General features: G+C 69.6%; 60 protein-coding genes (1 of these 60 running past the window's edge). 34 read left to right on the forward strand and 26 right to left on the reverse strand.

The window, feature by feature from the left end; all coding sequences use genetic code 11:
* On the forward strand, window positions 1–643 hold a 643-nt coding region (locus DDE10_RS17775), incomplete at its 5' end, for a calcium-binding protein (protein WP_490156903.1).
* 88 nt (window positions 644–731) lie between these two features.
* Here DDE10_RS17775 and DDE10_RS17780 read toward each other — a convergent pair.
* The 3 genes from DDE10_RS17780 to DDE10_RS23915 all read right to left on the reverse strand — a co-directional run bounded on the left by DDE10_RS17780 (window position 732) and on the right by DDE10_RS23915 (window position 2,811).
* Window positions 732–1,760 carry a methyltransferase gene (locus tag DDE10_RS17780; protein WP_114954141.1) on the reverse strand — a complete coding sequence of 343 codons (1,029 nt, stop codon included), beginning with the start codon at window positions 1,758–1,760 and terminating at the stop codon, window positions 732–734.
* Window positions 1,761–1,884: 124 nt separating this feature from the next.
* Window positions 1,885–2,280: a VOC family protein gene (locus DDE10_RS17785; RefSeq protein ID WP_114954142.1), complete on the reverse strand. Its 396-nt coding sequence runs from the start codon at window positions 2,278–2,280 to the stop codon at window positions 1,885–1,887.
* A gap of 372 nt (window positions 2,281–2,652) precedes the next feature.
* Window positions 2,653–2,811 carry a hypothetical protein gene (locus tag DDE10_RS23915; protein ID WP_284734763.1) on the reverse strand — a complete coding sequence of 53 codons (159 nt, stop codon included), beginning with the start codon at window positions 2,809–2,811 and terminating at the stop codon, window positions 2,653–2,655.
* Here DDE10_RS23915 and DDE10_RS23920 point away from each other — a divergent pair.
* The 5 genes from DDE10_RS23920 (at window position 2,762) to typA (ending at window position 8,510) form a co-directional block, all read left to right on the forward strand.
* A complete protein-coding gene (locus DDE10_RS23920; RefSeq protein ID WP_284734748.1) occupies window positions 2,762–3,040 on the forward strand; it encodes a MarR family winged helix-turn-helix transcriptional regulator in 279 nt (92 codons plus the stop codon). The genes DDE10_RS23915 and DDE10_RS23920 overlap by 50 nt on opposite strands.
* A 132-nt stretch (window positions 3,041–3,172) precedes the next feature.
* A complete protein-coding gene (locus tag DDE10_RS17795; RefSeq protein WP_162806708.1) occupies window positions 3,173–3,970 on the forward strand; it encodes a calcium-binding protein in 798 nt (265 codons plus the stop codon).
* Window positions 3,971–4,074: 104 nt separating this feature from the next.
* Complete coding sequence (locus tag DDE10_RS17800) at window positions 4,075–5,283, forward strand: DUF418 domain-containing protein (RefSeq protein ID WP_284734749.1); 1,209 nt, start codon at window positions 4,075–4,077, stop codon at window positions 5,281–5,283.
* Window positions 5,280–6,251: a glycoside hydrolase family 5 protein gene (locus DDE10_RS17805; RefSeq protein ID WP_114954146.1), complete on the forward strand. Its 972-nt coding sequence runs from the start codon at window positions 5,280–5,282 to the stop codon at window positions 6,249–6,251. Before DDE10_RS17800 ends, DDE10_RS17805 begins: the two co-directional genes overlap by 4 nt.
* 426 nt (window positions 6,252–6,677) lie before the next feature.
* The gene (typA, locus tag DDE10_RS17810; protein WP_114954147.1) at window positions 6,678–8,510 is read left to right on the forward strand and encodes a translational GTPase TypA; all 1,833 of its coding nucleotides are present in this window, start codon (window positions 6,678–6,680) and stop codon (window positions 8,508–8,510) included.
* Between the two features lie 159 nt (window positions 8,511–8,669).
* On the opposite strand, the gene DDE10_RS17815 is transcribed toward typA, so the two are convergent.
* On the reverse strand, window positions 8,670–9,509 hold the full coding sequence (locus DDE10_RS17815; RefSeq protein WP_284734750.1) for a DUF4253 domain-containing protein: 840 nt from the start codon (window positions 9,507–9,509) through the stop codon (window positions 8,670–8,672).
* Between the two features lie 39 nt (window positions 9,510–9,548).
* Window positions 9,549–9,950, reverse strand: a complete 402-nt coding sequence (locus DDE10_RS17820; protein WP_114954148.1) for an EVE domain-containing protein — start codon at window positions 9,948–9,950, stop codon at window positions 9,549–9,551.
* Window positions 9,951–10,009: 59 nt separating this feature from the next.
* Here DDE10_RS17820 and DDE10_RS17825 point away from each other — a divergent pair, with 59 nt between their 5' ends.
* Window positions 10,010–10,528 carry an SH3 domain-containing protein gene (locus DDE10_RS17825; protein ID WP_162806709.1) on the forward strand — a complete coding sequence of 173 codons (519 nt, stop codon included), beginning with the start codon at window positions 10,010–10,012 and terminating at the stop codon, window positions 10,526–10,528.
* 293 nt (window positions 10,529–10,821) lie between these two features.
* A complete protein-coding gene (locus tag DDE10_RS17830; protein ID WP_114954150.1) occupies window positions 10,822–11,514 on the forward strand; it encodes a cell wall hydrolase in 693 nt (230 codons plus the stop codon).
* A gap of 54 nt (window positions 11,515–11,568) precedes the next feature.
* On the opposite strand, the gene DDE10_RS17835 is transcribed toward DDE10_RS17830, so the two are convergent.
* A complete protein-coding gene (locus DDE10_RS17835) occupies window positions 11,569–12,147 on the reverse strand; it encodes an alpha-ketoglutarate-dependent dioxygenase AlkB (RefSeq protein ID WP_114954151.1) in 579 nt (192 codons plus the stop codon).
* Between the two features lie 75 nt (window positions 12,148–12,222).
* Here DDE10_RS17835 and panB point away from each other — a divergent pair, with 75 nt between their 5' ends.
* The 5 genes from panB (at window position 12,223) to DDE10_RS17860 (ending at window position 17,213) form a co-directional block, all read left to right on the forward strand.
* On the forward strand, window positions 12,223–13,098 hold the full coding sequence (gene panB, locus DDE10_RS17840) for a 3-methyl-2-oxobutanoate hydroxymethyltransferase (RefSeq protein WP_114954152.1): 876 nt from the start codon (window positions 12,223–12,225) through the stop codon (window positions 13,096–13,098).
* Between the two features lie 129 nt (window positions 13,099–13,227).
* Window positions 13,228–13,974: a tetratricopeptide repeat protein gene (locus DDE10_RS17845; protein ID WP_114954274.1), complete on the forward strand. Its 747-nt coding sequence runs from the start codon at window positions 13,228–13,230 to the stop codon at window positions 13,972–13,974.
* Window positions 13,971–15,290 (forward strand): outer membrane protein assembly factor BamB family protein, encoded by a 1,320-nt coding sequence (locus tag DDE10_RS17850; protein ID WP_114954153.1) that lies wholly within the window; start codon window positions 13,971–13,973, stop codon window positions 15,288–15,290. The genes DDE10_RS17845 and DDE10_RS17850 overlap by 4 nt, the downstream gene beginning before the upstream one ends.
* A gap of 64 nt (window positions 15,291–15,354) precedes the next feature.
* Window positions 15,355–16,704 (forward strand): ribosome biogenesis GTPase Der, encoded by a 1,350-nt coding sequence (gene der, locus DDE10_RS17855; protein ID WP_114954154.1) that lies wholly within the window; start codon window positions 15,355–15,357, stop codon window positions 16,702–16,704.
* Window positions 16,705–16,781: 77 nt separating this feature from the next.
* Window positions 16,782–17,213: an Hpt domain-containing protein gene (locus tag DDE10_RS17860; RefSeq protein ID WP_284734751.1), complete on the forward strand. Its 432-nt coding sequence runs from the start codon at window positions 16,782–16,784 to the stop codon at window positions 17,211–17,213.
* A gap of 65 nt (window positions 17,214–17,278) precedes the next feature.
* Here DDE10_RS17860 and DDE10_RS17865 read toward each other — a convergent pair whose 3' ends face one another.
* The 18 genes from DDE10_RS17865 to flgB form a co-directional block, all read right to left on the reverse strand.
* The gene (locus tag DDE10_RS17865) at window positions 17,279–18,514 is read right to left on the reverse strand and encodes a DUF418 domain-containing protein (protein ID WP_114954155.1); all 1,236 of its coding nucleotides are present in this window, start codon (window positions 18,512–18,514) and stop codon (window positions 17,279–17,281) included.
* A 74-nt stretch (window positions 18,515–18,588) separates the two neighbouring features.
* Complete coding sequence (locus tag DDE10_RS17870; protein WP_114954156.1) at window positions 18,589–19,380, reverse strand: proteasome-type protease; 792 nt, start codon at window positions 19,378–19,380, stop codon at window positions 18,589–18,591.
* The gene (locus DDE10_RS23550) at window positions 19,377–19,553 is read right to left on the reverse strand and encodes a hypothetical protein (RefSeq protein WP_162806710.1); all 177 of its coding nucleotides are present in this window, start codon (window positions 19,551–19,553) and stop codon (window positions 19,377–19,379) included. The genes DDE10_RS17870 and DDE10_RS23550 overlap by 4 nt, the downstream gene beginning before the upstream one ends.
* An 82-nt stretch (window positions 19,554–19,635) precedes the next feature.
* Window positions 19,636–19,890, reverse strand: a complete 255-nt coding sequence (locus DDE10_RS17875) for an acyl carrier protein (RefSeq protein WP_114954157.1) — start codon at window positions 19,888–19,890, stop codon at window positions 19,636–19,638.
* Between the two features lie 167 nt (window positions 19,891–20,057).
* Window positions 20,058–21,080, reverse strand: a complete 1,023-nt coding sequence (locus DDE10_RS17880) for a GGDEF domain-containing protein (protein ID WP_114954158.1) — start codon at window positions 21,078–21,080, stop codon at window positions 20,058–20,060.
* Window positions 21,080–21,991 (reverse strand): flagellar motor protein MotB, encoded by a 912-nt coding sequence (locus DDE10_RS17885; protein WP_114954159.1) that lies wholly within the window; start codon window positions 21,989–21,991, stop codon window positions 21,080–21,082. Before DDE10_RS17885 ends, DDE10_RS17880 begins: the two co-directional genes overlap by 1 nt.
* 4 nt (window positions 21,992–21,995) lie before the next feature.
* Window positions 21,996–22,859: a flagellar motor stator protein MotA gene (gene motA / locus DDE10_RS17890; protein WP_114954160.1), complete on the reverse strand. Its 864-nt coding sequence runs from the start codon at window positions 22,857–22,859 to the stop codon at window positions 21,996–21,998.
* A 237-nt stretch (window positions 22,860–23,096) separates the two neighbouring features.
* Window positions 23,097–23,951, reverse strand: coding sequence for a flagellin N-terminal helical domain-containing protein (locus tag DDE10_RS17895; RefSeq protein ID WP_114954161.1), 855 nt, complete (start codon window positions 23,949–23,951; stop codon window positions 23,097–23,099).
* Window positions 23,952–23,962: 11 nt separating this feature from the next.
* Window positions 23,963–25,315, reverse strand: coding sequence for a flagellar hook-associated protein FlgK (gene flgK / locus DDE10_RS17900; RefSeq protein ID WP_114954162.1), 1,353 nt, complete (start codon window positions 25,313–25,315; stop codon window positions 23,963–23,965).
* On the reverse strand, window positions 25,312–25,602 hold the full coding sequence (locus DDE10_RS23925; protein WP_284734752.1) for a rod-binding protein: 291 nt from the start codon (window positions 25,600–25,602) through the stop codon (window positions 25,312–25,314). The genes flgK and DDE10_RS23925 overlap by 4 nt, the downstream gene beginning before the upstream one ends.
* Window positions 25,599–26,696 (reverse strand): flagellar basal body P-ring protein FlgI, encoded by a 1,098-nt coding sequence (locus DDE10_RS17910; protein ID WP_114954163.1) that lies wholly within the window; start codon window positions 26,694–26,696, stop codon window positions 25,599–25,601. Before DDE10_RS17910 ends, DDE10_RS23925 begins: the two co-directional genes overlap by 4 nt.
* Before the next feature lie 8 nt (window positions 26,697–26,704).
* The gene (locus tag DDE10_RS17915; RefSeq protein ID WP_114954277.1) at window positions 26,705–27,325 is read right to left on the reverse strand and encodes a flagellar basal body L-ring protein FlgH; all 621 of its coding nucleotides are present in this window, start codon (window positions 27,323–27,325) and stop codon (window positions 26,705–26,707) included.
* A gap of 26 nt (window positions 27,326–27,351) precedes the next feature.
* The gene (gene flgG / locus DDE10_RS17920) at window positions 27,352–28,140 is read right to left on the reverse strand and encodes a flagellar basal-body rod protein FlgG (RefSeq protein ID WP_114954164.1); all 789 of its coding nucleotides are present in this window, start codon (window positions 28,138–28,140) and stop codon (window positions 27,352–27,354) included.
* A gap of 22 nt (window positions 28,141–28,162) precedes the next feature.
* Entirely contained in the window at window positions 28,163–28,906 is a 744-nt protein-coding gene (locus DDE10_RS17925; protein ID WP_114954165.1) for a flagellar basal body rod protein FlgF, read from the reverse strand.
* A 26-nt stretch (window positions 28,907–28,932) separates the two neighbouring features.
* A complete protein-coding gene (locus tag DDE10_RS17930; protein ID WP_114954166.1) occupies window positions 28,933–30,225 on the reverse strand; it encodes a flagellar hook protein FlgE in 1,293 nt (430 codons plus the stop codon).
* 24 nt (window positions 30,226–30,249) lie between these two features.
* Window positions 30,250–30,903: a flagellar hook assembly protein FlgD gene (locus DDE10_RS17935; RefSeq protein ID WP_114954167.1), complete on the reverse strand. Its 654-nt coding sequence runs from the start codon at window positions 30,901–30,903 to the stop codon at window positions 30,250–30,252.
* The gene (gene flgC / locus DDE10_RS17940; RefSeq protein WP_114954168.1) at window positions 30,900–31,304 is read right to left on the reverse strand and encodes a flagellar basal body rod protein FlgC; all 405 of its coding nucleotides are present in this window, start codon (window positions 31,302–31,304) and stop codon (window positions 30,900–30,902) included. The genes DDE10_RS17935 and flgC overlap by 4 nt, the downstream gene beginning before the upstream one ends.
* Window positions 31,305–31,306: 2 nt before the next feature.
* Window positions 31,307–31,660 (reverse strand): flagellar basal body rod protein FlgB, encoded by a 354-nt coding sequence (gene flgB / locus DDE10_RS17945; RefSeq protein WP_114954169.1) that lies wholly within the window; start codon window positions 31,658–31,660, stop codon window positions 31,307–31,309.
* 203 nt (window positions 31,661–31,863) lie between these two features.
* Here flgB and DDE10_RS17950 point away from each other — a divergent pair, with 203 nt between their 5' ends.
* From DDE10_RS17950 to kdsA, 15 genes are all read left to right on the forward strand, one after another.
* Window positions 31,864–32,541 (forward strand): motility protein A, encoded by a 678-nt coding sequence (locus tag DDE10_RS17950; protein ID WP_114954170.1) that lies wholly within the window; start codon window positions 31,864–31,866, stop codon window positions 32,539–32,541.
* Window positions 32,538–32,984 carry a flagellar motor protein MotB gene (locus DDE10_RS17955; protein ID WP_114954171.1) on the forward strand — a complete coding sequence of 149 codons (447 nt, stop codon included), beginning with the start codon at window positions 32,538–32,540 and terminating at the stop codon, window positions 32,982–32,984. Before DDE10_RS17950 ends, DDE10_RS17955 begins: the two co-directional genes overlap by 4 nt.
* 101 nt (window positions 32,985–33,085) lie before the next feature.
* Window positions 33,086–33,601, forward strand: a complete 516-nt coding sequence (locus tag DDE10_RS17960) for a GNAT family N-acetyltransferase (protein WP_114954172.1) — start codon at window positions 33,086–33,088, stop codon at window positions 33,599–33,601.
* A gap of 94 nt (window positions 33,602–33,695) precedes the next feature.
* Entirely contained in the window at window positions 33,696–34,250 is a 555-nt protein-coding gene (locus tag DDE10_RS17965; RefSeq protein ID WP_114954173.1) for a flagella basal body P-ring formation protein FlgA, read from the forward strand.
* 55 nt (window positions 34,251–34,305) lie between these two features.
* Complete coding sequence (gene flgM, locus DDE10_RS17970; RefSeq protein WP_114954174.1) at window positions 34,306–34,581, forward strand: flagellar biosynthesis anti-sigma factor FlgM; 276 nt, start codon at window positions 34,306–34,308, stop codon at window positions 34,579–34,581.
* Window positions 34,578–34,892 (forward strand): hypothetical protein, encoded by a 315-nt coding sequence (locus tag DDE10_RS17975; RefSeq protein WP_162806711.1) that lies wholly within the window; start codon window positions 34,578–34,580, stop codon window positions 34,890–34,892. Before flgM ends, DDE10_RS17975 begins: the two co-directional genes overlap by 4 nt.
* 81 nt (window positions 34,893–34,973) lie before the next feature.
* On the forward strand, window positions 34,974–35,771 hold the full coding sequence (locus tag DDE10_RS17980) for a transglycosylase SLT domain-containing protein (protein ID WP_114954176.1): 798 nt from the start codon (window positions 34,974–34,976) through the stop codon (window positions 35,769–35,771).
* A 4-nt stretch (window positions 35,772–35,775) separates the two neighbouring features.
* Entirely contained in the window at window positions 35,776–37,881 is a 2,106-nt protein-coding gene (gene flhA / locus DDE10_RS17985) for a flagellar biosynthesis protein FlhA (RefSeq protein WP_114954177.1), read from the forward strand.
* On the forward strand, window positions 37,878–38,699 hold the full coding sequence (locus DDE10_RS17990) for a MinD/ParA family protein (protein ID WP_114954178.1): 822 nt from the start codon (window positions 37,878–37,880) through the stop codon (window positions 38,697–38,699). Before flhA ends, DDE10_RS17990 begins: the two co-directional genes overlap by 4 nt.
* Complete coding sequence (locus DDE10_RS17995; RefSeq protein WP_114954179.1) at window positions 38,686–39,414, forward strand: sigma-70 family RNA polymerase sigma factor; 729 nt, start codon at window positions 38,686–38,688, stop codon at window positions 39,412–39,414. The genes DDE10_RS17990 and DDE10_RS17995 overlap by 14 nt, the downstream gene beginning before the upstream one ends.
* Window positions 39,411–41,846 (forward strand): hydrolase, encoded by a 2,436-nt coding sequence (locus DDE10_RS18000; protein ID WP_114954180.1) that lies wholly within the window; start codon window positions 39,411–39,413, stop codon window positions 41,844–41,846. Before DDE10_RS17995 ends, DDE10_RS18000 begins: the two co-directional genes overlap by 4 nt.
* 114 nt (window positions 41,847–41,960) lie before the next feature.
* Window positions 41,961–43,127, forward strand: a complete 1,167-nt coding sequence (locus DDE10_RS18005; RefSeq protein WP_162806712.1) for a hypothetical protein — start codon at window positions 41,961–41,963, stop codon at window positions 43,125–43,127.
* A complete protein-coding gene (locus tag DDE10_RS18010; protein WP_284734754.1) occupies window positions 43,124–44,137 on the forward strand; it encodes a KpsF/GutQ family sugar-phosphate isomerase in 1,014 nt (337 codons plus the stop codon). Before DDE10_RS18005 ends, DDE10_RS18010 begins: the two co-directional genes overlap by 4 nt.
* Entirely contained in the window at window positions 44,134–45,468 is a 1,335-nt protein-coding gene (locus tag DDE10_RS18015) for an RraA family protein (protein ID WP_114954182.1), read from the forward strand. Before DDE10_RS18010 ends, DDE10_RS18015 begins: the two co-directional genes overlap by 4 nt.
* Window positions 45,468–46,316 carry a 3-deoxy-8-phosphooctulonate synthase gene (gene kdsA / locus DDE10_RS18020; protein ID WP_114954183.1) on the forward strand — a complete coding sequence of 283 codons (849 nt, stop codon included), beginning with the start codon at window positions 45,468–45,470 and terminating at the stop codon, window positions 46,314–46,316. The genes DDE10_RS18015 and kdsA overlap by 1 nt, the downstream gene beginning before the upstream one ends.
* Window positions 46,317–46,354: 38 nt before the next feature.
* Here the strand turns inward: kdsA and DDE10_RS18025 are convergent, their stop codons facing one another.
* Together DDE10_RS18025 and DDE10_RS18030 are read right to left on the reverse strand one after the other, a co-directional pair.
* A complete protein-coding gene (locus tag DDE10_RS18025) occupies window positions 46,355–47,152 on the reverse strand; it encodes an inositol monophosphatase family protein (protein ID WP_114954184.1) in 798 nt (265 codons plus the stop codon).
* Window positions 47,153–47,312: 160 nt separating this feature from the next.
* The gene (locus DDE10_RS18030) at window positions 47,313–48,146 is read right to left on the reverse strand and encodes a flagellin N-terminal helical domain-containing protein (protein WP_114954185.1); all 834 of its coding nucleotides are present in this window, start codon (window positions 48,144–48,146) and stop codon (window positions 47,313–47,315) included.
* A gap of 277 nt (window positions 48,147–48,423) precedes the next feature.
* On the opposite strand from DDE10_RS18030, the gene DDE10_RS18035 reads away from it, so the two are divergent.
* The 6 genes in view from DDE10_RS18035 to DDE10_RS18060 are tightly spaced (at most 11 nt apart) and all read left to right on the forward strand, a layout consistent with a single transcriptional unit that may run on beyond the window.
* Window positions 48,424–49,650, forward strand: a complete 1,227-nt coding sequence (locus DDE10_RS18035) for a sigma-54 interaction domain-containing protein (protein WP_114954186.1) — start codon at window positions 48,424–48,426, stop codon at window positions 49,648–49,650.
* An 11-nt stretch (window positions 49,651–49,661) separates the two neighbouring features.
* On the forward strand, window positions 49,662–50,009 hold the full coding sequence (gene fliE, locus DDE10_RS18040; protein WP_284734755.1) for a flagellar hook-basal body complex protein FliE: 348 nt from the start codon (window positions 49,662–49,664) through the stop codon (window positions 50,007–50,009).
* Between the two features lies 1 nt (window position 50,010).
* A complete protein-coding gene (gene fliF, locus DDE10_RS18045) occupies window positions 50,011–51,747 on the forward strand; it encodes a flagellar basal-body MS-ring/collar protein FliF (RefSeq protein ID WP_114954187.1) in 1,737 nt (578 codons plus the stop codon).
* On the forward strand, window positions 51,740–52,783 hold the full coding sequence (fliG, locus tag DDE10_RS18050; protein ID WP_114954188.1) for a flagellar motor switch protein FliG: 1,044 nt from the start codon (window positions 51,740–51,742) through the stop codon (window positions 52,781–52,783). The genes fliF and fliG overlap by 8 nt, the downstream gene beginning before the upstream one ends.
* Window positions 52,776–53,396, forward strand: a complete 621-nt coding sequence (locus DDE10_RS18055) for a FliH/SctL family protein (RefSeq protein ID WP_162806713.1) — start codon at window positions 52,776–52,778, stop codon at window positions 53,394–53,396. The genes fliG and DDE10_RS18055 overlap by 8 nt, the downstream gene beginning before the upstream one ends.
* A gap of 5 nt (window positions 53,397–53,401) precedes the next feature.
* Window positions 53,402–54,389: the 5' portion of a FliI/YscN family ATPase gene (locus tag DDE10_RS18060; RefSeq protein WP_284734760.1), read on the forward strand. 332 nt of this gene lie beyond the right edge of the window; the window shows 988 of its 1,320 coding nt (coding positions 1–988); the start codon lies at window positions 53,402–53,404; its stop codon lies beyond the right edge, outside the window.

The following is a 54,389-nucleotide window of genomic DNA, read 5'->3' on the forward strand; positions in this document are numbered from 1 at the left end:
CGCCGGCGCGGACCGGATGTCGGGCGGGTTCGGCAACGACACCTATGTGGTCGACCATGTCGACGACCAGGTGACCGAGCTCGCCAACGAAGGCGCCGACCGGGTCAAGAGCTCGATCAGCTACTCGCTCGGAGCCCATGTCGAGAATCTCTACCTCACCGGACGCAAGGCGATCAACGGCACCGGCAACGATCTCGCCAACAAGATCGTCGGCAACAAGGGCTCGAACACCCTTCGGGGTGAGGAGGGCAAGGACTTCCTGGTGGGCGGTGACCGGTTCGACCGGCTGTACGGCGGCGAGGGCAGTGACCGACTCGAAGGCGGCGCCGATGCCGACCGCTTCTACTTCGACACCGCGCTCGCAGCGACCGATGTTGACACCATCCTCGACTTCGCCGGAGGCGAGGACAAGATCCTTTTGGACGATGCGATCTTCCGGGCCTTGCCGGCCGGAGCGCTGGCCGAAGACGCCCTCGCGATCGGCAGTACGGCCACCACGGCGGCTCATCGCCTGGCCTACGATCCCACCAGCGGGACCTTGTTCTACGACGCCGATGGAGTCGGCGGAGCGGCGGCCGTCCAGTTCGCCGTGCTGGACAATCTCCCGCCCTCGATCGCCGCAACCGACTTCATCATAATCTGACGATGGCATCCGGCTGATGTCAGGATCTCAGCCGCAGCATGACGAACTCAGGAACGCGAATACAGCCGTCCTCCGCCGAACTTGCCGGCTATACCGCCACCGCCTCGACGATGCTGAGCGAGGTCGGTGTCGGCGTGATCTTGTCCAGAGCGAAGCCGGTCTGCTCGAGCAGGTTCCTGAAATCCGAGGCCCTGCGCTCGCGGCCGCCGGTCATCACCAACATGTTGAGATCCATCAGATAGCCGGGATGCGGCTGAACCCGCTTGGGGAGTACGGTCTCGAAGATTGCCAGCCGGCCACCCGGGAGGATCGCCCGGCGGATGCTGGCGAGGATCTCGGCGGCCTGGTCGTCGGCCCAGGCGTGGAGCACGAGCTTGAGCAGATAGAGGTCGCCACCCACCGGGACGCTCTCGAAGAAATTGCCCGCCACCGCTTCCATCCGGGTGCCGGCGAGCGACGGCCTCACCGGCGCGACGATCTCCTCGAGGTCGAACAGGATTCCGCGCGCGGCCGGCTGCTGCTGGAGCAGGCCGGAAAGCAGGCTGCCGCGACCGCCGCCGACGTCGATCGCCCGCTCGAACGGCGGCAGCCGGTGCGCGCCGAGCAAGGCGGCCTCCATGCTCCGCGTCGTCGCGCCCATCGCCTCGTCGAGCCGCCGGCCGCTCTCGGGATGGACCTGCAGATAGTCGAGCAGCGGCATTCCGTACTGGCCGTCGAAAGCCGGGGTGCCGTTGCGCAGGCTTGTCTCGATCGCCCCCCAGGCGGCGTAGGGCTCGGCGCCGAACATGATCTCGACATAAGCGCGCGGGGAAGAAGGGTGGTCGCTGCGCAGGAGCCGCGAAAGCGCGGTGTGCGAATAGAGGCGGTCGGCGTTGCAGGCGACGATCCCGGCCGCGGCCAGGGCGTCGAGCAGCCGCCGAAGGCTGTCTGGATCGGTGCCGGTGCGGGCGCCGATCACCTCGGCGGGAAGCGGCTCTTCCTCGAGCGCGTCGGCAAGGCGAAGGCGGGCCGCTGCCCATAAGGCGCGCGACAGCCACAGCCCGGTGGCGATCTGCACGATCGCTTCCCAAGGATCGGAAGGGCTGGGTTCGACGTCGGTCCGTGCAGGCTCGCTCATGACGATCGCGCACCTGGACGCCGCGCGGACGGCGCCGGAGCCTGATGCGACCGCCGCGGCGCCCGGTGCGACGCGCCGGGTTGCCCGGCGACGGAGATGACGGGCGCCGCGACGAAGCGGCGGCTCAGTCCCGCTTGGCCTCGGCGATCGGATGCTCGCTCATCAGGCCGAGGAGATTGCCTTCGCTGTCCCGGCAGATGGCGAGCCAGATGTTGAGCTGGCCCACCTGGGCGATGCAGTGGGCCGGTTGCTCGAAGACGATCCCGGTGGCGGCGAGCGTCTCTTGGGCGGCGGCGGCATCGTCGACCGCATAATAGAGGATCGAAGCCGAGGCGGTCTCCGGCCCCTCGGGGCGGCTCAGCATCAGCCGGGTCTCGCCGCACTGAAAGAAGGACAGGCCAGGCGGGGCATCGAAGAGATGGGTGAGGCCGAGCTGCTCGCCGTAGAAAATCTTGGCCCGATCGAGGTCTCTGACGGGGATCGCCACCTGGGCGAGATGGGAGGCCTGGATTAACGGCATCGTTCCTGCCCTCCGGCTATCTGTTGCACTGCGAAACAATTAGCATAGCTAATTGGCTTGTGCAACAGAGAGGCACACAGGATGGCTGCGCGCGCTCCTGATGCACGGCAGCGCCTGCTACGCCGGAAGAGCCAGCAATTAGTGTGTCTAACTATTTGGACGAGCTAAAGAGCGGGATCCCTACCTTCGCCTCACTTGTCTAGGGCTCCCAATTCGACCCGGCCGGACGCCTTGCGGTGTGATTGGGACCGCGCGTCGCGTCTCGCCAAGACGTATCCCCTCTGCTAACGCTTGCGGGCAGAAATAGTTAGTATGACTAAATGTTAATATGACCAGCGACCGATCCGAAACCCGAGATGTGGCGACGCGTCTTCACTCCGCCTCGATCAGGCTTCTGCGAAGCTTGCGCCGCGAGGATGACGGCAGCGGGCTTTCCGCGCCAAGGTTGAGCGCCCTGTCGGTGGTCGTTTTCGGTGGGCCAATGTCGCTGAACGCCTTGGCCTCGGCAGAACAGGTGCGGCCGCCGACCATGTCCCGCATTGTCGATGCCCTCGTCGAGGGCGGCCTCGTCACCCGAGAGGCCGAGCCTGGCGACCGCCGCAGCGTCCGCATCACCGCCACCGCCAAGGGCGTCAAGCTGATCGAGGCCGGTCGCGATCGCCGGGTGCAGGCGCTCGAGAAGCGCCTCGCCGCCCTTTCCGAGAGCGAGCGGCGCATGCTCGGATGGGCCGCCGAGCGGCTGGAGCGGCTGTTCCGCTAGGCAGCACGAAGCCGGTCTATGGCGTGGCGCGTCGGGATGACCTGATCCGCCGGGACGGCGATGGCGGGCGCGACGACGTCCGCCCAGGTATCGACGACGTAAGTGTCGTCGCCCTTGCCGCGGCATGACATTGTGCGAAGCAGCGCCAATTTCGTCCTGCCCGACCATGTCGAGGATCTGGTGCTGACCGGCGCCGGCAACATCAAGGCCACCGGCAACGGCCTGGACAACGCGGTCACCGGCAATGCCGGCAACAACATCCTCGACGGCCGCGGCGGCGCCGATGTGATGAAGGGCGGCAAGGGTCATGACCGCTACGTCGTCGACAATGTCGGCGACCAGGTGATCGAGGAGGGGAGCAGCGGCAAGGACGTGGTCGAAAGCTCGGTCAGCTACCGGTTGCCGACCCATTTCGAGGAATTGTACCTCACCGGGACCTGGAGCAAGGACGGCACCGGCAACTCTGCCGACAACAAGCTGGTCGGCAATATCGGCCACGATAAGCTGAATGGCCTGCGCGGCGAGGACCGGATCGACGGCGGCGCCGGCAACGACATGCTCTATGGCAGCGAAGGCGACGACGTCCTGATCGGCGGGGCGGGCAAGGACAAGTTCCTGTTCAACAAGACCCCCGGCACCGGCGAGCTGAACGCGGGCGTCGACGACATTCTCGATTTCTCGGTCACCGACGACCTGATCTACCTCGCCAACTACGCTTTCGCCGGCATCGGTCCACGGGGCACCTTGGCCGCCTCCGCCTTTCACAAGGGCAGCACGGCCGCCGACGCTTCCGACCGCATCATCTACGACCAGGCCAGCGGCAACCTCTTCTACGACCGCGACGGCATCGGCGCCGCGGCGCAGATCTTGTTCGCCACCATCGACCCGGGAACCCTGCTCACCAACGCGGATCTCGTCGTCTACGGATAGATAGAGCCGCAGTGCCGCTCCGGCCGCTACATCGCCTGCGGATTCGGGGGTGCTTGCTAGCAACCAGTTCCGTATGTTAGCGCTAACGCTGACCGGCGCCGCCTATGAGCCCGGCGGGGGAGGGTGCCGACATGCACGATCCGGCGAGACTGGAGCTGGTCGACGGCCTGCGCGGCTTCGCGCTTATGGGGCTATTCCTTGTCCACGCCGTCGAGCTGTTCGAGCTCTATTGGCTCGATCCGCAGCCGGATCCCGCCTTCGCCTGGACGATGGCCGCGTTCGCCGGAAAGTCCTTCGCTTTGTTCGCGCTGTGCTTCGGCCTCAGCTTCTTCATCATCATGGACCGAGCCCGCGCACGCGGCGTCGACTTCACCGGCCGCTTTGCCTGGCGGCTCGCCATCCTGCTCGGCTTCGGCCTCCTGCACGGCCTCGTCTATCGCGGCGAGATCCTCCAGGTGCTGGCGCCCCTGGGCCTGCTGCTGCTCGTCTTCGATCGCATCCGCGACAACCGCATCCTGCTGGTGCTCGCGGCGATCGTGCTCGCCCAGCCGATCCTGGCGCTGCGCATCGTCGCAGCCCTGGACGGCGCCGCCTGGGCGCTGCAGCCGCCCTTCTTCACCGTCGAGCCGACCCTCGTCATCGCCGCGACCGGCAGCTTCGCCGACATGCTGGCGGTCAATGCCGTCTCCGGGCAGCTCGGCAAATGGTCCTTCTACCTGGAGACGGGCCGCATCGCCGAGATCGTCGGCCTGTTCCTCGTCGGCCTCGTGCTCGGACGGATCGGCTTCTTCGCCCGTCCGGATGAATTCACCCGGCCGCGCCGCATCGTCCTCGCCTTCGCCCTGGTCCTTTCCTTCCTCCTCGCCTGGAGCAAGCCCGCCTTGCTCGAGCTGCTCCCGCCCGATCCCGCCGCCGCGCGCCAGAATCTGGACTGGATGGTGACGAGCTGGCTGGCACTGGCGGTGATGACGGTGCAGGTCCTTGTCTTCGTCGAGCTCTATCTCTCCGTCGGCCGCCCGGTCCTGCGCCGGCTGGCGCCGATCGGCCGGATGACGCTCACCCTCTATGTCGGCCAGTCGCTCATCTTCGTCCCGGTCTTCTACGGCTTCGGCCTCGGCCTCTACCGGACGATCACCGAGCCGCAGGCGCTCGCTCTCGGCATCGCCGCCTTCCTCGCGCAGATCGCCTTCGCCCATTGGTGGTTCGCCCGCTTCCATTACGGGCCGCTCGAATGGCTGTGGCGCGTGCTCACCTATCTTCGCGCCGGCGTTCCGTTCGTGAAGCGAGCCGCCGCGCAGGAGGCCGCGGCATGAGCACCCTGCGCCGGCTCCTTGCCGCTTGCCTGGTGGTGCTGGCCCTTGCCGGGGCCACGATGGCTCGTGCCCAGACCCCGGTCGAGCGGCACGGCCAGCTGCGCGTCGAGGGCAATCGCATCCTCGGCGCCGACGGCCGCCCGGCGGTGCTGCGCGGCATGTCGCTTTTCTGGAGCCAGTGGAAGGGCGGCTTCTACAACGCGGATGCGGTGCGCTGGCTCGCCGAGGACTGGCGGGTAGACGTGATCCGGGTCGCGGTGGCGGTCGAACCGGGCGGCTATCTCGCGCATCCGGAACGCGAATGGCGCAAGGCCGAGCGCGCGATCGAGGCGGCGATCGGTGCCGGGCTCTACGTCATCGTCGACTGGCATGCCCACAACCCGCATCCCGAGGCCGCCGCCGCCTTCTTCGAGCGCGTCGCGCAGCGCTGGGGCGACCGGCCCAATCTCATGTACGAGACCTGGAACGAGCCGCTGCCCGACCATGGCTGGGCCGAGGTGGTGAAGCCCTATCACGAGGCCGTCATCCCGCGAATCCGCCGGCACGATCCCGACAATCTCGTCGTCGCCGGCGTGCCCTCATGGACCCAGGACGTCGACGTCGCCGCGCGCGATCCGCTCGCCTTCGCCAATGTCGCTTATGCCCTCCATTTCTATGCGGGCACCCACCGCCAGGAATTGAGGGACAAGGCGCAGGCCGCGCTCGACGCCGGTGCCGCCTTGTTCGTCAGCGAATGGGGCACCACCAACGCCGACGGCGACGGCCCGGTCGACGTCGAGGAGAGCCGCCGCTGGTGGGACTTCATGGCCGCCAACCAGCTCAGCGACCTCAACTGGTCGATCAACGACAAAGATGAGAGCTCGGCCGCCCTGCGCCCTGGCGCCTCCCGCCGCGGCGGCTGGCGCGAGGGCGACCTCACCGAATCCGGTAGGCTGGTGCGGGCGCGCCTGCGCACGCTGGCGCGGTAAAGCGCTCCCCACGGCCATTCCGGCGCAAGCCGGAACGACGCGATCCAGTCTATGTTCTTGACTTGTTCCGGCTTTCATGGCATGGGCATTTACGGCCCTCACCGCGTCGCGGAGCGCTTGTTCATTGACATTGTTGGGCTGAAAACCAGTCGGGCGGCGCGGCGGCGCTGTGCGCTTATGACCGCCACACCGAGCCGTCCTGTATTTCACTGTCTCGTTCAAGGGGTGCACTCCAAGCGAGCGCGGCCCGCGTTTAAAATTGACGAAGTTGACGACCCCCAGGGAGTCGACAAGCTGGTCGCCACGACGCCTCCGCGCCCCCGCCTCCTCACACGAATGGCCGTTCCGCTTCTTCGCCCCTTGTTGCAGCGCAGCATCGCCGCTATATGCCGCGAACTTTTTCCCGATCCCGAGAGTTGAACCCAGATGAGCCTGCGCAACGTGGCGATCATCGCCCACGTCGATCACGGCAAGACGACCCTTGTCGACCAGCTGTTCCGCCAGTCCGGCACCTTCCGCGACAATCAGCGCGTGGAGGAGCGGGCGATGGACTCGAACGACCTCGAGAAGGAACGCGGGATCACCATCCTCGCCAAGTGCACCAGCGTCGACTGGACGCCCGAAGGCCGCGAGCCGGTGCACATCAACATCGTCGACACACCGGGCCACGCCGATTTCGGCGCCGAGGTCGAGCGCATCCTGTCGATGGTGGACGGCGTCATCCTGCTCGTCGACGCCGCCGAAGGGCCGATGCCGCAAACCAAGTTCGTCACCGGCAAGGCGCTGGCGCTGGGCCTGCGGCCGATCGTCGTCGTCAACAAGATCGACCGGCCCGACGCTCGGCCCGCCGAGGTGCTCGACGAGGTGTTCGAGCTGTTCCTCAGCCTCGACGCCAATGACGAGCAGCTCGATTTCCCGACCCTCTATGCGAGCGGCCGCGCCGGCTATGCCGGCCGCAGCGACGACGTCCGCTCCGGCGACCTGACCCCCTTGTTCGAGACGATCGTGGACCATGTCCCGCCGCCGCGGCTCGACGCCGAGGGTCCGTTCAAGATGCTGGCCACCCTGCTCGACCGCGATCCGTTCCTCGGCCGCATCCTCACCGGCCGGATTGAGAGCGGCACGCTCGACCTCAACATGCCGATCCGGGCGATCGACGTCGACGGCCAGTCGGTGGAAGAGGGTCGGGCGACCAAGGTGTTCGCCTTTCGCGGCCTCGAGCGAGTGCCGGTCGACAAGGCGCAGGCGGGCGACATTGTCGCCATTGCCGGCCTTGCCAAGGCGACGGTGTCCAACACCATCGCCGATCCCGGCCTGACCCAGCCGATCCGCGCCCGGCCGATCGATCCGCCGACGCTCGCCATGACCTTCGCGGTCAATGACAGCCCCTATGCCGGGCGCGACGGCGACAAGGTGCAGAGCCGGGTCATCCGCGAGCGCCTGCAGCGCGAGGCCGAAGGCAATGTCGCCATCCGGGTCACCGAGACCGCCGAGCGCGACGCCTTCGAGGTGGCGGGCCGCGGCGAGCTCCAGCTTGGCGTGCTCATCGAGACGATGCGCCGCGAGGGTTTCGAGCTGTCGATCAGCCGCCCGCGCGTCCTCTTCCGCGACGGCCCGAACGGCCGCGAGGAGCCCTATGAGACGGTTGTCATCGACGTCGACGACGAGCATTCGGGCACGGTCGTCGAGAAGATGGCGCAGCGCAAGGCCGAGATGACCGACATGCGTCCCTCCGGCGGCGGCAAGACCCGCTTGACCTTCTCGGCGCCCTCGCGCGGCCTGATCGGCTATCATGGCGAGTTCCTGTCCGATACCCGCGGCACCGGCATCATGAACCGCCTATTCGACCGCTACGGCCCCTATAAGGGCCCGATCCAGGGCCGGCAGAATGGCGTCCTCATCTCCATGGAGAAGGGCGAGGCGGTCGCCTACGCGCTGAACGCGCTCGAGGAGCGCGGCATTTTGTTCATCTCGCCGGGCGAGGCGCTCTACGAGGGCATGGTGATCGGCGAGAATGCCAAGCCGCAGGACCTCGAGGTCAATCCGCTGAAGTCGAAGCAGCTCACCAACTTCCGCGCCTCCGGCAAGGACGAGGGCATCCGCCTGACGCCGCCGCGGCGGATGACGCTCGAACAGGCGATCGCCTACATCCAGGACGACGAGCTGGTCGAGGTCACGCCCAAGGTGATCCGCATCCGCAAGCGCTATCTCGACCCCCACGAGCGCAAGCGCCAGTCGCGCAAGCCCGAGGCGGCCTAAGCTTCCTCTTTCCCGCCCGTCCTCTCGACGTCATCCCAGCGCAAGCTGGGATCTCAATGCCTTGCGGGCGCGGCGAACATGGGAAATGAGATCCCGGCATTTGCCAGGATGACGAGAAGGGGAGGGTGACGGTCCGGTCTCCTGGAGCGGACTCCCCCCTCAATCCCACCAGAAGTACCACCAGTCCGAGATCATCAGGATGGCGGCGAGGGTCGACAGGTCGCCGGCGCCCTGGAGGACGACGTCGGGACAATAGACGAAGAATTCGCGCGCCAGAGCGAGCGCCTCGTCGCGGGTCGTTGGTCTGCGCGCCACGCGCAGCTCGATCGTGTCGCCGTTCATCGCGACGAGCTCGGCGCCGAACCTTGCCCGCCAGCTTTTCAGCGCCGCGACATGATATTCGCTCGGCAGGCACTCGTTCCAGCCGCCCCAGTGGAACAGCGCCGGGATCTCGGCGCCGTCGCGCGCCGGCAGGCGCAGGAAATTGGCTCGGGGCAGCGGCTCGCGATCCGTCGCGCGCCAGGCGAGGCAGGGCCCGTCATTGGGCGCGACGTCCTCCGGCTCCGGCCATTGCCCGAGCGGCGCCTCCAGCTCTTCCTCCAGGTCGGGAACGGGATCGCCGAGGACCGCGCACAGGCGCTCCAGCTCGTACCGCCGCCGCTCGGAGAAACAGCGCGGAACCTCCAGCCCGGCGGCCGTCTCCAGCATTTCCGCGACCGTGCGCTCGTCCTGGCTCCATTGCTCGGCCAGCCTGATCAGGCCCTCGTCGTCGCCGACCAGGAGCGGGTAGCCGCCGCCGTCCGTGCGAAGCCGGCTCCAGGTCGACATTGCGTCCTCGCCTCTTACCTGAAGGCGCTCGAACGGCAGCGCCTCGACGAGCATCCGGTCCCCCTCCGACAGGGGATCGCCGGGCATGCGATCGCGCCACGATTCGCCCTCGATGCCGCTGCCGAACTGCGACAGCAGCCGCTGGAGCCAGTCCGCCTTGGCGTCGCTCACGCTGCCGGGCGCTCCGGCGCCGCCGCGATGCCGCCGCGGCTACGCACCCGCCATCTCCAGCAGCTTGCGCCATTCCTCGTCGCGCACCGGTGCCACCGACAGGCGCGACTGGCGGATCAGCTCCATCTGCGCGAGCGCCGGCTCGGCCTTGATCTCCTTCAGCGTCACCGGCCGGGCGAGCGGCCGCACCGGCTCGACCCGGACCGAGACCCAGTCATTGTCCTTGGGATCGGGCTGGCCCTCGCGGACGATCCGCATGATCCCGACCACCGCCTTGTCGGCCATGCTGTGATAGAAGAAGGCCTCGTCGCCCGCCTTCATCGCGCGCAGGTGAAGCCGCGCGGCATTGTTGCGCACGCCGTCCCATTCGGTGCCGCCGTCGCGGACGAGGTCCTGCCAGCTGTAGGAGGTCGGTTCCGATTTCATCAGCCAATAGGCCATGTTGCTTGCCTGCTCCGTTCCTATCGCCTTTGCCGGACTATCCCGTTAGAGGATCGGCCATGAGGGCTCAATCATGGTCGATGGCCGGATGGCCGCTGCTGCTGCTCGCTGCCTGCGGCGAGCCGGCGGTGGTGAACGAGACCGGCCAGGGCTCGACCACGCCGCCTTATGTGCGCGCCGAGACCAGCCCTTCCTTGCTCGCCGATCTCGTCCAGCCCGTCCGCGTCGGCGAGCTCGGGCCGAGCTTCGCCGCCTGCAACGCCCGCGGCGCCACCCGCGACCGCGTCACCGGCGGACCGGTGCCGGTGCGGGCGGCGCCGTTCGAGCAGAGCGACGTCATCGCGCAGCTGGCCGGCGGATCCGAATTCTTCATCTGCTCGCGCACCAACGATCAGAGATGGTTCGGCATCGTCTATGACGAAGGCGGTCGGGCGACGGACCGCTGCGGCGTCTCCAATCCGATCCCGTCGCGGCGCAACTATCAGGGCCCGTGCGCCGCCGGCTGGATTCCGAGCGCCTCGGTGCGGCTGATCTCGGGCGTGCCGCATCAGCTTCCAGTTGACGAGTCCGCCAACTGATTGAATTCGGCGACGAACCGAAAAGGTTCCGCAGCTCATCGCTTCATCCGCCCCGCCCACCGACTCCGGCCGCCGCCGGGGTTGAGCCGAAGCGATCGATCGGCCATCTGCCCAATCACTGAGAGCGAGCGGGAGCCGCCACAGCCCGAACGGGTGTCGCGCCGACAGGGCGCGACGTGGATCGCGGGGAGCGATCCGCACCGGCGGGCGGCGGCCAAGCCAGACGGGGAAGCCTTGAGCCGGAATGCATCCGCATCCGCCGGACCAGCCAACCGCATTTGAAACGGAACTAGATGATCCGCAAGGTTCGGGTCGCGGGCATTGCCGCGGCTGCCATGATCTTTGCCGCGGCAGCGGCTTGGGGTGATCCGCTGCAAGCCGGCGCGGGCGACGCGCCGACGGCGAGCGTCCACTTTCTCGACCATGCCGGCGCCGACGTCGAGGTCAGCGATCTCGGCCTCAACGACGTCGGCGGCTCCGCCACGACGTCGGATCGCGAGCTGAGTGCCGATGTCCGCATGGCCGTCGACCATCTGTTCGGCCTCGCCGATGCCGGGCTGCCGCAGCCCCGCAGCCTCGGCGAGCTCGTCCAGTCCTTCGCCGACGTCGAGACCGCGGGGCGCGAGCAGGATTGCCTCGCCAGCGCCGTCTATTTCGAGGCGCGCGGCGAGCCGATCGAAGGCCAGCTCGCGGTCGCGGAGGTCGTGCTGAACCGGACCCGCTCCGGCCGCTACCCGGGCACGATCTGCGAGGTTGTCACCCAGCCCTGGCAATTCTCCTTCGTACGCCGCGGCATCATTCCCGCCGCCAACCGCCAGTCCGAGGCCTGGCGCCGCGCCGTCGCCATCGCCCGCATCGCCGAGATCCGCGCCAGCCGGCTGCTTCCCGAGAACGTGCTTTGGTATCATGCCGACTATGTGAGCCCGAGCTGGGGCCGCCGTCTCGCCCGCAATACCAAGATCGGGCTCCACATCTTCTACAGCTGATCGGGCGGCGCATGCCGTTCCCGGAGGGCCGCCGTCTCGCGACGGCGGCCCTTCTCATGCGGGCGTCCGCATCGTCCTCAGCGTGATCGAGTAGCGCAAGGCGGCGACCGGCGGGATGCTGTGCTCCCACTCGCTCCGCGCGGGCCCGCGCAGCAGATAGGCCGAGCGCGGCGCCGTCGTCTGCGTGAACCTCTCCCATTTGTCGCCGCGCCGGCGCCGGAAGCGCAGCGGCGCGGGCGCGCCCAGCGAGATGCCGATGACGTCGTCGAACACCGGCCGGTCGCGGTGCCAGCCGAGCGCGGCGCCGACATCATATTCGATCAGCAGCGCATGCTCGAACGCCTCGGGCTCCACGCCGGCGAAGACGGCGGCGCGGGCGCGCACCGGCAGCAGCCATTCCGGCATCGGCTCGGCCTGCGCCAGGCCGCTGCCGTCGAACCGGTAGGCCCAGCCGAACGACACCGTCCGCCGCTTGCCGATGAAACCCTGGAACTCGAACGGCTTGAACGGCAGCGCCTCGAGATGGCGGATCAGCATGCTCTCCTCGTCGCCGGAGAGGAAATCCGGCTGGTAGCGCAGGCCTTCCGGCACGGCCGGGTCGGCACCGAACAGATCCGCCTGCAAGAGGTTCATGCTTCCCCAACGCGCGGCCGCGCCAACCGGCTGCGCCTTTTGCCACCGTGCGCGCGATCGGCTAATCCCGTTGCCATGTCCACCTACACGATCGACACCGCCACCAGCCGGGCGACGCCGACGCCCGCGCCGATGAAGCGCCTGACGGCTCCGGCCATCCTCGCCCGCAAGGGCGGCGAGCCGATCGTCGCGCTGACCGCCTACACGATGCGGATGGCGCAGCTGCTCGATCCGCATTGCGACCTGCTGCTCGTCGGCGACAGCCTCGGCCAGGTCATTTACGGTCTCCCCTCGACCATTCCGGTGAGCCTCGAGATGATGAGCGCCCATGCCGCGGCGGTGGTGCGCGGATCCTGGCATGCCCTCGTCGCCGTCGACATGCCCTTCGGCTCCTACGAGGAGAGTCCGATGCTGGCCTTCCGCAATGCCGCCCGGCTGCTCAAGGAAACCGGCGCCGCCGCGGTCAAGCTCGAGGGCGGCGAGGCGATGGCCGAGACCATCGCCTTCCTCGTCGCGCGCGGCATTCCGGTGGTCGGCCATGTCGGCCTCACCCCGCAGGCGGTGAACGCCCTGGGCGGCTACCGGGCGCGCGGCCGCGACGATGCCGAGGCCGACAAGATCCTCGCCGACGCCCGCGCCGTCGCCGAGGCCGGCTGCTTCGCCCTCGTCCTCGAAGGGGTGATGGAGGAGATTGCGGTGGAGGCAACCCGGGCCGTGCCCTGCCCGACCATCGGCATCGGCGCCTCGGCCCGCTGCGACGGCCAGATCCTGGTCACCGAGGACATGATGGGGCTGTTCGAGCGCACGCCGCGCTTCGTCAAGAAATATGGCGACCTCGCTTCGGAGATCGGCGCCGCGGCGAGCGCTTATGCCGAGGAGGTCAGGCGCCGCGCCTTCCCGACCGAGGACCAGACCTACCGCGCCCGGCCGGACTCCCCCGCCGGGACGTGAGGCCTTTTCCTTCGCCCGAGCCGCCGGTAAGGAGCGCAGGGAGCGCGTCCTCACCGCCGGTAAGGAGCGCAGGGAGCGCGTCCTCGGGCGGGCGGGCGAAAGGCTCCCCTTTGAATTTGGAGAATGGGTTTGGCGATCAAGCCGAATGAGTCCGACACGTTCCTGAGGGAAGTGGACGAGGAGCTGCGCAAGGAGCGGCTCAACCATTTCGTCGCCCGCTACGGCTGGTGGATCCTCGCAGCGATCGTCCTCGTCCTCGCCGCGATCGGCGGCTATTTGTGGTGGCAGCATCGCCAGCAGGTCGAGGCGGGCCGACAGGGCGCCGCCCTGCTCGATGCGCTCGACAGCCTCGAGAGCGGCAACCGCGCCGCCGCCGCGCCGAAGGTGGCCGAGCTCGCCCAGAGCAATGTCGAGGGCTACCGCGCCGCCGGCCTGTTCGCCCGCGGCACCGCCGAAGCCGAGGCCGGCAATGCCGCCGCCGCGGCGGCGACGTTCAAGTCGATCGCCGACAATGGGGACTTCGCGGAGCCCTACCGGCAGGCCGCCCTCGTCCGCCAGACCATGCTCGAGTTCGACCGTCTCCAGCCGCAGGCGGTGATCCAGCGGCTCGGGCCGCTCGCCCGCCCCGGCCAGGCCTGGTTCGGCACCGCCGGCGAGATGGTCGCGGTCGCGCATCTGAAGATGGGCCGCGCCGACCGCGCCGGGCCGCTCTTCGCCCAGATCGGCCGCGACGAGAGCGTTCCGTCCTCGATACGTACAAGGGCCATTCAGATGGCCGGGTCTCTAGGAGTCAATGCGATGCCGGAAATCCCGGCCCCCGGTGCAGCGGCGCAGGCGCCGGCCGCTCCGGCCGAAACGAGGGAAAAAGCCGAATGAAGCGTGCCATCATTGCGCTGACCATCGCCAGCCTGCTGTCCGGATGCGGACTCTTCGGCGGCCGGCGGGGGCCGACCACGCCAACGGTGGGCGAGCGCAAGGCCGTCCTGGCGCGCGAAGGCGCGGTCGAGGCCGATCCGGCTTTGGCCGACATCCCGGTGACCGTGCCCGGCCCGTTCGTGAACCCGGACTGGCCGCAGCCCGGCGGCAATCCGTCCAAGTCGATCGGCCATATCGCGCTCGGCGACAGTCTCAGCCAGGCCTGGAGCGTCAGCATCGGCGAAGGCAGCAGCGCCCAGGCGCGGCTCGCCGCCGAGCCGGTCGTCGCCGACGGCCGCATCTACACGATCGACACGCGGGCCACGGTCCGCGCCTTCGACGCCAATACCGGCGCCGTCTTGTGGTCGACGCAGGTCCGCGGCGAGAATTCGCCGAGGGAGACCCTGTTCGGCGGCGGCGTCAGCTTCGACGGCGGCCGGATCTACGCGACCAACGGCGCCGGCGATGCGGCCGCGCTCGACGCGGCTACCGGCGCCATCCAGTGGATCGTCAAGCCCGGCGGCCCGCTCCGCGGCGCCCCGACGATCGGCAACGAAAACGTCTATGCGGTGAGCCAGGACAACCAGCTCTACGCGCTCAACGCCGCCGACGGCGAGACCCGCTGGACCGGCTCGGGCTCGTTCGAGCTCGCCGGTGTCTTCGGCGCGGCCTCGCCCGCCTTCGCGCAGAGCACCGTCGTCGCCGGCTTCTCCTCGGGCGAGCTCACCGCCTATCGCTACGAGAACGGCCAGGTCGTCTGGCAGGACGCGCTCGCGCGGACCGGCGTGAGCACGATCGTCGGCAACATCTCCGACATCGACGCCGATCCCGTCATCGACCAGGGCCGCGTCTTCTCGGTCGGCCAGGGCGGCCGCATGGTCGCGGTCGAGCTGATCACCGGCCAGCGCGCCTGGGAGATCAACATCGCCGGCATCTCGACGCCCTGGGTGGTCGGCGACTGGGTCTACGTCGTCACCGATCAGGCGCAGCTGCTGGCCGTCGCCCGCGCATCGGGCCGGATCCGCTGGATCTCGCAACTGCCGCGCTATCGCGATCCCGAGGATCGCGAGGGGCCGATCTTCTGGCGCGGACCGGTCCTCGCCGGCAACCGCCTGATCCTGACCAGCTCGCGCGGCCAGATCGCCTATGTCTCGCCCAGCGACGGCACCATCCAGTCGACCACAGAGGCGCGGACACCCTTTTCGCTGCCGCCGGTCGTCGCCAACAACACGCTCTACGTGCTCGACGACGGCGGCCGCCTGACCGCCTGGCGTTAGCGGGAGGCAGGGCAGTCCGCCCCCCTCGGTTGACCGCCCCCGCGCGAGCGGGCAGGGGGCCGGCATGTCCAAGAAGCCGACCGTCGCGATCGTGGGCCGGCCCAATGTCGGCAAGTCGACCCTGTTCAACAGGCTGGTCGGCAGGAAGCTGGCCCTGGTCGACGACCGGCCGGGGGTGACCCGGGACCGGCGCGAGGGCGACGCCGTGCTGCTCGGCCTCGAATTCCGGGTGATCGACACCGCCGGCTACGAGGACGAGGATCCGCAGACGCTTCCGGGCCGGATGCGCGCCCAGACGATCGCCGCGGTGCGCGAGGCCGACGTCGCCTTGTTCCTGACCGACGCGCGCGCCGGCACGACTCCCCTCGACGAGGAGATCGGCCGCTGGCTGCGCTCGGAGACCACCCCGGTCATTCTCGCCGCCAACAAGGCGGAAGGACGCGCCGGCGAGGCCGGAATCCTCGAGGCCTATGGCCTCGGCTTCGGCGATCCGATCCCGCTCAGCGCCGAGCATGGCGAGGGCGTCGTCGACCTGTTCGAGCATCTGCGGCCCCATGTCGAGCGCGAGGAAGACGAAGAGGAAGTCGCGGAGGAGGACGAGGCCGAAGGGCCGCTCAAGCTGGCCATCGTCGGTCGGCCCAATGCGGGCAAGTCGACCCTGATCAACCGCATCCTCGACCAGGAGCGGCTCATCACCGGCCCGGAGGCGGGCATCACCCGCGATTCGATCGCCATCGACTGGGAATGGGAGGGGCGGCCGGTGCGGCTGATCGACACGGCCGGGATGCGCAAGAAGGCGAAGGTCGAGGACAAGCTCGAGCGTCTCTCGGTCGCCGACGCGCGCCGCGCCGTCGATTTCGCCGAAGTCGTGGTGCTGCTGCTCGACGGCACGCGCGGCCTTGAGGCGCAGGATCTCAGGATCGCCTCGGACGTGCTCGACGAAGGCCGCGCCCTCATCGTCGCGATCAACAAATGGGACGTGGCCCAGGAGCCGAGCAGCCTCTTCAACGGCATCAAGGCGGCGCTCGACGAGGGACTCTCCCAGGCTCGCGGCGTGCCCTTGCTCACCGTCTCCGGGATGACCGGCAAGGGCATCGACTCGCTGCTCGCCGCCGCATTCGAGATCAGGCAGGCCTGGTCGCGGCGGGTCTCGACCGGAATCCTCAACCGCTGGTTCAGCGACGCCGTGGCCCAGAACCCGCCGCCGGCGCCGGGGGGAAAGCGGATCAAGCTTCGCTACGTCACCCAGGTCGGCACCCGGCCGCCCAGCTTCGTCATCTTCGGCAACCGCACCGACCTCCTGCCGGAAAGCTATCGTCGCTATCTGGTCAACGGCCTGCGCCGCGAGCTCGACTTCGGCGCAGTGCCGGTGCGGCTGACGATGCGCAATAGCCGCAACCCTTTCGAAAAGTGACGGCTTCGCGGATGTAAACGCGCTGTTTACCAGTGAAGGTTACGTTCCGGAATGCGCGGCGCGGCAAGGAACGTACCATGGAGAACGCTCCTCGAACTTTGATAGATTGGGCCGAATTCGCCCGCATGCGCTCGATGCTCGGCGCCGACTTCATCCGCATCCTCGGTTATTTCCGGGAGGACGGTGAGAAATCGGTCGTGCGCATCGAGGATGCGATGCACCGGCGCGACGCCGCCGCCTTGGTCATCCCCGCCCACACGATGAAGACGGAGGCGCGTCAGTTCGGCGCGCGCCCGCTCGGCGATCTTGCCGAGGAGATCGAGCATGCCGGCCGCCGCGCCGTCGAGTCGCGGCATTTCCCGGACGACATCCTGCCGCAGGTGGTGGCGCTGCGTCAGCTCTATCGCGACACGATGGCCTTGTTCGAGCAGGAGACCAACCCGCTCGTCGCCCGCCGCCCGACCTTCGGCCGCGCCGCGCCGAGCAACCAGGAATTCGGCCGGCTCTGATCCGGCGCGCCGGGTGCCGCTCAGCCGGTCGCGGCCGGTGCCGGCGCGGAGTCCCAGGACAGACTCTACCGCATCGGTTCCAGCCGCCAGCGGGCGAGCGAGCGCCACAGCCATTCGAACGGGCCGTAGCGGAAGCGGTCCAGCCACGGCTTCGACCAGAGCAGCATCAGCGCCCAAAGGGCGACGACCGGGATCCACAACTGGATCCGGCTCATCGTCCCATAGAGGCCGAAGCCGTAGCCGTAGAAGATCGTGGTCATGATCAGGCTGGTGCCGAGATAGTTGGTGAAGGCGGCGCGGCCGGCCGCCGCGATGCGTTCGACCAGCGCGCCGCCGCGCCGGGACAGGAGGATGATGAGCGCGGCATAGGCGACCACCATGACCGGACGGAACGGCGTCGTCGCCGCCATCTCGATCAGGAAGATGCTGGGGATGTCGAAGCCGCTGCGGACCGCCAGCCAGGCGAGCAGGGCGTAGGCCGGCACGCCGAAAGCGAGCCCGCCGAGGGCGACCCGGCGATAGGCAGCCAGGCTCCATTCGCCCTTGAAAAAGCCGCTCTTCAACGCGGCCATGCCGAGAAGCATGTAGCCGAGCGTCTCCCAGCCGAACATCAGGACCCCGGTGAACGGCTCGATCCCGCGCTCGCCGATCCGGTTGGCGACCAGCCCCGACCAGCTGCCTTGATGGAGGGCGAGGTTCTGCGAGATCGCCGGCGCGCTGCCGCCGAAATCTCGTTCCAGCGCCTGCCACTGGCGAACCATCTCCGGATCCGGAACCGGCGCGGCCGCGGCCTGTGCCAGCATGGAGATGCTGCCGGCGAGGAGCAGGAAGACCAAGGTCTGGATGGCCACGAGGCCGAGGCCCAAGGCGACGAGGCCTCGTACGGATTGGTCCCGGAACAGATAGAGGACGAGGCCGACCAGCGCGTAGCCCGCCAATATGTCGCCGAACCAGATGAAATAGAAATGGGCCAGGCCGAACAGGAGCAGCCACAGCATCCGCCGGTAATGCGCCGCCGCCGGCGAAACGCCGGCCGCTTCCGCCCGCTCGATCACCAGCAACGTGCTCGCCCCGAACAGGAAGGAGAAGAGCCCGCGCATGCGTCCGTCGACGAACACGAAGCTGAACACCCACGACCAGAAATCGGCCGCGCCTTCCAGGCCGTAGGCGGTCGGGTCCATATAGGCCTGGAAAGGCATGGCGAAGGCGACGATGTTCATCGCCAGGATACCCATCACCGCCACGCCGCGGACGATGTCCAGGCTGGCGATCCGGGGCGCGGGCTCGGTAGCGGCGGTCATTCCGTTCCCTTGCGGAATGCGAGGGCGGAAAGTCTATCCCAATCGCCGCGTCCGCGACAGGGGCCGGGAGGCGGTCAGGGCCGCAGGCGGGCGACGCTCCCCGCGGCCGGTACGTGCCGGCCGGGGCTCATGAACCAGGGATCGGGAATGGCGGCGGCGCCTTCGCCCAGAAGCCGCGACCATCGGGCCGAAAGCGCATCGAAATAGGCATCATCCTCGCCGATCCGCTCCTCGATGACCGCCTCGTCCGCGGCGGCGGGAACGACGACCAGGTCGAGCGGCCGCGCGACCGAGAGGTTCGATCGCATCGCCGAATCGAACGAGAGCAGGCCGATCTTGACCAGAGCGGGCAAGGCCATGTCGCGGCGGACGACCCGGTCGAGGATCGGCCGGCCATATTTGGTCTCGCCGATCTGGAGGAAGGGCGCGTCCGGCTTGCACTCGATGAAATTGCCTTCCTCGTAGATCAGGAACAGGCGCGGCGGCGCGTCGCCGATGCGACCGCCGAGCAGCAGGCACGATCCCGCCTTGCGCGCCGGCGCCAGCGCCTCGCTCACCCAGCCGTTCGCGCGCCGCAGCGCCTCGCCGGCAATGCGCGCGGCCTGGAACATCGAGCGCGCCTCGGCGAGGGGCCTGGCAAGCCGCTCGCCCGCCTCCTCCTCCTCCTCCTTCTCGACGAGCAGGGCGATCGCCGCCTGGGTGGCGGACAGATTGCCGCAGCTTGCCGCGAAGATGTCCCGCTCGCCATCACCGACGAGACGATGGAGCTTGCGATAGGAGGAGACGTTGTCGACGCCGCCGTTGGTGCGGGTGTCGGCGATCATCACCAGCCCGGCATCGGCAAGAAGGCCGAGCCCGTAGGTCATTGTCCGGCCCCTCCGGGCCGCGGCGCCGGCGATGCGCCGCCATGAAGCTTCTCGAGATAGAGCTCGGTCATGGCATAATGGAACTGGACGGCGACCGGATCGGTCGAACGCTGGGCCAGCTCCACCTCCTGCTCGGCACGCTTCTGGTAATAGTCGCCATCCTGGCTGGACATGATCGGGACCTCCGTGCGTCGAAGGCCTTTCCATCCTCTCCCGGCCGCGCGCGCGGCGCTGTCCGCCCCTGCGCGTCGACCGTCACGCCGCGACCCTGGGCCGGGCCCGGCATTTCTCGCGGACCAGCCGCAGGGCGTCGCCGAAGCGGGCACAGCCGAGCGCCTCGTCCTCCGTCACGGCGACGTCATAGGCTTCCTCTATGCTCATGGTGAGCTCGACGAGGTCGAGCGAATCGGCGCCGAGATCGTCGCGGAACGAGGCCCATTCCGTCACCGCGTCGGCGGGTATGGCGAGCTCCCGTGCCACAAGCTGACGAAGCTGTTCGACGTCCATCATGGCCGGCCCTGACGTTACGCTGCTCTGCAGCATAAGCTGACCCAATCACGGCAGGGGTCAAGGCATTTGAACGGCCACGTGAATTCTTCACGGAGGAAAGGACGGGCTTCGCACCTGCAGGAAGGAGTCCGCCCGGCCCTGGGGTAGGCCGGCCCCGTGCGCGGCGGCTATTCGCTCGGCTCGAAGCGGATCTGGTCCCGGCCCGCTTTCTTCGCCTCGTAGAGCAGCTCGTCGGCCCGATTGAGCGCCCGCGTCGTTCCCTCGGGGCTGGCCGCAATGCCGGCCGAGAAGGTGATCTGGCCGATGCGCTCGCCGGTCGTGCGCAGGACGAAGTCGCTGCGGTTCATGGCGCGGCGGGCATCGTCGACCAGCTCGGCCGCCTGGGCCGGGCTCATCTTCTCGAACAGGATGACGAATTCCTCACCGCCGAGGCGGGCGACCATGTGGCCGCCGCAGAATTTCTCCAGCCGCCGCGCCATCATCTTGAGCACGCGGTCGCCGACGGCATGGCCGTGGGCGTCGTTGATCAGCTTGAAATGGTCGAGGTCGCAGATGGCGAGCGAGACCGGCGCGCCGGCGGCGTCCAGCTCCCGGCAGCGATCCTCGAAGGCGCGCCTGTTGGCAAGCTTGGTCAGCGGATCGCGCCGGGCCTCCTCCTCGACCTCGCTGAGCTGTTTGCGAAGCGTTCGGGTCTCGCTCTCCGCCTGCACCAGCCTCTGCTCGGCCGCGCGAGTCCGCTCGATGATCACGCCGGTCAGGCGGAGCAGGCTGTCGAGACCGTTCTCCTTCCCGGTCTCCTTGAGCGCTGCCGCCCCCTGCTCCAGGTCGCGGCCGTAGCTCTCCGTCTCCGCGCGCGCCTGCTCGACGGTCGAGGCGAACTGCTCGATCAGCATCCGCGCTGCCGCGAGCGCCGACTCGTCGACCGGCTCTGCAAGGCCGCTGCGGCTGGCGACGATCCCGTAATCCTCGCGCAGCCGGTCGGCCTCGGGCTGACTGAGCCGGATCCCGTCGCTGACCAGCTTGCGCACCTCGCGCGACATCGCGGAATCGCTGTCGACGATCAGCTGGTAGACGAGGCTGTAATTCTCCGGGCTGGGGACCAGTCCGTGCTTCAGCAGGAACTTGCCGATCCGCTCGTAGAGGCGCTGGTGCGTGAGCTCGCGCGTGGCGGGTTGGACGATCTTCAGCATCAGCTCCGATCGGTTCGCGGCGGTTCGACCTGAGGCGCCGCTTCGCCGCGCCGCCAGGCGAGGGTGATGGAAATCCGGCGGTTGCGTGGGTCGTAACGGTCCTGCGGGACGTAGGGGTCCCGCTCGGCGACCCCCTCGATCCTTGCGAAACGCGACACCGGGATGCTCGCGCCGTGCAGCGTGGCTCGGGTCGCCTCCGCCCGCGCCGTCGACAGCATCCAGTTGTTCATCGTCCGGCCCGCGGCATAAGGAAGAGCGTCCGTATGGCCCCGTATCACGATCTCGTTGGGCAATCCCGCGATCACCTGCGCGACCTCCTGCACCAGTCGCCGCGCCTCTGGAAGCAATTGTTCGGTGCCGACCCTGAACATCGAGAAATCGGCTTCGTCCATCAAGTCGATGCGAAGGCCCTCATCGTCCTCCGAAAAGCGGATATGGCTCGCCAGGCGGCGGAGTTCGGGCGTGGCCTGGATGCGACGCATGAGTTCCTGGCGCAGTTGCTCGAAGCGCTCGCGGTCTTCGGACCGGGGCGCCTCGCCTTCCCTGAGTCCGCCGGTCGAGTCGCGCGGAATGACGATCGCCCGCGAACCGGTCTGGGCGGCGCGATGCGGGTAATTCTCGGCGGCGACGATCGAGTCGCCGCCCATGATCCCGTCGGAGCCGGCGCTGTTCTGGCGGTATTCGATCAGGGTCGGTGTGAAATAGTCGGCAAGGCCCTTGCGCTGGTCCTCGTCGGTCGAGCCGAGCAGCCACAGCAGCAGGAAGAAGGCCATCATCGCCGTGACGAAGTCCGCATAGGCGATCTTCCATGCGCCGCCATGATGGGCGTCGTGATTGTCCGCCACGATCTTCTTGACGATGATCGGCCGCGGCTCGGGCTCGTTGCGGCCGCGCCGCGCGCTCGTCGCCATGGCCCTACCGGCCCCGCATGCCGTCGAACACGTCGGCGAAGGCCGGCTGGTTCGTATGGGCGATCCCCGACCGGGCGGCCTCGATCACCAGCGGCAGCGGATGGCCGTGGAGCGAAGCGATGACGATCTGCTTGACCACGTGATAGATGGCCGCATCCGCCTCGATCACCTGGCGGGCGCGGTTGGCGAACGGACCGACGAAGCCGTAGGCGAGCAGCACGCCGAGAAAGGTGCCGACCAGCGCCGACCCGATCATCTCGCCCAATATGGCGGGCGGCTGGTCGATCGAGCTCATCGTCTTCACCACGCCCAGCACGGCCGCGACGATGCCGAGCGCGGGGAGCGCGTCGGCCAGGGTCTGCAGCGTGTTGGCCGGGCGGATCGCCTCGTGGTGGTGGGTCTTGATCGCATTGTCCATCACCTCCTCGACCGCGTGGGGATCGAGCGTTCCCGACGACACGACGACGAGCCTGAGAGTGTCGCAGATCAGGTGGACCAGGGTATCGTCCTTGAGCAGCCGCGGATATTCGGCGAAGATCGGACTGGCCTTGGGGTCCTCGATATGCGGCTCGACCGCGACCGGGCCATCGGTGCGCAGCATCTTCATCAGCCGCGACACCAGGAAGATCGTATCGAGGAAATCCTGCTTGGTGTAGCGCGCGCCCTTGAAGACCTTGGCGAAGCCGCCGCCCAGCGCCTTCAGCTCCCGCATCGAGTTTCCGGCGATCGTCGCGCCGAGCGCGGCGCCGCCGATGATCAGCATCTCGAGGGGCAGAGCGTGGAGGACGACACCGATGCTGCCCCCGCCCACGATGAACCCGCCGAACACCATGATGATGACGACGATGATACCGACGGCTGGAAACATCCGCTCAATCCCCGAACTGGCCAGTGGGCAAAGAAAGCCTGCCTCGAAAGTATTAACGGCAGGGGCGCGAGGAATTTAGCGTTGGCGGAGAATATGACGGAGCTTCGTGCCCCGGGACTTCACGCGGAGGAAAGCCTGCGAAACAGGGTCGAGGGGCCCCTGCGCTGAAGAGCCCCTCGACCGCGTTTCACGCGCTCCGCTTCCCCGGCACAGGCGGGGGAGGAAAAAGATCCGGCCTTACCGCAGGATGTCGAACAGGGTGCTCGCATTGATCCGGGCGAAGGCGGCCTGGGCGGCCTGCAGGGTGAGCTGGCGCGCCTGGAGCTTGGCGATCACCTCGGTGACGTCGGCGCTCTCGATCCCTTTGCGCTCCTCCTCGGCCCCGAGATTGGAGGCGGCCAGGGCGTCGAGGAGATTGTCGATCCGCTTGCCCCGCGTGCCCTGCTCGCCCTGCGCGGCGGAAATCCCCACCACGGAGGTCTCGAGCTCGTCGAGGGAGGCATCGCCGGCCGTCTTGCGGGCGACGGGATCGGTGAGCTCGATCGCGTCGGCGGCATCGGTGATGATGGCCACGAGATCCTTGGGCCCGCCGGCCGTATCCATGTCGAACACGGAGGAGCGCGTCCCGCTGGCCCGGACGCGCAGCCCCTCGCCGACCGGGATCTCGAGCGCATCGGCCACGGGGAAGAGCGGCTCGCCCCGGGAGTCGCGGCTGCCCTGCAGCGTTGCGATCTCCTCTGCGATCGAGCGAAGCTCCAGCGCGATGGTCGCGCGGTTGGCGTCGGACAGGGTACCGGTGGTGGCGGAGATCATCAGCTCCTTGGCCCGGGTGACGGCCGTGGCGGTCGCCTCCAGCGCGTCGTCCGCACGCTGAGAGATGGCCGCCGCTGTCTGCAGATTGCTCTTCCAGGTGACGATGTTGGACTGAAGCCGGGCGATGTCCGAGACGCGGGCGGCGCCGACCGGATCGTCGGACGGAGTCTGGATGCGCTTGCCCGTCGATATCTCGACCATGCCGCGGTCGATCAGGCCGGCGAGCTTCTGCTGCCGGTGGATTTCCTGGCTGAGGCGGTAACGGGTGCCGGTGATCATGGTTCAGTTCCTCAGAGAGCGTCCAAGATGGCGTTGAAGGTGTCGCGGCCGACCTGGAGGATCCGGGTCGCGGCGCTGTAGGCCTGCTGGTAGCGGAGCAGCTCGGCCGCCTCGCGGTCGAGGTCGACGCCGGTGATCTCGTCGAGCGCGGCATAGGCATTGTCGCGCCAGGCCGAGGCCGCGGCCGCTTCCGACCGGGTGGAGGCGAGCGACTGGGCCGTGTCTGCGACGATCGCGTCCCAGCGCGACTCGACGCCGCCCGCGCCGCGCAGCCCGTCAAGCGCGAGCAGGTTGCCGTTCGCCCGCCCGTCGGTGGAAGCGGCGGCGATGAGCGCGGGGTCGTCGATCAGCACCGCGAAGCCGGCGGCGCCGCCGCTTCCGTCGAGCAGGTCCGCGCCGGGATCGCCATTGGCGTCGATTCCGCCCGCCGACCAGGCATTGATCGCGCCGGCAAAGTCGGCGGCGAGCGCATCGAGCGCGGCACGGCGATCGGCGGTGACGGAGGCGACCTGGACAAGCCCGGCCAGTCGTCCGGCCGTCGCCGGCAGCGGCACGGTGGTCCCTTCCTTGCTGATCCGCAGCGCGATCCGTCCGTCGCTCGCCGCGTCGACCCCGATCACGGCGTAGCCGACTCCGTTGAGCAGCGAGACCGAGGCGGCGCCGTCGAGGGCGAGGCTGGCGGTACCGTCGCCGGCGACGGAGACCTGGACGTCGAGGCGCTGGGCGATATCGTCGATGAGCCGCTCGCGCTGATCTTCGAGCGCGGCATAGGAGGCGCTGCCGCGCGCGGTCGCGCGGATCGTGCCGTTGATCTCGTGAAGCGCGCGAAGGGCGCTGTTGACGGTCTCCGCGTCCAGCCGCGCGGCGTCCTCTATCCCGCCCGACACCCGCTCGAGCGCGTTGGCGCTGGTGTTGAAGGCGCCGGCCGTGTCCCGCAGCGTCAGCAGCACCGCCGATCGCGCGACCGGGTCGGCAGGATTGGAGGCGAGCGCGCCGGCGGCGTTGAAGAAGGCGGTGAGCGACGATCCGACGGTCATGCCGCCATTGCCGAGCGCGTTCTCGACCGTGGTCAGCCATTGCGAACGCGTCTCGGCATTGCCGGCCGCCGCCGCCGAAAGCCGGGCCTCGGTAGCCCGGAACGAATCCCAGGCGCGGGCGACGCCGGCAATGTCGACCCCGCTGAACAGGATCTGCTCGCGGTAGACCGGGTCGGGATTGACCCCCGGAGTCGGTGCCTGGCGGAGGATGGCCGTTCGGCGCGAATAGCCCGGCGTCTCGGCATTGGCGACATTTTCGCCGACGGCGCCGAGCGCGCCCTTATAGGCCTTCACGGCCGACGCGCCGATGCTGATAAGGTCGCTCATCTCGGGCTCCGCCTCTGGAACTGGTTGAGAAGCATCTCGGCGATGCCGAAGCCGCCGCGCTCGGCCATGGTGTCCGCGAGCCGGGCGTCGGCCATGTCCCGGAACTGATCGGCGGCGGCGCTGCCGAGCAGATCCTCGCCGAGCTTGGCCTGGCGCATCGATCCGATCATCTGGCGCAGGAACACCGCCTCGAAGGCCTGGGCCGCCTCGCGCAGGCGCGGATCCGGCTCGCCGGTGCCCGCGGCGGCGGGCGCGCTGCCGCCGGCCTGGGAAAGAGGGCCGATCACAGGACGACGAGCTCGGCGCGCAGGGCGCCGGCCTGCTTGAGGGCCTCGAGGATCGCGACCAGGTCCGAGGGCGCGGCGCCGATCGCGTTGACGGCGCGGACGATGTCCGAGAGTTCGGCGCCGGGCGCCATCTCGAACATGCGGACTCGCTCCTCCGCCACCTCGATATTGCTGTTCTGCTCCTCGGCGGTCTGGCCGCGGGAGAAGGGGGCCGGCTGGACGATGGTTGGATTCTCCTCGACCGCGACGGTCAGCCGTCCGTGGCTGACGGCGGCGGGGCTGATCCGGACCGCGCCGTTGATGACGACGGTGCCGGTCCGCGCATTGACGATCACCCGCGCCGGCGCGTCGGCCGGAGTGACCAGGATATTCTCGATCCGGCTCATCATCGCGGTGCGCGGCTCGGCTCCCAAGGGTGCCTCGATCGCGATCGACACGGCGTCGACCGCGCGGGCGAGCGGCTGGCCGAGATCGCCGTTGATCGCGTCGGCGACTCGCCGGGCGGTGGTGAAGTCGGCATCGGCGAGATTGAAGGTGAGCTGCGGCGCCGAGGCGAAGCCGGCATCGACCGCCCGCTCGACGGTCGCGCCGTTCGGGATGCGGCCCGCCGAGGGCACGTTGACCGAGACCTGGGAGCCGTCCTGGGCGGAGACGCCGAGGCCGCCGACGGCGAGATTGCCCTGCGCCATCGCGTAGATCTGGTCGTCGGCGCCGCGCAGCGGCGTCATTACCAGGGTGCCGCCGCGCAGCGATCGGGCCCGGCCGAGCGCGGAGACGGTGACGTCGAGCCGCTGGCCCGGACGCGCGAAGGCGGGAAGCTCGGCGGTGATCATCACCGCCGCGGCATTCTTGAGGGCCGGATTGACGCCCGGGGGCAAAGTGAGGCCGAAGCGCGAGGCGATCCCGCTCATGCCCCGGGTGGCGTATTCGAGATTGTCGTCGCCGGTGCCGGCGAGACCGACGACGATGCCGTAGCCGACCAGCTGGTTCGGACGCACGCCCTGGAAGGCCCCGAGATCCTTGATCCGCGTGGCATGGGCCGGCGCCGCGAAGGCGGCGAGGGCGGCGAGGAGGAGAAGGAGGCGGCTGAGCATGGGAAACCTCAGAACGGGCTGATGATGGTGAAGAAGCGCTGCAGCCACCCCTGGCGGCTGGCGCGCGCGATCTCGCCGCGGCCGGAATAAGCGATCTGCGCGTCGGCGACCCGGGTGGAGGGGACGCGATTGTCGTGGCCGATATCCTGCGGCCGCACGATTCCGGCGACGCGGATATATTCGTCGCCGCGGTTGATCCGGACGCTCTTCTCGCCGCGGACGACGAGATTGCCGTTGGGCAGGACCTGGGCGACGGTGACGCTGATCTCGCCGAACAGCGAATTGGCCTGGGTCGAGCGGCCGGCGCCGGTGAATTCGTTGTTGCCGCCCATCGCGACGTCGCTCGGCTGGAAGAAGGAGAGCGGGCCGGTGGTCGGCGGAGTCAGGCCGAGGCTGCCGTCGCGGTTGGTGTCGGCGCCGTTGGTGGTCGTGCCCTGCATCCGCTCGACCAGGACGATGGTCAGCACGTCGCCGATCGCGGCGGCGCGGTTGCCGCTGGTGAGCGGGGCATAGCCGTTCGACGCCTGGAAGATGGCGCCATTGGCCGGCGCCGGCGGCGGCGCCTCCGGAAAGCTCGGCTCGTAGCTCGGCCGCGGCTCGCGGCCGGCGCAGAGCAGGGTCGCCGCCATGGCGAGGAAGAAGGCGCGCTTCACGATCACAGCTGCTGGTTGGCGTTGCGGAGCATCTCGTCGGTCGCCGAGACCATCTTCGCGTTCACCTCGTAGGCGCGCTGGGTCTCGATCATGTCGACCAGTTCCTGGACGACATTGACGTTGGAGCCTTCGAGTGCGCCCTGGCGCAGGGCGCCGCGGCCCTCCTCGCCCGGGCTGCCGACCTGCGGCTGGCCGCTGGCGGCGGTCTCCATGTAGAGATTGCCGCCGACCGCCTGGAGCCCGGCTTCGTTGACGAAGCGGGCGATCTCGATCCGGCCGATCTCGGTCGCCTCGGTCTGGCCCTGCTGGGTCGCCGAGACGGTGCCGTCGGCGCCGATCGTCACCGACTGGGCGCCCTCGGGGACCTGGATCTCGGGCTGGAGCGGCATCCCGTCCGAGGTGACGATCTTGCCTTCCGAGGAGAGGTGGAAATTGCCGGCCCGGCTGTAGGCGGTGCTGCCGTCGGGGCGCAGGATGCGGAAATAGCCGTCGCCCTCGATGGCGAGGTCGAACGGATTGCCGGTGGTGCTCAGCGTCCCCTGGGTGTTGACCCGGGCGGTACCGGTCATGTGGACGCCGGTGCCGAGATTGAGGCCCACCGCATATTGGTTGTCGCCGGAGGCGGCGGCGCCGGGCGCGGTCATCATCTGGTAGGCGAGCGTCTCGAATTCCGCGCGGTCGCGACGGAATCCGGTCGTGTTCACATTGGCCAGGTTGTTGGCGATGACGCGCATCCGCGCGGCCTGGGCGTCTAGGCCCGTGCGGGCGACGTGAAGGGCGGCGTTGGACATTGGACTGCTCCTTGGATTTCGTTCAGCCCGGCAGCCGCATCAGGTCGGCGGCCGACGTGTCGATGTCGCGGGCGGTGGTGATGAGCCGCAGCTGGGTCTCCCAGGCGCGGCTCGCCTCGATCATGTCCATCAGGCCCTGGGTGACTTCGACGTTCGAGCCTTCGAGGCTCCGCGGCGTCAGCCGGGCCTGCGGGTCGGACGGCAGCACCCCGCCGTCGGGGACCCGGAACAGGCCGTCGAGGCCCTTGCGGATCTCCGATCCGGCCGGGGAGGCGAGCTTCAGCCGGTCGACCTGGACCGGCTGGTTCGGGTCGCCGCCGGTGGGGACGATCCAGATCGTGCCGTCCTGGTCGATCCGGACCGAGTCGGCGGGCGGGATCGTCACCGGGCCCTGCTCGCCGAGGACGACATGGCCGTCACCGGTGGTGAGGACGCCCGAGGGGCTCGTCATCAGGTCGCCGCGGCGGGTATAGGCCTCGCCGCCAGCGGCGGGCTGGACGGCGAGCAGGGCGTCGCCCTGCATCGCGACGTCGAGATCGCGGCCGGTCTGGTTGACCGTGCCGGCGCTCATGTCGGCAGCGAGCACCTCCTGCGAGGACTGGGCACGGGCGTCGAAGCCTTCGCCGCGGATCCACAGCGCCCGCGCCGACGTGATCTCCCGCCGGAAGCCGGTGGTGTTCGCGTTGGCGAGGTTGTGCGCGACCGCGGTCTGGCGGTGCATCGCACCGCGCAGCGCCGAGAGCGACGTGTGGATCAGACGGTCCATGATTCAGTCTCCGGTCCCGTTCAGCCTCAGCTGCGCAGGTTCATGATCGACTGGGTCATCGCGTTGGCGGTCTCGATCGCCTTGGCGTTGGCCTGGAAGTTGCGCTGGGCCGAGATGAGCGAGACCAATTCGTCGGTGATGTCGACATTGGCGCGCTCGAGCGTGCCCGACTGGATGCGGCCGAAGCCCTCGCCGCCGGCTGCGCCGACCTGGGCCTGCCCGCTCTCGCCGGTGACCGTCCAGCGGCCGTCGCCCTGCTGGCGAAGGCCGGACGGGTTGGCGAAATTGGCGAGCAGCAACTGGCCGAGCACCTGGGTCGAACCGTCCGAGAAGGTGGCGGTGATGCTGCCGTCGTCGCCGATCGAGATATCGTTCAACCGGGCCGAGGCGATGCCGTCCTGCTCGAAGGCGCCGACGCTGAAGGAAGCGGTCTCCTGCGTGGTGGCGGTTCCGAAATCGAGCGAGATGGCGAGCGGGGCCGAGGCGCCGGTCGGGAAGACGTCGCCGAAGGCGGTCGCGCCGGACGGGCTGGTGAGCGCGCCGCTGGCATCGAAGGTGAGCTCGATCGGGGTGGCCGGGGTCGAGCCGGTGACGGTCGAGGCTTCCTCGTTGCCGACGAACAGATGGGCTTCCCAGGTGTCGGCGGCGTCGCCGTCGGCGACCGATCCGGTGCGGACGAAGTAGAGCATGGCCGGGATGGCGCTGCCCTCGCTGTCATAGACCGTGGTCTGCTGCGAATAATTGTAGCTGTTCGGGTCGAGCCGGTCGAAGGCATAGGGGTTGCTGGCGCTGTAGACCGGCCGGTCGGCCGGCTTGTCGGCCGTGCTCGGCAAGGTCGCCGAGACGTTCATCAGGCTGGTCGCGCGCGGCGTGCCGGAGGTCAGCGGCAGCTGCAGCGCGCTGGCCGAGCCCAGGCTGGCGCTGGCGATATTGCCGTTCGCGTCGGCCGGCATCACCTGCACATAGGCACCGTTGGAGTCGGTCAGATAGCGATCGGCGTCGATCGAGAGCGAGCCGTTGCGGGTGAAATAGGTGGGGCCGCCCTCCAGGCTGTTGCGGGTGACGAAGAAGCCCGATCCCGAAATGGCCAGATCGAGCTCGCGGGCGGACGCTTCGAACCCGCCCTGGGTGAATTGCTGCTGGATGCCCTTGAGCCGCACGCCCTGGCCGGCGGTCTTGGAGGAAGCCGGCATGATGTCGCCGAACTCGGTGCGGCTCCGCTTGAAGCCGTAGGAGCCGACATTGGCGATATTGTTCGAGATGGTGGACAAATCGGTCTGCGCGCCGCGAAGGCCGGAGAGCGAGGTGTAGAAGGACATCGGAAAGGCTCCTTTTGGGGGAATTCAGGAAATGCGGATGGCGGCGTCGGGGGCGAGCAGCCCCAGGCCGGTGACCAGGCGGGCCTCGCCGCCATTGGCGGGCGACTGGATTCCGCCGATCGTGGTCCAGGTGGCGGTGGCGGTCTCGACCGGCGATCCGCCGGCGCGGGCGTTGACGACGACGCGAAGCGGCCCTGCATTGACCGGCTCGCCGTCCTCGCCGAGGCCGTCCCAGCTGAAGTGGACGGGGCCGGCCTCCTGGGCGCCGAGCGTGATGTTGCGGACGACCGACCCGTTCTCGTCGACGAGACTGACGGTGACCTGGTCGGCGGCGGCGCCGAGCTCGAGCTCGCCGGCATAGCTGCCGTCGCGGAGCGGCGTGGCGACGTCGGCCTCGACCAGCATCGCCCGGCCGATCCAGCTCGCGGCGTCGCCGATGCGATTGCCGGTGAGCGCCCCGGCGATCGCCTCCAGCTTCTGGTTCATCTCGGCGATGCCGGCGACCTGGCTGAACTGCGCCATCTGGGCGACCATCTGGGTATTGTCGACCGGGTTGAACGGATCCTGGGTGGTGAGCTGAGTGGTCAGCAGCCTCAGGAAGGCGTTCTGGTCGAGCCCGTTGGCCGGGCCGGCGCCGGTGGTCGAGCCGGGCGCATTGGAGGAGATGGGATCGATCATTGGCCGAGCCTCAAGGTGTCGAGGGTGAGCGTCTTGGCGGTCTGCAGGACCTGGACGTTGTTCTGATATTGGCGCGCGGTCTCGACCATTTCGATCAGCTCGGCGGCATGGTCGACGCCGGCTTCCCAGACATAGCCGTCGGCATCGGCCAGCGGATGATCGGGGGCGTGGCGGCGGGTCGGCTCGATGCCGCCGGCGACGACGCGATCGACGCCGACGGTGGCGACGCCCGGCCCCGCCTCGACGGTACGGAAGACCGGGCGGATGGCCCGATAGGCGCCTTCGCGGGTGCCGGAGACGGTGCCGGCATTGGCGAGGTTGGAGGCGTTGGCGTTCAGTCGGACGAGCTGCGCCGACATGGCGCGGCCGGCAATGTCGAAGACGGAGAGCGGGCGGTCCATGCTCATTCTCCCTTGAGCGCGCGCTTGAGCGTGTTGATGCGGCCCTCGAGGAAGGAGAGGGTGGTGCGGTACTGGACCGCATTCTCCGCGAAGAGGGTCTGCTCGGTGGAAAGCTCGACCGTGTTGCCGTCGAGCGAAGGCGTCACCGGCACGCGATAGGCGACCGATTCCTCGGCGGCGCGCTGGCTGTCATAGCCGCGGCCGGCCATCTGCAGGGCGCGGTTGAAGTCGATGTCGCGGGCCCGGTAGCCCGGGGTCGCGGCATTGGCGATGTTCGAGGCGAGCAGCGACAGGCGCTGCGAGCGCAGCGCAAGCGCGGTGCCGTGGATTCCGAACAGCGAGTTTTCCTGTGCCATCGCGTCGTTCCTAAAGTTCGCCCGCCGCCTGCCGTTATCCGATAGGCGAGGGCTTGCGGGCTGGTGGATGCAATGGCCGTGCCAGTTTGGCGCGTACCGGGGTTCCTGCCGGTAAATCGGCGTTGCGGGGGCGAGACCGGCAAATCCTTGCCGCCAGCCGGCAGGATCTTGCCGGTCCGTTTGCGTGGGGAGAGGGAGGGACGATGATCGACAGCGCGGCGCGATTGTTCGATCCATTGTCCCTCCTCCTCGTCGGCGGCGGCACCCTCGCCGCGACCTTGGTCTCCTCCACTTTTGCGGACGTCCGCCGCGCCGCCGCGGCCCTCCGCCCGTTGCTGCACGCCCGGCCCGAGCGCGACGCCGAGGCGGCCGACCATGCCGTCCGCCAGATCGGCCAGATCCTCGATATCCGCGCGATCGCCTGCGCCGACCGGGTGCGGACCCCGGTCGAGTTCGTCCGCGAGGCTGCCCGCCGCCTGGCTGATGCCGAAGACAGCGATGCCTTCCGCGAATGGGCCAAGGCCGACATGGAGGCCCGGCGCGTGCGCCACGAGGGCGCCGTCGCGGTCTGGCGCACCGCCGGCGAAGCCGCGCCGGCCATGGGGATGATCGGCACCGTCATCGGCCTCGTCTCGATGTTCGCGCGCATGAGCGAGCCCTCGACCATGGGCGCGGCGATGGCGGTGGCGATGCTGACGACCCTCTACGGCCTCGTCATCGCCGCCTGCCTCGCCGGGCCGGTCGCGACGCGGCTCGAGCGCCTGTCCCACCTCGAGCGGCGCTGGCAGGAGAGGGCGCTCGACCGCCTCGAGGCGCTCGCGCGCGCGGAGGAGGAAGCGCGGCAAAGCTGGACGCCCCCCCGCGCCCGCGCTGTCCGATGAGGCTCGCCGCCGCCCCGCGCTGGGCGATCAGCTTCGCCGATCTGGCGCTGCTGCTGCTCGGCTGCTTCGTCATGCTCCACGCGATGCGTCCGCCGACGAGCGCGCCGACCGCCGCGGCGACAATCGACGCCGCGCTCGTCGCCGACCTCCAGGCCGACCTGCTCTTCGAGCCCGGCGAGGCCCGTCTCACCGCGGCCGGCGCCGCGCGCCTGCGAGCCCTGGCCGAAGGTCAAAGCGGCCGCCCCTTGCAGCTGGCCAGCCGCGGGGGCACCCAGTCCGGCGCCCGCCTCGATGCCTTCGAGCTCGCCGCGGCGCGGGCGGCGGCAGTGGCGCGGGTGCTTGGCATCGACGGTCGGTACGTCACGGTCCAGCCAAGGCCCGACGCTGAAGCTGGTCAGTCGATCAGCCTCTTCCATATCCCTGCCGGGACACCGGCGGCTTAAGCCGCGATCGATCGTTTCCTTGCCGATCCGGATCGCGGCGATAGGCTGCGGTCGATGGCCGACGCATCGCCTTGCCCTCCTTCCGCTGTCGTCCTGCGACTATGAGGGACCCGCCCATCGAGACCGAGCAGTTGCGAATTCGGCCTTTCACGACCGCGGACGTAGCGAAGCTCGTCGCGCTCTTCCGCGATCGCGCCGTCGCACAATATGTCGGCGACGGAAGCGCCCTCAGCGAGGCCGATGCTTCACTTTGGGTCCGGCGGTCGAGGGCGAATATCGATCGATACGGCTATGGCACCGGCGCCGTGGTCGAGAGAGCGTCGGGGGAAATGGTGGGCTGGGCCGGCTTCGCCCGCCCCGAAGACGCGCCGGAGGAGATCATCTACGGGTTCGATCGGGAGCGGTGGGGGCGGGGCTATGGCCACGAGGTCGTCGCAGCCATGCTCGCTCTGGCCGACGGCTTCCTCCGAATGGAGGAGGTGAGGGCCACGGTGGATTCGGCCAATGCCGTCTCGATCCGCCTGCTGACCAAGCATGGATTCGTGCTGACGCAGCGTGGCTATCGCGGCGAGCCGGGCACCGACCTCTATGTTCGACGCTCGTCGGCGCGGAGATAAAGGCGCAGCCTCGCGCGATCGTCGGCCCACGGACCTTCGCTCATCTGGCACGACCATTGCTTGTAGAGGCACGAAAGTCTCTGGAGCCACAGCCATGCCGACGAAATTCCGACACCTGATCCTTGCCGCCGGCCTCGTCGCCGGGCCGGCCCTGGCGCAGGCCTTCGAGGATCTCGACCAGCTCGAGACGCAGGTGACCGCCTCCCTGGGCGCCGCCATCGGCGAGCCCGGTGGACCGGCGCGGCCGATCGACCGGCGTCTCAGGCTGCGGCCATGCCCGGAACCGGCGACCGTCGAGGCACCGGCCATGGGCGCGGTCGCGGTTCGCTGCGAGAGCGTCGGCTGGCGCATCCGGGTGCCGCTCACCGCCGGCAGCCGAACCGCCGTCGCCGCCTCCGGCGCTGCGGCCGCGGCCTCGGCGCCGGCCGAGCCGGTCGTGCGCCGCGGCGATCAGGTCCAGCTCGTCGCCATGAGCCGCAGCTTCACCGTCAGCACGACTGGCATCGCCGAAGAGGACGGCGCCCCCGGCGAGCGCATTCGCGTCCGCCGCGAGGTGGCCGCCGCCAACGGCCGCGGCAGCCGGACGACCAGCCGCGTCATCGGCGAAGTGCTGCGCGATGGACGAGTCGCCCTTCCCGGATTTAACTGATCGTCAACCCGGCCGTTACTGATGCAAGCGCGAGCGAGCGCGAGAAAGGAATGACATGATCGACGGAGTCGGAAAGAGCGGTCCCGCCCGCATCGGCCTTGGTCTGGGCAAGCCCGGCGCGAGCGCGCCGGCGCAGGCGGCCGGCCAGGCCGGCAGCTCGGCGGCGAGGCCCGCCGCGGGCGGCGCGGTCGCCGATATCGTCGCGGCCGGCGCGCCGGTCGACAGCGACAAGGTCGCCGCGATCCGTGCGGCGATCCAGGCCGGCAATTATCCGGTCGATCCGACGCGGATCGCCGAGCGCATGCTCGAGCTCGATCTGCCGCTCCGGTGACCTCTCCGGATCCTCTCGACGCGATGCGCGGCGCCCAGGAGGCGCTGATCGCCGCGCTCGATTCCAACGACATCGCCGCCGTCGAGACGGCGGTGGAATGCTGTCGTGCCTGCGTCGAGACGCTGCGCGACGATGGCGCCGTCTCCGCGACCCCCGACGTTCCTGCGCGCGCGACCGAGCTGCTGCGCCTGTCCGACGAGGCGCAGATGCGCGTCAATTTTCTGACGGACGCGATGCAGCGCCGGCTCGATCGCCTGGCCCAAGCCGGGGGCCGCGGCCGCGTCGCCCTCTACGCCAGAGAGGGAAGATAGCCTTCCCCGTCTGCCGACGCCGCCGGTAAGGCGGGTTGGCACGCTCCTTGCTCCGATGCTCCCGAACCAGAAGGGGGCATCATGTCTCAAGCGACGATCACAGGCAGCCAGGGGACCGGTCTTGCGGGCCGCGTCGGCTCCGCGATCCAGCTCGCCGCCGCCCGCACCGGCGTCGACTTCGACTATCTGTTCAACCAGGCGCGGATCGAAAGCGGCCTCGATCCGAACGCGCGCGCACGCACCTCGAGCGCGACCGGCCTGTTCCAGTTCATCGACCAGACCTGGCTCGCCACCGTCCACCGCCACGGCGCAGAGCACGGGCTGGGCTGGGCCGCCGGCGCGATCTCGCGCGGAGCCAATGGCCGCTATCACGTCGCCGATCCGGCAATGCGCCGCGCGGTCCTCGATCTTCGTCGCCAGCCCGAGGCCGCCTCGGCGATGGCCGCGGAATTCGCGGCCGACAATCGCACCTATCTCGAGAGCCGCCTCGGCCGCGAGGCGGAGCCGGTCGATCTCTATCTGGCTCATTTCCTCGGCGCCGGCGGCGCCCGCCGCTTCCTCGAGGCGCATGACGCCAATCCGAATGCCGCCGCCGCTTCGGTGATGCCTTCGGCAGCCCGCGCCAATCGCTGGGTCTTCTACGATCGCGACGGCAGCCCCCGGACCCTCGCCGAAGTGCGCGAGCGCTTCGCCGAGAAGATCGGCGACTCTTCGCCGGGCGCGCCCCGGCCGGCGCCGCGCATCGCCCCGCCGGACGAGGCGACGACGATCCGGCTCGCCTCGCTCGGCGCGCCGCCGCAGGGGGAGGGCGCCCGCGGCGGCGTCGCCCCCCATCATGCGCGGCTCGCCTATCTGATGCTCGCCGAGCTTGGAGCCTGAGCCGATGAGCCAGATCGCCCTCAACCGCACCGTCTGGATCAGCTCGGCCAAGGGCGCCGTGCTGCCCATCGCCACCTTGCTGCTCGTCATGCTGATGGTGGTGCCGGTGCCGGCGCTGCTGCTCGACATCGGCTTCATCACCAACATCATGATCAGCCTGGCGGTGCTGATGGTGGCGCTGAACGTCGCGCGCCCGCTCGATTTCTCGTCCTTCCCGACGGTGCTCCTGTTCGCCACCTTGCTGAGGCTCGCGCTCAACGTCGCCTCGACCCGCGTCGTGCTGGTCAGCGGCCATGAGGGCTCGGACGCCGCCGGCCACGTCATCGAGGCGTTCGGAAGCTTCCTGATCGGCGGCGACTATGCCGTCGGCCTGTTCGTGTTCGCGATCCTGATGATCATCAACCTGATCGTCATCACCAAGGGCGCCGGCCGCGTCTCCGAAGTCTCGGCGCGCTTCACCCTCGATGCGATGCCCGGCAAGCAGATGGCGATCGACGCCGACCTCAATGCCGGCCTGCTCACGCCGGAGGAAGCCAAGCTGCGCCGCCAGGAAGTCGCCACCGAGGCCGACTTCTACGGCTCGATGGACGGCGCCTCCAAGTTCGTGAAGGGCGACGCCATCGCCGGCGTGCTGATCCTTGTCGTCAACATCCTTGGCGGCCTCATCCTCGGCACCTTGAGCCACGGCATGGGCATCGGCGAGGCCGCCTCCGCCTATGTCCTGCTCGCCATCGGCGACGCGCTGGTCGCCCAGGTGCCCGCCCTTCTGCTCTCGATCGCTGCGGCGGCGATCGTCACCCGGGTCAATTCGCCCACCGACCTGTCCGGGCAGATCACCAGCCAGATCGGCTCGGCCCGCGCCTGGACCCCGGTCGCCGGGATCCTGCTCGTGCTCGGCCTGCTGCCCGGCATGCCGCACATGATCATCCTGCCCGCGGCGGCCCTGGCCGGCTTCGCGGCCTGGAAGATGCGCAAGTCGGAAAAGTCGAGTGCCGCCGAGGCGGCCGAGCCCGAGCCGGAGCCGTCGCCGAGCGCCATCGGCTGGGACGAGGTCAGCGACGACGCCGCTCTCGGGCTCGAGCTGGGCTACGGCCTGATCGGCCTCGTCGACGAGCGCAAGGGCGCGCCGCTCATGGCCCGGATCACCGGCATCCGCCGCCAGCTCTCGCGCGAGCTCGGCTTCGTCATTCCCCTGGTCCGGGTGCGCGACGACATGTCGCTGGCGCCGAACAGCTACCGGATCAGCGTCGGCGGCGTCGTCGTCGGCGAGGACGAGGTCTGGCCCGAGGACCTGCTCGCGCTCGATTCCGGCGATCTCGTCGACCGGATCGACGGACGCCAGGTCAAGGACCCGACCTTCGGTCTCGACGCGGTCTGGATCGCGCCGGCGAAGCGGGCCGAAGCGGTCGTCGCCGGCTATACCGTCGTCGATCCGGCGACCGTGGTCGCCACCCATCTCAACCAGATCGTCCAGACCGCCGCGGCCGAGCTGTTCGGCATGGACGAGACCCAGAAGCTGCTCGACGCGCTCAAGGAGAATGCGCCGCAGCTGGTCGCCAACCTGACGCCGCAGCCGCTGGCGCTGGCCTCGATCGCAGCCCTGTGCCGGGCGCTGCTCGCCGAAGGCGTGCCGCTCAAGGACTTCCGCCGCATCGCCGAGGCGATGGCCGACGCCGCGCGCGACGAGAACGACCCGGTGCAGCTCATCGAGGCGGTGCGCCAGCGGATCGGCGCCCTCATCGTCCAGACCCTGGTGCCGGTGAAGATGCCGCTTTCGGTTGTGACGCTCGATGCCGGGCTCGAAAGCCTGCTCAACCAGGCGGTGCGCACCGGCCGCGAGGCGGTGCACCCGATCGAGCCCGGGCTTGCCCAGCGCATCGTCCAGGCGGTCGGCGAGATTGCCGGGCCGCTGCTCAACCAGGGCCGCCGCTTCGCGGTGGTGACCTCGCCGGTCGCCCGGCGGGCGCTGGCGCGGCTGCTGGCGCCGCACATGCCCGACGTGCCGGTCCTGTCCTTCCTCGAGATTCCCGACGGCAAGGCCGTCGAGGTCGTCGCCGTCGTCGGCGGCGAGACCCATCAGCCCATGCTTGCCTCGGAGGTTGCCGCGTGAATTCCAGACCAGTTCGAAATGCCCGGGTGATCGCGGTGGCCAGCGGCAAGGGCGGCGTCGGCAAGAGCAATGTCAGCGTCAATCTCGCCGTCGCCCTTGCGGGCGTGGGCCGGCAGGCGATGCTGGTCGACTGCGACATGGGGCTCGCCAACGCCAATATCCTGCTCGGCATCAACGGCAACTGGACGCTGGGCGACGTGCTCGGCCGCCACTGCGCGCTGGAGGACATCCTTCAGCGCGGCCCCGGCGGCATCCTGCTCGCCCCCGGGCATAGCGGCACCGGCATCGGATCGACCCTCGGCGAGCGCGACCGGCAATGGCTGGCCGGAGCCTTCCGACCCTATGCCGACAGCCTCGACTATGTCGTCGTCGACACCGGCAGCGGCATCTCGCTCGAGACGCTCGGCATCGTCGCCGCGTCCGACCGGATCCTGCTCGTCCTGTCGGGCGAGCCGACCGCCTTCATGGACGCCTATGCGCTGGTGAAGGCCCTGACCGTGAAGCATGGCTGCGCCGAGGTCAGCGTCGTCGCCAACATGGTGACGGACGACGAATCCGGCCGCGCCTTGTACGAGCGCTTCGCCGCTGTCATCGGCAAGTTCCTCGCCGTCGAGCTCGATTATCTCGGCGCGATCCCGGAGGACCGGCACCTGCGCGACGCGGTGCTGCGCAAGCGCTGCTGCGTCGAGGCCTATCCCAGCGCCCGCGCCAGCCGTGCCTTCCGCCGCCTTGCCGAGCGCATCGTGCAGACCGAGCTTGCCCCGATCGCGGGCGGCCACCGCTTCTTCGGCATGGAGGCGCTGCATGGCGCTCATTGACCCCGGCGCAGGCCTCACCACCTATTCGCGCCAGCCCAGGCCCGGGCCGGAGGCGCTGATCAGTGCGCATCTTCCGCTGGTCCGCAAGATCGCCTGGCACGTGCACGGCCGGGTCGCCTCGGCAATCGAGATCGAGGACCTCGTCCAGACCGGCATGGTCGCGCTGATCGAGGCCGCCAACGGCTTCGAGGATCGCGGCCACGCTTTCTCGACCTATGCGACCTTGCGGATCCGCGGCGCGATGATCGATCATCTGAGGCGCCATGCGGCGATCTGCCGGTCTGCCATGGCCCGGCGGCGCGAGCTCGCCGGCGTGCGCCACCGTCTCGAGGGCCAGCTCGGCCGCGAGCCGAGCGAGGCCGAGATGGCCGAGCAGATGGGCCTCGACGCGGCCGAGTATCGCAAGCTCGTCGACGACAGCCAGGCGATCCACCACGAATCGATCGACGAGGTCTATTCCGAACATTCGATGTGGTTCGCCGACGTCGAGGAGCGGGCCGACGAGGCGCTCGAGCGCGAGGGGCTCAAGGCGGCGATCGTGCAGGCGATCGGCGGGCTTCCCGAACGCGAGGCGATGGTGCTGCAGCTCTACTTCGTCGAGGAGATGAACCTCGACGAGATCGGCCAGACGCTCGGCGTCGGTGCGGCCCGCGTCTGCCAGATCAAGAAGGCGGCCCTGGAAAAGGTCCGCAAGTCCCTGGAGGAATGGACATGACCAAATTGCGTCAGACGAAGCCGTCCAAGACGCGCGCCGAGGCGCTCAGGCTGTCGGTCGCCGCGGCGGACCTTCCGTCGCTGCTCGACCATGCTCCGCCGGGCATACGCTATCTCTCCCTGGATTGCTTCGACACCCTGCTGTGGCGCAACACGGTGGCCCCGCGCGACGTGTTCGCGGATCTGGGCATAAGGGGCGGCGGCATCTGGCCGCGCGCCAAGGCCGAGGCGCGGGCGCGCCAGCGCGCCTTCTTCGCGAAGGGCAAAGGCGAGATCGGCATCGACGCCATCTATCGAAGCCTGATGCCGGAGGCGGGCGAAGACGAGATCGCCGCGGCGGTCGCCGCCGAGATCGCGGCCGAGGCGCGTCATTGCTACGGCTTCACGCCGACCGTGGCCTTGATCGAGGCGGCGAAGGCGCGCGGCCTCGAGGTGATCATCGTCTCCGACACCTATCTCTCGGAAGGGCAGCTGCGCGACCTGATCGCCGCGGCGGCCGGCGAGGCGGTGGCGGCGCTGATCGACCGCATCTTCGTTTCCTGCGAGCACGGCATCGGCAAGAGCGAAGGCCTGTTCAGGCCCGTGCTCAAGGCGCTGAAGGCGGCGCCGGAGCTGGTCTTCCACATCGGCGACAATCCGGTCGCGGACCAGGCGGCGCCGACGCAGCTCGGCATCGCCACCGCCCATCTGCGGCAGTTCGACGAGGACTGCGCCCGCCGGCTGCGCTTCGAGGCCTCGGCCGCGGCGATGATCGACCCGAGCATCCGTAACCGCGCACCCGCTTACGCGCCCCACCGCGCCGTGCTGTCGCTGCACGGCGAAGCGGATCCGGTCCGTGCGCTGGGTCATGACGTGCTCGGCCCGGTCATGCACGCCTTCGCCGCCTGGGTGGAAGCGGAGCGGCGAGAGATGGCGGCGAAGCTCGGCCGGCCGGTCAAGCTGCTCTTCCTGATGCGCGACGGCCATCTGCCGCTGGAGGTCCATCGGGCGCTGTTCGGCGACGACAATGCCGAGCCGATCGAGCTCAGCCGGTTCACCGCCCGGCGGGCGAGCTTCACCGACGCCGACGCCGTCCGCCGCTATCTCGCCGACGAAGGCCGCCACGGCCGCACCGACGTCCTCACCAAGCAGCTCGGCCTCAATGCGACCGAGGGGATGCGGCTGTGCCGCGGCCAGGTCGGCTTCGAGGCGCAGGAGCGGTTCAATCGGGCGGTGCTCGAGCCGAAGATGCTGGGCATGATCGTCCAGCGCTCGGCGGCGTTCGCCGACAAGGTGATGAGCCATCTGCGCCGGGCGGGGGTCGAGGAGGGCGACGCCGTCATGTTCGTCGACCTCGGCTATGCCGGCACCGTCCAAAATCTGATCGAGCCGGTGCTGCGCGAGCGCTTCGGCCTCACCGTCGCGGGCCGCTACCTGCTGCTGCGCGACCCCGAGCAATGGGGCTTCGACAAGAAAGGCCTGATCGACGACCGCCATTACGATCTCGCGGCGGTCCATGCCTTGTGCATGCCGATCGCCGTCGTCGAGCAATTGTGCACCGCGGCCATGGCTTCGGTCGTCGATTATTCGCCGGACGGATCGGCCCTGCGCAAGGAAGCCGGCCAGAAGGGCCTCCAGAATGCGGTGCGCGACCGGGTCCAGCGGGCCTGCATCGAATTCGCCGGTCATGCCGGCGATGCCGTCGTCCGGCCGGCCGCATCGGACGATCCGGACTGCCGGCGGACGATGGCGGCGGCGGTCCTCGCCCGCTTCCTGTTCATGCCGACGGCCGGCGAGGTCGAGGTGCTGAAGGCCTTCGACCATGACGTCAATCTCGGTTCCGACGACCTGGTCAAGCTGGTCGATCCCGATCTGGCCGCCACCGGCCTTCGCCGCCGCGGCCTGTTCTACGTCAACCAGTCGAACCGGATGTATCTGCCCGGAGAGCTCCAGGCGCACGGCCTGCCGCATCTGATCGCCATGTTCGCGGCGTCGCGCTACCAGCTCGATCTCCGCCCGACCGATTTCCATGCCGACGAGATCCGGCTGGAAGCATTCATCGCCGATGCCACGAGCCAGACGATGCTGCCGATCGAGGCGCATTCGACCCATGACGGCTATTTCCAGGCGACGGTGCCGGTCGGCGCCGGCCGTTTCGCCGTGGGTGTCCTGATCGGCGCCGTCGCGGAATGGCTGCAGCTGGAGGAGGCCGCCTTTCACGGCGTCAACGCGCTGCACGACCCGATCGAGGCGGCGCTGACACCCCCGATCGAGGCGCAGATCGTCTGCGAGGGAATGGAGGAGCTGTCGCCCGGTTTCTACCGCTGCCGCGAGGATGCGCTCCTGCTCGTCCCGCCGCCCGCCGGGCTGATCCGCGAGCCGATGCTGCTCAGCCTGGTCTTCCGGCCGGTGGTCCGACGGGAGGCACGGCCGGCGCTCCGGCAGGCGGCCTGATCAGGAGGCGCACGGGGTGGTCGCGAAGAGCTTTGTTAACCATTCCCGCCGAATAGGGTTAACCACGCCGCAACTTTCGACGTCGGGCCACCCAGGTCGCCCGCGAGGAGAATGATGAGAATCTTGTTCTATCTGCCCGTGGTCACTCCCTGGTGGTTCGACCATATCGTGGCGCGCCTGATCGAGCGGGTGGCGCGCGAGGCGGAGGTGCACGTCATGGTGCCGCCGCTCTGGCAGGGCACCGGCATCGGGCCGGACCAGCTGCTCGGCGTGGACGGCAGCGACCGCATCGCCTGGCATATCCTCGACGGCGAAGGCCATGAGCGGCTGCGCACCTGCGCCGCCGGCTTCGACGCCTTGTTCGATCTGGTCGCCGAGATCGACGCCGACATCACCTTCTGCCGCAGCGCCGACGTCGAGAGCCCGCGCCGATTTCCGGGCACCGTGCGCTACCTGATGGAAGGCGCCTTCCCGCCCTTCCCATCGCGCGACGAATGGATCGTCCTGCGCGAGCAGCCCTTCGACCATGGCGCGATGCCGCCGATCGGCGCCGAAGCCGAAACGGCGCTGGTTCGTGCGATCGAGCCGGCATGGCACCGCACCCGCCAGCTGTTCGGACAGGAAGACCGGGCAAGCCGGTTGCATCGCCTCGGCCTGCCCGCCGATCGTCTCGTCCTCGCCCTGCCGCTCGAATATGAGCATGAGGAGAATTTCTTCGGCATTCACCGCAGCCACGCCGACAATGCGGCCCTGGTCGCCGAGCTCGCGGACTCGCTCGACGCGAATGCCGTGCTGGCCGTGACCGACCACCCTCTCAACCGCCTCTATTGCGACCGTTCCGCCCTTCACGAGACGATCGCCCGCCGCGGCGGGGCCGTGCGCCTGATCGAGGGGGAGGGGGAGCCCAAGCAGGCGACGCTCGACCTGGTTGCCGCGTGCGACGGCCTCGTCGTCGGCAATTCGAAGGCGATCACCATCGGCGGCTTCCTCGGCAAGCCGATCCTTCGCCTGTCCGATCACGCCTCCGGCGCCTGGCTCAACGCCGGCACCGACCTGGCCGCCTTCACCGTCGGGCTGCGGTCCGGATCGGCACCGACGCCATCCGCGAGCGGGGCGCAAGCCTGGTTCGCCTTCCACGCCGCCAACAGCGTGATCGATCCGGCGGACGCGGACCTGGACGCCGGGTCGCTCTTCGAGCGGGTCGAAAAGCCGGTCGATCCCCGCCGGTGGCACGCTTCTCTCCTAAGATATGCTCAGACCTATCCGGAGCTTTTCCAGTGACCCGCGCCGCTTCCCTCGCCCTCGCCGATCCGGGACCGATGCCCGAACTGCCTGCCGGCGCGCTCGCCGGCTGGTTCAGGGAGGTGCTCGAATCCGAGCGCGCGGCGATCGGCCGCTTCCTTGCCGGCGAGGTCTCCGGGATCGACTCCCTCGTTGCCGAGATTGCCGGGCAGGACCGGCCGCTCGTCTGCCTCGGCATCGGCAAGTCCGGACTGGTCGCCGCGAAGGTGGCGGCGACGTTCTCCAGCCTCGGCACCCCGGCCTTCTTTCTGAACGCGGCTGAGGCGGCCCATGGCGATCTCGGCGCCGTCCAGACCGGCAATCTCGTCATCATCTTCTCGAACAGCGGCACGACCGAGGAGATCGTACGGATCCTGCCGGTGCTGAAGTCCAGGCAATGCCGGCTCATCGGGATCGTCGGGCGGCCCGATTCGCCGATCGCCGCCGCGGTCGACCATCTCGTGCCGAGCGAGATCGAGCGCGAGGCCGACCATATCGGCATGGCACCGACCGCCAGCACCATCCTGCAGATGGCGATCGGCGACGGCCTTGCCGTCGCCGCCAGCCGCGCCCGCGGCTTCGCCCGCGAGGACTTCCTCCGCCAGCATCCGGCCGGTCTCCTCGGCCGGCAGATGATCCGGATCAGGCACCTGATGCGCAAGGGCGACGATCTTCCCACGGTGCTGCCCCATGCCTCGGTCGCCGACGTGACCGGCGTGATCTCCGCCCGCCGCGTCGGCGCCGCCTGCGTGATCGACTGGGAAGGGAAGCTCCTCGGCCTCATCGTCGACGGCGACATACGGCGCCTGGCGCAGCGCAAGGGCGACTTCTACGCGACCACGGCCGGCGAGATCATGCAGGCCAATCCGCGCGTCGTCGGTCCCGATCTCACCGTCGCCGATACCCTTCTGCTCCTCAAGGAGGCGGACCGGCGCTTCGACGTCCTGCCCGTCGTCGACGGGAACGGCATCCTGCTCGGGCTGCTGAGCAGCTGGGACGTCGTGCAATGAGCTCCGGAGCGGGTAAATCGCGGGTGGTGGCGTTCGTGCCGGCCAAGGGCAGCAGCGAGCGCGTTCCCGACAAAAACCTGCAGATCCTGGACGGCGAGCATCTGTTCAAGCGCAAGCTGCGCCAGCTGCTCGACTGCCCCCTGATCGACGAGGTCGTGCTCGATACCGATTCCGACGCGATCGCGGCGCTGGCGGCCGACCTGCCGGTGACGCGGCTGCGCCGGCCGGACGCGCTGGCGAGCAATGCGACCGACGGCCACGAGCTCTTCGCCTATGAGTGCGGCGCCGTGCCGCCGGCCGACATCTATCTCCAATGCCTGTGCACCGCCCCCTTCGTCACCGCGGACACGGTCGGCCGCGCCATCGGCCGGCTGCTCGACGACCCGGAGCCGGACAGCCTGGTCGCCGTCAGCCGTGCCAAGCAATATCTCTGGGACGGGAAGGTACCGGCCTATGGCGGCGGCCGCATCCCGAACAGCGTCGATCTTCCGGCGCAGGTGATCGAGGCGATGAGCCTCTATGCGGTTCGCGGCGGGGCAGGCGCGCCGGCCCCGGCCCGACGCTTCGGCGAGCGTCCGATCCTGTTCGATCTCGATCCGGTGGAGCAGATCGACGTCAACACGCCGACCGATCTCGTTCTCGCCGAGGCGGTCTGCGCGGGCCACCGCGCCGAGGCCAATCTGCGGCTGCGCGCGCTTCAAGCGCATCTCTCCTCGCCGGTCCTTTCCGACATCTCGGCCGACCTCGGCCTCGAGACGGTGCTGCCGCCGATCTTCCGTCCGACGAGCCCCGGCAAGTTCCTGGGGCGGGCGAAGACGCTCCAGCTGAGGGCGGTGGATCGGGACGGGCCGGACGCGGAGGCGTGGAAGGGCATCTACCGGGCGCTCGATTCCTACGCCTTCGTGCGCCCCGGCGACGTGATCATGGTCGCCACCGACGTTCCCGGCCGCGCCTATTTCGGGGACCTCAACGGCAATCTCGCGCTTCGAGCGGGCGCCCACGGCGTGGTCGTCGACGGCTTCACCCGCGATACCGGCGACGTGCGGGCGCTCGGCCTGCCGGTCTACGCCCATGGCGGCTGGTGCCGGGACATCAAATATGAAGGGACCCTCGCGGCGATGAACATGCCCGTGGACATGGGCGGCATCGCCGTCGCCAACGGCGACATGGTGTTCGCCGACGATGACGGCGTCGTCGTCATTCCGCGCCGACTCTGGCCGGCGGTGGAGGAACGGGCCTGGGCGGTGCTGGCGAACGAGGGCCGCATCCGGATGCTCGCCGCCCGCGGCACGCCGGTGCAGGCCATCCTCGCCGAATGCGGAGCTTTCTGATGAGCCGATCCAGGACCATCACGATCGGCGGGCTCGAGGTCGGCAACGACCGGCCCTTCGTCCTCATTGCCGGACCCTGCGCGATGGAGAGCCGCGATCATGCGCTCGAGACGGCGGAGGCGCTCGACGCGATGTGCCGCCCGCTCGGCATCGGGCTCATCTACAAGAGCTCGTTCGACAAGGCCAATCGCACGTCGGCCGAGGCGCCGCGCGGGATCGGCCTGGATCAGGCGCTGCCGGTCTTCGCCGAGATACGCGACCGCTTCGGCTGCCCGGTCATCACCGACGTCCACGACGCGGCGCAATGCGCGCCGGTGGCGGAGGCGGTCGACGTGCTCCAGATCCCGGCCTTCCTGTGCCGCCAGACCGACCTGCTCGTCGCCGCCGCCCGGACGGGCCGCGCGGTCAACGTCAAGAAGGGCCAGTTCCTGGCGCCCTGGGACATGCGCAACGTCGCCGCCAAGCTGGCCTCCGCGGGCTGCGAGAGGGTGATGCTCTGCGAGCGCGGGACCAGCTTCGGCTACAACACCCTCGTCAACGACATGCGGGCCTTGCCCATCCTCGCCGAGGCGGGCTGGCCGGTCATCTTCGACGCCACCCATTCGGTGCAGCAGCCCGGCGGGCAGGGCGACCGGTCCGGAGGACAGCGCGAATATGTGCCCGTGCTCGCCCGCGCCGCTTTGGCGATCGGCGTCGCCGGCCTCTTCATCGAGACCCACGAGGATCCCGACCGGGCGCCGAGCGACGGCCCGAACATGGTCAGGCTGGGCGACATGCCGGCGCTGCTCGAGCGGCTGCAGGCCTTCGACCGGCTCGCCAAGACGAGCGCGGTCGCCGCCGCCGCCTAGCGAGAGTGTGTGTCCTGGCCACCTGAGCAGGACAGGCTCTAGATGTCGCCAATGAGCGCCCGCGCCGCGTCCCAGATCGCGGGGGTGCGGGCGACCAGGATGCCGTTCGCATCGCTTGTCGGAACGAAGGCGGATCCGTCCAGCCGAGCGGCGCGCCCGCCGGCCTCGTTCAGGAACAGGGCCCCGGCGGCATGGTCCCAGGCGAGCGTCCGCCAATAGAAGGCGAAGTCGCGTTCGCCGGCGCCGATCGCCGGATATTCCACGCCCGCGGACATCAGCCCCGGCAGCAGCGTGGCGCCGGCCGTCAGCCGCGCGCTCACCGCCAGCCGGAGCGAATCCGGCATGAACCGGCCCATCGAGCCGCGCAGCCTCTCCGGGAGTGCCTCGGTTCCTTCGATGCGCCGCCCGTCGAGCCAGGCCCCTGAGCCGAGCTCGGCGCGCGCCAGGCGCCCGGTCACCGGCTGGAACATCCACCCCGCCTCGACGGTGCCGTCGCGGAGCAGCGCGACCATGACCGCGAATGCGGATTCTCCGGCCGCGAAATTGGCGGTGCCGTCGAGCGGATCGATCAGCCAGACCGTGCCATGCGCGAGCGAATCGAGGAGGCTCGGATCGGCGGCGCAGGCTTCCTCGCCGATGGCGCGCGACCCGGGCAGAAGGCGTTCCAGCCGCTCGGCGATGATCGCCTCCGCCTCGCGGTCGGCGACCGTCACCAGCTCGCCGGGAGACTTTTCCTCGATCTCGTGGCGCGCGAGCTGGCGGAAGCGCGGCAGGATCGCGCGCTCGGCCGCTTCGTGGAGCAGCGGGGCGACCTGGTCGAGGAGAGCGCCTTTCATCGTGCCGCTTCCTAGCGGGCTGCCATCGCCGAGCCGAGCCCATTTCGACGCCGCTTCGTCGAACGACGGGTGGTCCGGCCCCGCACGTCTTCAGGAGACGGCACGAAAAATCCCGGCGCGGATCGCTCCGCGCCGGGATCGTTCAACCTGCGTACCGGGCTTAGCGGAGCAGGCTGAGCACGCCTTGAGCGCTCTGATTGGCCTGGGCGAGCATCGCCGTCGAGGCCTGGCTCAGGATCTGGGCCTTGGCGAGATTGGTCGTCTCGGCCGAGAAGTCCGTGTCCTCGATCCGCGAACGGGCGTCGGACAGGTTGGTGACGTTGTTCGACAGGTTGTTGACCGTCGATTCGAGCCGGCTCTGCGCGGCGCCGAGCTTGGCGCGGGTCGTCGCGACGTTGGTCAGCGCGGTGTCGACGTTGCCGATCGCCGTGCTGGCGTTGGTCGACGAGTCGACCGCGGTGCCGGAGGCGAGGTCGGACAGAGCCGAGAAGCTCACCGAGACGGTGTCGCCCGAATTGACGCCGGTCTGGATCGCGACGGCGCCGGAAGCCGCCGTGTAGGTGGCGCCCGAGGCGTTCGAGTTGAAGATGCGGCTGCCGTTGAACTCGGTGGTGGCGAGGATGTTGGTGATCTGCGCCTTGAGCTCGGTGACTTCCGCATTGAGGTTGGTACGGTCGGCGTCCGAATAGGTGCCCGACGAGCTCTGCACGGCCAGCTCGCGGATGCGCTGCAGCATGTTGGTGACCTCGCCGAGCGCGCCTTCCGCGGTCTGGGCGTAGGAGATGCCGTCGTTCGAGTTGCGGATCGCCTGGTTCATGCCGCGGATCTGCGACGTCATCTTGCTCGCGATGGCGAGGCCGGCGGCGTCGTCCTTGGCGGTGTTGATGCGCTTGCCGGTGGACAGGCGCTCCATGGCCGTCTGCAGGCTCTGGTTGGCGAGCCGGCTGCCATTCTGCGCGCGCAGCGCAGCGGTATTGGTGTTGATAACAGTCATCTTGGGTTCCTTTCCCGCTCAATCCGGGCCGCCGGGAAGTCCCAGCCCTGCCACGATTGCAGTAACGGCCGGCCGGCGAAGGCCTTTAATCCTCTTTCCGCAGCGTCGGTTTTTTGACGCGCCGAAGCCGATTTCTCCGTCAGCGCCTCTACGCGCGCGCGTAGAGAGGGCGCGGCCCCAGGCAAAACGAAGCGTCGAATGAATCTGGCATGGCGCTTGCTTAATCCCTGCCGGGGTTCCCGCGGGCCCCTTCGACCATGTTCCTGGGGGAGGCTTGATGATCGGCTTGAGCAGAAAGGCAGCAGCGGCAAATCCGGCTCTGGCAGGATGGCTGAACGGCGCCGGGCTGCGGTGCAGGATCTTCGACGCCGGCGGCGCCCGTCCGGCCGGGCGCGCCGTCTACGCCGCGGCCGAGGCCGATCATGCCGCGCCCGGCGACGTCGTCGTCGATTATGGCGCGGTCACGCCCAGCCTGGTCGCGCCCATGGACCACGCTCCCGCCCGCATCGGCTTCGGCTTCGAGGACATGGCATTCGGCCACGCCTTGATCGCCGCGCTCGTCCGCCCCGAGACCCGCCCCGCCTGCGGCGAGCCGGAGAGCGCGGCGGTGCTCGATTTCGCCGCCCGCATCGCCGCCAGCGATGCCAGCATACTCGTGCTCGGCGACACCGGCACCGGCAAGGAAGGGATGGCGCGCTACATCCACGCCTGCTCGCCGCGTGCCGCCGGACCCTATGTCGCGGTCAATTGCGCGGCCCTTCCCGATACCATGCTCGAGGCGATCCTGTTCGGCCATCGCAAGGGCAGCTTCACCGGCGCCGCCCAGGAAGGCGAGGGGCTTTTTCGCGCCGCCGACGGCGGCACGCTGCTGCTCGACGAGATTTCCGAGATTCCCCTGCCGCTCCAGGCCAAGCTGCTGCGCGCGCTCCAGGAGAAGGAAGTGCTCCCGGTCGGCGCAGTCAGGCCGGAGGCGGTCGACGTGCGCGTCGTCGCCTGCGCCAATCGCGACCTCGCCGCCGAGGTCGCGGCCGGACGCTTCCGGGCCGACCTCTATTGGCGCCTCAACGTCGTGCCGGTGCAGCTGCAGCCGCTCGGCGCCCGCCGCCAGGATATCCGCGCCATCGCCGCCGCCTTCCTGCTGCGCCACGTGCCCGCCGGCGCGCCGGTGCCGTTCCCGACCGCCGCGGCCCTCCAGCGGCTGATGGACCATGTCTGGCCCGGCAATTGCCGCGAGCTCGACAATGTCATCCAGCGCGCGCTGCTGCTGCGCGCCGGCGACCGCATCGAGGCCGACGAGATCGTCATCGACCCGCTGCCCGCCGCCGCGGGGCCGGCCTTCGCGCCGCGCTCGCTCGGCGAGGCTTCCCGGATCGCCGAAGCCCACCTCATTCGTGACGCGCTCGCCGCCGCCGGCGGCCACCGCGTCCGCGCCGCCGAGCGCCTCGGCATCAGCGAGCGCACCCTGCGCTACCGGCTCGCCGAGATGCGCGCCGCGGCCGCCTAGGAGCAACCACCATGTCGATCGATGCAAGCCGGCTGATGGCGATGAGGAGCGCCATCCTCGAGCAGAACAGCGCGCTCCAGCGCGCCGCCGGGATCGGGGGAGGCGCCGCCGCCGGCGGCACCGAGCGCGGTGGCGCGACCGACGGCTTCGGCGACGCACTGCGCAGCGCCGTCGCCCAGGTCAACGAGATGCAGTCCCAGTCCTCCGCCGCGACCGAAGCCTATGAGCGCGGCGAGACGACGGACATCGCCGCGGTGATGCTGGCCCGCCAGCAGGCGTCGATCGGGTTCGAGGCGACGCTGCAGGTCAGGAACAAGCTCCTGTCCGCCTATCGCGACATCATGAACATGCCGGTGTAAAATGAGCGAACTCGCAGCCACCACAGATCTCGCCCCCGCCACGATGCGCCCCGCGGTCCGCCGCGCGGAGCCGACCGGCGCCGTCGGCCGGCTCGTCCAGCAGGCCCGCAGCTTCGCGGCCCAGCCGGCGGTCGCCAAGAGCCTCCCGGCGATCGGGCTCATCGCCCTGCTCGGCCTTGCCGTCATCCTGTGGATGACGTTCAGCGCGCCGCCCAGCCGCACGCTCTTCTCCGGCCTGCCGGACGAGGAGAAGGCGGCCGTGGTCGATGCGCTTCGCACCGCCGGGATGGCGCACGAGCTCGACCGCACCACCGGCGCGATCACCGTGTCGGAAGACGATTACCACCAGGCGCGGATGCTGCTCGCCTCGCGCGGCCTGCCCCGCAGCGGCCCGGACGGCGCCGAGGTCATCCAGAACCTGCCGCTCGGATCGAGCCGGGCGGTCGAGGGCGAGCGGATCCGCAGCGCCCGCGAGATGGACCTCGCCCGCACCATCGAGGCGCTGGAGAGCGTCGAGTCGGCGCGGATCCACCTCGCCGTCGAGCAGCCGAGCGTCTTCATCCGCGAGCGGTCCAGCCCGGCCGCCTCGGTCATGCTCACCCTGACGCCCGGCCGGACGCTCGGCGAATCGCAGGTCCAGGCGATCGTCCATCTCGTCGCCTCGTCGGTGCCGGGCCTGGCCCCGGACGGCGTTTCGGTGGTCGACCAGGCCGGACGCCTGCTGTCGCGCGAAGGCGCCACCGGCGCCACCGCCGCCTCCGAGCGGCAGATCGCCGTCCAGACCGCGATCGAGGACAGCTATCGCCGATCGATCTCGGCGCTGCTGACGCCGGTGCTGGGCGAGGGCAATTTCACCGCCGAGGTCCATGCCGACGTCGATTTCTCCGAAGTCCAGTCGACCCGCGAGGAATTTCCCGAGGGCGCCCGCGCCCTCCAGCGCGAGGAAGGCGAGCTGGTCACCGACGGCAGCGTAGATCCGCCGGCCGGCGGCATTCCCGGGGCGCTTTCCAACCAGGCGCCGCCGGCGGCCGAGGTCGCCGCCGAGCCGGACCAGGCGCTGACGCCTCCGGTGCCGGGCGCGCCCGCCACCGAGGCGCAGTCGGCGGGCCGCCGCAACGAGAGCTACAATCGCAGCTTCGCGCTGGGCCGCGAGGTCTCGGTCACCCGGCGGCAGCCCGGCACCGTCCGCCGCCTCACCGTCGCCGTCGCGCTGCGCAACGTCGACGGCAGCGCCCGCTCCGCCCAGGAGATCCAGGCGCTGGAGCGGCTGGTCAAGGGCGCCGTCGGCTTCGACCAGGACCGCGGCGATGTCGTCGCCCTGACCGCCCGCGAGTTCGCCGCGGTCGCTGATCCGGCTGCGGAGGCGAGCTGGTGGGAGGCGAGCTGGGTCGCCCTGGTGGCCCGCAACCTCACCGCGCTCGCGCTTGCCGCTCTCCTGATCTTCGGGATCGGCCGGCCGCTGCTGCGAAAGGGATCGGCGGCGCTGGCCGAGCGCGCCCGCTCCGCCAAGGCGGCCCGCGCCAATATGGGCGGCGAGATCGCCGCGGTCATCGCCGAGGAGGCGAAGGACGATCCGGTCGCCCGGGTCACGCTCGACATGATCGAGGCGGCGTCCGACTACGAGGCCCGCGCCACCCTCATCCGCAACTTCGTCCGGCAGGATCCTGCCCGCGCCGCCCTCGTCGTGCGCGACCTGATCCGCGCAGACACCGAGAATGGAGCCGCCCGTCATGGATGATCTCGAACCGACAGCGGCCGTGGCGGAACCGGTCGAGACGCCCCGGCTGGGCGGCAGCGAGACCGCCGCCATCCTGCTGATGATGCTCGGCGACGAGGAGGCGGCCGAGATACTGAGTCATCTCGACCCGCACGAGGTCCAGCATCTCGGCAGCGCGATGTTCAACGTCGCCGACGTCACCGAGAGCGAGGTGCGCGAGGTGTTCGACGCCTTCATGACCCGGGCGCGGGCGCGCACGACCATCGGCTTCGGCGCGACCCCGCGCATCCGTGCGGTGATGGAGCATGCGCTGGGCGCCGACCGGGCGGAGGCGATGCTCGCCCGGATCACGCCGCCGACGCGCAGCCGCGCGCTCGACGCGCTGCGCTGGATGGACGCCAAGACGATCGCCGCGCTCGTCGGCAGCGAGCATCCGCAGATCGCCGCTCTGGTCCTCGCCCATCTCGACGCCCCGATCGCCGCCGACGTGCTGCAAATGCTGCCGACGGAGATGCAACCCGACGTCATCTACCGCGTCGCCAGGCTGGAGACGGTGACCGCCGAGGCGCTGCAGGAGCTGGAGCGCATCCTCGTCGGCGAGGTGTCGCGCGTCGCCGTATCGCCGGGCTCGCCCCCGCGCGGCGGCGCCAGCGAGGCCGCGAAGATCATGACCAACACCAAGCCGGGCATCGACCAGCGGATCATCCGCTCGCTCGGCAAGATCGACCGCCAGCTCGCCCAGCAGATCGAGGACGAGATGTTCGTCTTCGACGATCTCAACGCCCTCGACGAGAAGAATTTGGGCATCCTGCTGCGCAACATCGAGAACGACGTCATGGTGGTGGCGCTCAAGGGCGCCGACGAGAAGCTGCGCGACAAGATGCTCGGTTGCATGTCGTCCCGCGCCGCCGACACCATTCGCGACGAGATGGAGGAGCGCGGCCCGATGCGCCTCGTCGAAGTCCAGGACGCACAGAAGGAGGTGCTCGCGATCGCGCGGCGCCTCGCCGATGCCGGCACGATCATCCTGGGCGGGAGCCGCGAAGACTATGTCTAACGTGCTCCGCGAGGAACGGGCCCGGCTCGCCGCCAGCCTCGGCAGCTTCGTCGTCCGGCGGACGGACCCCATCTTCCATCCGTTCGCTTCGGCCGAGCCCGACAATGACGGGGGGCCGCAGCCGCTCAGCGTGGAGCAGGAGCGGCTGCGTGCGGAAGCGGAGGCCTATGCCCGCGGCTATGAGGAGGCCCGGCAGTCGGCGGAAGCCGAGATGGCGAACGAGCGCCAGGCGCTGGCGCGGCTGGCCGAGTCGCTCGAGGTGCTGAGGCCGGAGCCGACCAACGCCCTGGCGCTGCTGCTCGCCGAGACGGTGGACCGGCTGGTGCGGGAGATCGTCGGCGAAGTCGAGATCGACGGCGCCCGCCTGCTCGCCCGGGCGCGGGCGGCCGCGGAGCTGATCGGCGAGCATGTCGAACCTTCCAAGCTGATCGTCCACCCCGACGACATGGCGCTGCTGGCCCCGGCCGGGCTTCCGGTCGAGCTCGCCGGCGATCCCGACCTGCCCCGCGGCACCCTGATCCTGGAGACCGGCCACGGCTGGATCGAGGACGGCCCCGTGGTCCGCCTCGAGCGGCTCCGCGCCGAGCTCGACAAGATGGCGGCGCAGAGATGAGCCTGATGATCGACCAGGCCCGCAACCTGCTGGCGCCGGTCCATGCCGGCGACGCCCGGCCGCGCAAGGTCGGCAGGCTGGTCGCCTATGACGGCCTGATGCTCGAGGCGGTCGGCTTCGACCGGCCGATCGGCTCCGGCGCGCGCGTGATCGCCGCCGACGGTCACGTCTCGCGTGCCGAGGTGGTCGGATTCCGCGGCACTCGCAGCCTGCTCATGGCCCTGGACGGCCAGGCGGCGCACGAAAGCGGCGCCCGGGTGGTGCCCGATTCCGGCGGCGGCGTGGCCGCGGTCGGGCCGGGGCTGCTCGGTCGCGTCATCGACGGCCTCGGCCAGCCGCTCGACGGCCTCGGGCCGGTGCCGGCGGTCGACAAATGGCCGCTGGCCGGCCGCCACGGCAATCCGCTCGACACGGCCCGGGTCACCCGCCCCTTCGACATCGGCGTGCGCGCCGTCAATTCGCTGCTCACCGCCGGCATCGGCCAGCGCATCGCCATCATCGCCGGATCGGGCGTCGGCAAATCGGTGCTGATGGGCCAGGTGATCGCCGGCGCCGAGGCCGACGTCATCGTCGTCGGCCTGATCGGCGAGCGCAGCCGCGAGGTCAGCGACTTTCTCGCCACCAAGCTCCCGCCCGCGGTACGGCAGAAATCGGTCGTCGTCGCGGTGCCGGCCGATCATGCGCCGTTGCTCCGCCTTCGCGCCGCGATGCGGGCGACGGCGATCGCCGAGGATTTCCGGGCGCGCGGGCTCAACGTCCTGCTGCTCGTCGACAGCCTCACCCGGGTCGCCCACGCCCAGCGCGAGATCGGCCTGTCGCTCGGCGAGCCGCCGACGGTGAAGGGCTATCCGCCCTCCGCGCTAGGCCTGATCCCGCGGCTGGTGGAACGGGCTGGCGCCGATGCGCGCACCGGCGGATCGATCACTGCCCTCTACACCGTTCTCGCCGACGGCGACGACACCTCCGATCCCATCGTCGACGCCGCGCGCGCGA

This window comes from Sphingosinicella terrae (genome assembly GCF_003347635.1).
Taxonomy (GTDB): Bacteria; Pseudomonadota; Alphaproteobacteria; order Sphingomonadales; family Sphingomonadaceae; genus Allosphingosinicella; species Allosphingosinicella terrae.

Coding starts and splice junctions, on each gene's coding strand:
- DDE10_RS17780 (WP_114954141.1), bottom strand. CDS start 1,760: ATGAGCGAGCCTGCACGGACCGACGTCGAACCCAGCCCTTCCGATCCT.
- DDE10_RS17785 (WP_114954142.1), bottom strand. CDS start 2,280: ATGCCGTTAATCCAGGCCTCCCATCTCGCCCAGGTGGCGATCCCCGTC.
- DDE10_RS23920 (WP_284734748.1), top strand. CDS start 2,762: ATGTCGCTGAACGCCTTGGCCTCGGCAGAACAGGTGCGGCCGCCGACC.
- DDE10_RS23915 (WP_284734763.1), bottom strand. CDS start 2,811: ATGGTCGGCGGCCGCACCTGTTCTGCCGAGGCCAAGGCGTTCAGCGAC.
- DDE10_RS17800 (WP_284734749.1), top strand. CDS start 4,075: ATGAGCCCGGCGGGGGAGGGTGCCGACATGCACGATCCGGCGAGACTG.
- DDE10_RS17805 (WP_114954146.1), top strand. CDS start 5,280: ATGAGCACCCTGCGCCGGCTCCTTGCCGCTTGCCTGGTGGTGCTGGCC.
- typA (WP_114954147.1), top strand. CDS start 6,678: ATGAGCCTGCGCAACGTGGCGATCATCGCCCACGTCGATCACGGCAAG.
- DDE10_RS17820 (WP_114954148.1), bottom strand. CDS start 9,950: ATGGCCTATTGGCTGATGAAATCGGAACCGACCTCCTACAGCTGGCAG.
- DDE10_RS17825 (WP_162806709.1), top strand. CDS start 10,010: ATGAGGGCTCAATCATGGTCGATGGCCGGATGGCCGCTGCTGCTGCTC.
- DDE10_RS17830 (WP_114954150.1), top strand. CDS start 10,822: ATGATCCGCAAGGTTCGGGTCGCGGGCATTGCCGCGGCTGCCATGATC.
- DDE10_RS17835 (WP_114954151.1), bottom strand. CDS start 12,147: ATGAACCTCTTGCAGGCGGATCTGTTCGGTGCCGACCCGGCCGTGCCG.
- panB (WP_114954152.1), top strand. CDS start 12,223: ATGTCCACCTACACGATCGACACCGCCACCAGCCGGGCGACGCCGACG.
- DDE10_RS17850 (WP_114954153.1), top strand. CDS start 13,971: ATGAAGCGTGCCATCATTGCGCTGACCATCGCCAGCCTGCTGTCCGGA.
- der (WP_114954154.1), top strand. CDS start 15,355: ATGTCCAAGAAGCCGACCGTCGCGATCGTGGGCCGGCCCAATGTCGGC.
- DDE10_RS17860 (WP_284734751.1), top strand. CDS start 16,782: ATGGAGAACGCTCCTCGAACTTTGATAGATTGGGCCGAATTCGCCCGC.
- DDE10_RS17865 (WP_114954155.1), bottom strand. CDS start 18,514: ATGACCGCCGCTACCGAGCCCGCGCCCCGGATCGCCAGCCTGGACATC.
- DDE10_RS17870 (WP_114954156.1), bottom strand. CDS start 19,380: ATGACCTACGGGCTCGGCCTTCTTGCCGATGCCGGGCTGGTGATGATC.
- DDE10_RS23550 (WP_162806710.1), bottom strand. CDS start 19,553: ATGTCCAGCCAGGATGGCGACTATTACCAGAAGCGTGCCGAGCAGGAG.
- DDE10_RS17875 (WP_114954157.1), bottom strand. CDS start 19,890: ATGATGGACGTCGAACAGCTTCGTCAGCTTGTGGCACGGGAGCTCGCC.
- DDE10_RS17880 (WP_114954158.1), bottom strand. CDS start 21,080: ATGCTGAAGATCGTCCAACCCGCCACGCGCGAGCTCACGCACCAGCGC.
- DDE10_RS17885 (WP_114954159.1), bottom strand. CDS start 21,991: ATGGCGACGAGCGCGCGGCGCGGCCGCAACGAGCCCGAGCCGCGGCCG.
- motA (WP_114954160.1), bottom strand. CDS start 22,859: ATGTTTCCAGCCGTCGGTATCATCGTCGTCATCATCATGGTGTTCGGC.
- DDE10_RS17895 (WP_114954161.1), bottom strand. CDS start 23,951: ATGATCACCGGCACCCGTTACCGCCTCAGCCAGGAAATCCACCGGCAG.
- flgK (WP_114954162.1), bottom strand. CDS start 25,315: ATGAGCGACCTTATCAGCATCGGCGCGTCGGCCGTGAAGGCCTATAAG.
- DDE10_RS17910 (WP_114954163.1), bottom strand. CDS start 26,696: ATGCTCAGCCGCCTCCTTCTCCTCCTCGCCGCCCTCGCCGCCTTCGCG.
- DDE10_RS17915 (WP_114954277.1), bottom strand. CDS start 27,325: ATGGCGGCGACCCTGCTCTGCGCCGGCCGCGAGCCGCGGCCGAGCTAC.
- flgG (WP_114954164.1), bottom strand. CDS start 28,140: ATGTCCAACGCCGCCCTTCACGTCGCCCGCACGGGCCTAGACGCCCAG.
- DDE10_RS17925 (WP_114954165.1), bottom strand. CDS start 28,906: ATGGACCGTCTGATCCACACGTCGCTCTCGGCGCTGCGCGGTGCGATG.
- DDE10_RS17930 (WP_114954166.1), bottom strand. CDS start 30,225: ATGTCCTTCTACACCTCGCTCTCCGGCCTTCGCGGCGCGCAGACCGAT.
- DDE10_RS17935 (WP_114954167.1), bottom strand. CDS start 30,903: ATGATCGATCCCATCTCCTCCAATGCGCCCGGCTCGACCACCGGCGCC.
- flgC (WP_114954168.1), bottom strand. CDS start 31,304: ATGGACCGCCCGCTCTCCGTCTTCGACATTGCCGGCCGCGCCATGTCG.
- flgB (WP_114954169.1), bottom strand. CDS start 31,660: ATGGCACAGGAAAACTCGCTGTTCGGAATCCACGGCACCGCGCTTGCG.
- DDE10_RS17950 (WP_114954170.1), top strand. CDS start 31,864: ATGATCGACAGCGCGGCGCGATTGTTCGATCCATTGTCCCTCCTCCTC.
- DDE10_RS17955 (WP_114954171.1), top strand. CDS start 32,538: ATGAGGCTCGCCGCCGCCCCGCGCTGGGCGATCAGCTTCGCCGATCTG.
- DDE10_RS17960 (WP_114954172.1), top strand. CDS start 33,086: ATGAGGGACCCGCCCATCGAGACCGAGCAGTTGCGAATTCGGCCTTTC.
- DDE10_RS17965 (WP_114954173.1), top strand. CDS start 33,696: ATGCCGACGAAATTCCGACACCTGATCCTTGCCGCCGGCCTCGTCGCC.
- flgM (WP_114954174.1), top strand. CDS start 34,306: ATGATCGACGGAGTCGGAAAGAGCGGTCCCGCCCGCATCGGCCTTGGT.
- DDE10_RS17980 (WP_114954176.1), top strand. CDS start 34,974: ATGTCTCAAGCGACGATCACAGGCAGCCAGGGGACCGGTCTTGCGGGC.
- flhA (WP_114954177.1), top strand. CDS start 35,776: ATGAGCCAGATCGCCCTCAACCGCACCGTCTGGATCAGCTCGGCCAAG.
- DDE10_RS17995 (WP_114954179.1), top strand. CDS start 38,686: ATGGCGCTCATTGACCCCGGCGCAGGCCTCACCACCTATTCGCGCCAG.
- DDE10_RS18000 (WP_114954180.1), top strand. CDS start 39,411: ATGACCAAATTGCGTCAGACGAAGCCGTCCAAGACGCGCGCCGAGGCG.
- DDE10_RS18005 (WP_162806712.1), top strand. CDS start 41,961: ATGAGAATCTTGTTCTATCTGCCCGTGGTCACTCCCTGGTGGTTCGAC.
- DDE10_RS18015 (WP_114954182.1), top strand. CDS start 44,134: ATGAGCTCCGGAGCGGGTAAATCGCGGGTGGTGGCGTTCGTGCCGGCC.
- kdsA (WP_114954183.1), top strand. CDS start 45,468: ATGAGCCGATCCAGGACCATCACGATCGGCGGGCTCGAGGTCGGCAAC.
- DDE10_RS18025 (WP_114954184.1), bottom strand. CDS start 47,152: ATGAAAGGCGCTCTCCTCGACCAGGTCGCCCCGCTGCTCCACGAAGCG.
- DDE10_RS18030 (WP_114954185.1), bottom strand. CDS start 48,146: ATGACTGTTATCAACACCAATACCGCTGCGCTGCGCGCGCAGAATGGC.
- DDE10_RS18035 (WP_114954186.1), top strand. CDS start 48,424: ATGATCGGCTTGAGCAGAAAGGCAGCAGCGGCAAATCCGGCTCTGGCA.
- fliE (WP_284734755.1), top strand. CDS start 49,662: ATGTCGATCGATGCAAGCCGGCTGATGGCGATGAGGAGCGCCATCCTC.
- fliF (WP_114954187.1), top strand. CDS start 50,011: ATGAGCGAACTCGCAGCCACCACAGATCTCGCCCCCGCCACGATGCGC.
- fliG (WP_114954188.1), top strand. CDS start 51,740: ATGGATGATCTCGAACCGACAGCGGCCGTGGCGGAACCGGTCGAGACG.
- DDE10_RS18055 (WP_162806713.1), top strand. CDS start 52,776: ATGTCTAACGTGCTCCGCGAGGAACGGGCCCGGCTCGCCGCCAGCCTC.